General features: G+C 61.6%; 49 protein-coding genes and 1 riboswitch (2 of these 50 cut by a window edge). Of the genes, 23 read left to right on the top strand and 26 right to left on the bottom strand.

The window, feature by feature from the left end:
• The 3 genes from MK745_RS02395 to MK745_RS02405 form a co-directional block, all read left to right on the top strand.
• A protein-coding gene (locus MK745_RS02395) for an extracellular solute-binding protein (protein ID WP_243611681.1) crosses the window boundary here: on the top strand, positions 1-83 show its 3' end. The gene continues 1,021 nt to the left of window position 1, outside the view; the window shows 83 of its 1,104 coding nt (coding positions 1,022-1,104); its start codon lies off the left edge, out of view; its stop codon occupies positions 81-83.
• Positions 84-205: 122 nt separating this feature from the next.
• Entirely contained in the window at positions 206-1,477 is a 1,272-nt protein-coding gene (locus MK745_RS02400) for an ABC transporter permease (protein ID WP_243611682.1), read from the top strand.
• Positions 1,478-1,482: 5 nt separating this feature from the next.
• A complete protein-coding gene (locus tag MK745_RS02405; RefSeq protein WP_243611683.1) occupies positions 1,483-2,658 on the top strand; it encodes an ABC transporter permease in 1,176 nt (391 codons plus the stop codon).
• Positions 2,659-2,710: 52 nt separating this feature from the next.
• Here the strand turns inward: MK745_RS02405 and MK745_RS02410 are convergent, their stop codons facing one another.
• The 4 genes from MK745_RS02410 to dapE all read right to left on the bottom strand — a co-directional run bounded on the left by MK745_RS02410 (position 2,711) and on the right by dapE (position 8,421).
• Positions 2,711-4,090, bottom strand: coding sequence for a lytic murein transglycosylase (locus MK745_RS02410; RefSeq protein WP_243611684.1), 1,380 nt, complete (start codon positions 4,088-4,090; stop codon positions 2,711-2,713).
• A 247-nt stretch (positions 4,091-4,337) separates the two neighbouring features.
• Positions 4,338-6,590, bottom strand: coding sequence for a ribonuclease R (gene rnr, locus MK745_RS02415; protein ID WP_243611685.1), 2,253 nt, complete (start codon positions 6,588-6,590; stop codon positions 4,338-4,340).
• A gap of 98 nt (positions 6,591-6,688) precedes the next feature.
• On the bottom strand, positions 6,689-7,273 hold the full coding sequence (locus tag MK745_RS02420; protein ID WP_243611686.1) for a TIGR04282 family arsenosugar biosynthesis glycosyltransferase: 585 nt from the start codon (positions 7,271-7,273) through the stop codon (positions 6,689-6,691).
• Positions 7,274-7,275: 2 nt separating this feature from the next.
• Entirely contained in the window at positions 7,276-8,421 is a 1,146-nt protein-coding gene (gene dapE / locus MK745_RS02425) for a succinyl-diaminopimelate desuccinylase (protein ID WP_243611687.1), read from the bottom strand.
• A gap of 274 nt (positions 8,422-8,695) precedes the next feature.
• Between dapE and MK745_RS02430 the strand changes: the two genes are divergently transcribed.
• Both MK745_RS02430 and MK745_RS02435 read left to right on the top strand, forming a co-directional pair.
• Positions 8,696-10,303 (top strand): Hint domain-containing protein, encoded by a 1,608-nt coding sequence (locus MK745_RS02430; RefSeq protein WP_243611688.1) that lies wholly within the window; start codon positions 8,696-8,698, stop codon positions 10,301-10,303.
• 10 nt (positions 10,304-10,313) lie between these two features.
• Entirely contained in the window at positions 10,314-11,417 is a 1,104-nt protein-coding gene (locus tag MK745_RS02435; protein ID WP_243611689.1) for a Hint domain-containing protein, read from the top strand.
• Positions 11,418-11,434: 17 nt separating this feature from the next.
• Here MK745_RS02435 and MK745_RS02440 read toward each other — a convergent pair whose 3' ends face one another.
• Together MK745_RS02440 and MK745_RS02445 are read right to left on the bottom strand one after the other, a co-directional pair.
• Entirely contained in the window at positions 11,435-11,803 is a 369-nt protein-coding gene (locus MK745_RS02440; protein WP_243611690.1) for a hypothetical protein, read from the bottom strand.
• Between the two features lie 39 nt (positions 11,804-11,842).
• A complete protein-coding gene (locus MK745_RS02445) occupies positions 11,843-13,432 on the bottom strand; it encodes a calcium-binding protein (RefSeq protein ID WP_243611691.1) in 1,590 nt (529 codons plus the stop codon).
• Between the two features lie 533 nt (positions 13,433-13,965).
• On the opposite strand from MK745_RS02445, the gene MK745_RS02450 reads away from it, so the two are divergent.
• Together MK745_RS02450 and MK745_RS02455 are read left to right on the top strand one after the other, a co-directional pair.
• Positions 13,966-15,540 carry a choice-of-anchor L domain-containing protein gene (locus MK745_RS02450; protein ID WP_243611692.1) on the top strand — a complete coding sequence of 525 codons (1,575 nt, stop codon included), beginning with the start codon at positions 13,966-13,968 and terminating at the stop codon, positions 15,538-15,540.
• Between the two features lie 116 nt (positions 15,541-15,656).
• A complete protein-coding gene (locus MK745_RS02455; protein ID WP_243611693.1) occupies positions 15,657-16,751 on the top strand; it encodes a transporter substrate-binding domain-containing protein in 1,095 nt (364 codons plus the stop codon).
• A gap of 63 nt (positions 16,752-16,814) precedes the next feature.
• On the opposite strand, the gene dapD is transcribed toward MK745_RS02455, so the two are convergent.
• Positions 16,815-17,642, bottom strand: coding sequence for a 2,3,4,5-tetrahydropyridine-2,6-dicarboxylate N-succinyltransferase (gene dapD / locus MK745_RS02460; protein ID WP_243611694.1), 828 nt, complete (start codon positions 17,640-17,642; stop codon positions 16,815-16,817).
• A gap of 171 nt (positions 17,643-17,813) precedes the next feature.
• On the opposite strand from dapD, the gene MK745_RS02465 reads away from it, so the two are divergent.
• Complete coding sequence (locus MK745_RS02465; protein WP_243611695.1) at positions 17,814-18,656, top strand: TIGR00730 family Rossman fold protein; 843 nt, start codon at positions 17,814-17,816, stop codon at positions 18,654-18,656.
• A 44-nt stretch (positions 18,657-18,700) separates the two neighbouring features.
• On the opposite strand, the gene MK745_RS02470 is transcribed toward MK745_RS02465, so the two are convergent.
• From MK745_RS02470 to MK745_RS02485, 4 genes are all read right to left on the bottom strand, one after another.
• Positions 18,701-18,910: a hypothetical protein gene (locus MK745_RS02470; protein WP_243611696.1), complete on the bottom strand. Its 210-nt coding sequence runs from the start codon at positions 18,908-18,910 to the stop codon at positions 18,701-18,703.
• 304 nt (positions 18,911-19,214) lie between these two features.
• On the bottom strand, positions 19,215-20,402 hold the full coding sequence (rlmN, locus tag MK745_RS02475; protein WP_243611697.1) for a 23S rRNA (adenine(2503)-C(2))-methyltransferase RlmN: 1,188 nt from the start codon (positions 20,400-20,402) through the stop codon (positions 19,215-19,217).
• Between the two features lie 85 nt (positions 20,403-20,487).
• Positions 20,488-21,135, bottom strand: a complete 648-nt coding sequence (locus tag MK745_RS02480) for a Hint domain-containing protein (protein ID WP_243611698.1) — start codon at positions 21,133-21,135, stop codon at positions 20,488-20,490.
• A gap of 103 nt (positions 21,136-21,238) precedes the next feature.
• Positions 21,239-21,778, bottom strand: coding sequence for an invasion associated locus B family protein (locus MK745_RS02485; RefSeq protein WP_243611699.1), 540 nt, complete (start codon positions 21,776-21,778; stop codon positions 21,239-21,241).
• 166 nt (positions 21,779-21,944) lie between these two features.
• Between MK745_RS02485 and MK745_RS02490 the strand changes: the two genes are divergently transcribed.
• Positions 21,945-22,949: an asparaginase gene (locus tag MK745_RS02490; RefSeq protein ID WP_243611700.1), complete on the top strand. Its 1,005-nt coding sequence runs from the start codon at positions 21,945-21,947 to the stop codon at positions 22,947-22,949.
• A 150-nt stretch (positions 22,950-23,099) separates the two neighbouring features.
• Here MK745_RS02490 and serB read toward each other — a convergent pair whose 3' ends face one another.
• Entirely contained in the window at positions 23,100-23,975 is an 876-nt protein-coding gene (serB, locus tag MK745_RS02495; protein WP_243611701.1) for a phosphoserine phosphatase SerB, read from the bottom strand.
• A gap of 234 nt (positions 23,976-24,209) precedes the next feature.
• On the opposite strand from serB, the gene MK745_RS02500 reads away from it, so the two are divergent.
• The 4 genes from MK745_RS02500 (at position 24,210) to MK745_RS02515 (ending at position 29,160) form a co-directional block, all read left to right on the top strand.
• Positions 24,210-25,355 carry a phosphoserine transaminase gene (locus MK745_RS02500; protein ID WP_243611702.1) on the top strand — a complete coding sequence of 382 codons (1,146 nt, stop codon included), beginning with the start codon at positions 24,210-24,212 and terminating at the stop codon, positions 25,353-25,355.
• Between the two features lie 96 nt (positions 25,356-25,451).
• Positions 25,452-27,047, top strand: coding sequence for a phosphoglycerate dehydrogenase (gene serA / locus MK745_RS02505; protein WP_243611703.1), 1,596 nt, complete (start codon positions 25,452-25,454; stop codon positions 27,045-27,047).
• Positions 27,048-27,138: 91 nt separating this feature from the next.
• Positions 27,139-27,867: a metallophosphoesterase family protein gene (locus MK745_RS02510; RefSeq protein ID WP_243611704.1), complete on the top strand. Its 729-nt coding sequence runs from the start codon at positions 27,139-27,141 to the stop codon at positions 27,865-27,867.
• A gap of 117 nt (positions 27,868-27,984) precedes the next feature.
• Positions 27,985-29,160 carry an acetyl-CoA C-acyltransferase family protein gene (locus tag MK745_RS02515; RefSeq protein WP_243611705.1) on the top strand — a complete coding sequence of 392 codons (1,176 nt, stop codon included), beginning with the start codon at positions 27,985-27,987 and terminating at the stop codon, positions 29,158-29,160.
• Between the two features lie 100 nt (positions 29,161-29,260).
• On the opposite strand, the gene pbpC is transcribed toward MK745_RS02515, so the two are convergent.
• The gene (gene pbpC / locus MK745_RS02520) at positions 29,261-31,300 is read right to left on the bottom strand and encodes a penicillin-binding protein 1C (RefSeq protein ID WP_243611706.1); all 2,040 of its coding nucleotides are present in this window, start codon (positions 31,298-31,300) and stop codon (positions 29,261-29,263) included.
• Entirely contained in the window at positions 31,297-36,726 is a 5,430-nt protein-coding gene (locus tag MK745_RS02525) for an alpha-2-macroglobulin family protein (protein ID WP_243611707.1), read from the bottom strand. Before MK745_RS02525 ends, pbpC begins: the two co-directional genes overlap by 4 nt.
• A gap of 140 nt (positions 36,727-36,866) precedes the next feature.
• On the opposite strand from MK745_RS02525, the gene MK745_RS02530 reads away from it, so the two are divergent.
• Positions 36,867-39,053 carry a response regulator gene (locus MK745_RS02530; RefSeq protein WP_243611708.1) on the top strand — a complete coding sequence of 729 codons (2,187 nt, stop codon included), beginning with the start codon at positions 36,867-36,869 and terminating at the stop codon, positions 39,051-39,053.
• Here MK745_RS02530 and yaaA read toward each other — a convergent pair.
• The 3 genes from yaaA to MK745_RS02545 form a co-directional block, all read right to left on the bottom strand.
• Positions 39,050-39,823 (bottom strand): peroxide stress protein YaaA, encoded by a 774-nt coding sequence (yaaA, locus tag MK745_RS02535; protein ID WP_243611709.1) that lies wholly within the window; start codon positions 39,821-39,823, stop codon positions 39,050-39,052. The genes MK745_RS02530 and yaaA overlap by 4 nt on opposite strands.
• A 31-nt stretch (positions 39,824-39,854) precedes the next feature.
• The gene (gene recQ, locus MK745_RS02540) at positions 39,855-41,906 is read right to left on the bottom strand and encodes a DNA helicase RecQ (RefSeq protein WP_243611710.1); all 2,052 of its coding nucleotides are present in this window, start codon (positions 41,904-41,906) and stop codon (positions 39,855-39,857) included.
• A 70-nt stretch (positions 41,907-41,976) separates the two neighbouring features.
• Positions 41,977-42,258, bottom strand: a complete 282-nt coding sequence (locus tag MK745_RS02545; protein WP_243611711.1) for a YggT family protein — start codon at positions 42,256-42,258, stop codon at positions 41,977-41,979.
• Between the two features lie 126 nt (positions 42,259-42,384).
• Here MK745_RS02545 and MK745_RS02550 point away from each other — a divergent pair, with 126 nt between their 5' ends.
• The 8 genes from MK745_RS02550 to MK745_RS02585 all read left to right on the top strand — a co-directional run bounded on the left by MK745_RS02550 (position 42,385) and on the right by MK745_RS02585 (position 49,913).
• Entirely contained in the window at positions 42,385-42,921 is a 537-nt protein-coding gene (locus tag MK745_RS02550) for an acyl-CoA thioesterase (protein ID WP_243611712.1), read from the top strand.
• A 56-nt stretch (positions 42,922-42,977) separates the two neighbouring features.
• Positions 42,978-44,369: an MFS transporter gene (locus MK745_RS02555; protein WP_243611713.1), complete on the top strand. Its 1,392-nt coding sequence runs from the start codon at positions 42,978-42,980 to the stop codon at positions 44,367-44,369.
• Positions 44,345-45,259, top strand: a complete 915-nt coding sequence (gene mepA, locus MK745_RS02560; RefSeq protein WP_243611714.1) for a penicillin-insensitive murein endopeptidase — start codon at positions 44,345-44,347, stop codon at positions 45,257-45,259. The genes MK745_RS02555 and mepA overlap by 25 nt, the downstream gene beginning before the upstream one ends.
• Complete coding sequence (locus MK745_RS02565) at positions 45,232-46,131, top strand: esterase-like activity of phytase family protein (RefSeq protein WP_279391713.1); 900 nt, start codon at positions 45,232-45,234, stop codon at positions 46,129-46,131. The genes mepA and MK745_RS02565 overlap by 28 nt, the downstream gene beginning before the upstream one ends.
• 88 nt (positions 46,132-46,219) lie before the next feature.
• Complete coding sequence (locus tag MK745_RS02570; protein WP_243611716.1) at positions 46,220-46,855, top strand: queuosine precursor transporter; 636 nt, start codon at positions 46,220-46,222, stop codon at positions 46,853-46,855.
• Positions 46,856-47,177: 322 nt separating this feature from the next.
• Entirely contained in the window at positions 47,178-47,600 is a 423-nt protein-coding gene (arfB, locus tag MK745_RS02575) for an alternative ribosome rescue aminoacyl-tRNA hydrolase ArfB (RefSeq protein ID WP_243611717.1), read from the top strand.
• Between the two features lie 85 nt (positions 47,601-47,685).
• Positions 47,686-48,954: an aspartate aminotransferase family protein gene (locus MK745_RS02580; protein ID WP_243611718.1), complete on the top strand. Its 1,269-nt coding sequence runs from the start codon at positions 47,686-47,688 to the stop codon at positions 48,952-48,954.
• Positions 48,951-49,913, top strand: a complete 963-nt coding sequence (locus MK745_RS02585) for a phosphotransferase enzyme family protein (RefSeq protein ID WP_243611719.1) — start codon at positions 48,951-48,953, stop codon at positions 49,911-49,913. The genes MK745_RS02580 and MK745_RS02585 overlap by 4 nt, the downstream gene beginning before the upstream one ends.
• Here the strand turns inward: MK745_RS02585 and pncB are convergent.
• The 7 genes from pncB to MK745_RS02620 form a co-directional block, all read right to left on the bottom strand.
• Positions 49,903-51,195: a nicotinate phosphoribosyltransferase gene (gene pncB, locus MK745_RS02590; protein ID WP_243611720.1), complete on the bottom strand. Its 1,293-nt coding sequence runs from the start codon at positions 51,193-51,195 to the stop codon at positions 49,903-49,905. The genes MK745_RS02585 and pncB overlap by 11 nt on opposite strands.
• Before the next feature lie 87 nt (positions 51,196-51,282).
• Positions 51,283-51,879, bottom strand: a complete 597-nt coding sequence (gene pncA, locus MK745_RS02595) for a bifunctional nicotinamidase/pyrazinamidase (RefSeq protein ID WP_243611721.1) — start codon at positions 51,877-51,879, stop codon at positions 51,283-51,285.
• A 140-nt stretch (positions 51,880-52,019) separates the two neighbouring features.
• Entirely contained in the window at positions 52,020-52,814 is a 795-nt protein-coding gene (locus MK745_RS02600; RefSeq protein ID WP_243611722.1) for a cytochrome c1, read from the bottom strand.
• 15 nt (positions 52,815-52,829) lie between these two features.
• Positions 52,830-54,143: a cytochrome b gene (petB, locus tag MK745_RS02605; protein ID WP_243611723.1), complete on the bottom strand. Its 1,314-nt coding sequence runs from the start codon at positions 54,141-54,143 to the stop codon at positions 52,830-52,832.
• A gap of 12 nt (positions 54,144-54,155) precedes the next feature.
• Complete coding sequence (gene petA, locus MK745_RS02610) at positions 54,156-54,716, bottom strand: ubiquinol-cytochrome c reductase iron-sulfur subunit (protein ID WP_243611724.1); 561 nt, start codon at positions 54,714-54,716, stop codon at positions 54,156-54,158.
• A 248-nt stretch (positions 54,717-54,964) separates the two neighbouring features.
• The gene (locus MK745_RS02615; RefSeq protein WP_243611725.1) at positions 54,965-55,570 is read right to left on the bottom strand and encodes a glutathione S-transferase N-terminal domain-containing protein; all 606 of its coding nucleotides are present in this window, start codon (positions 55,568-55,570) and stop codon (positions 54,965-54,967) included.
• Positions 55,567-56,199: an FMN-binding negative transcriptional regulator gene (locus MK745_RS02620; RefSeq protein WP_243611726.1), complete on the bottom strand. Its 633-nt coding sequence runs from the start codon at positions 56,197-56,199 to the stop codon at positions 55,567-55,569. Before MK745_RS02620 ends, MK745_RS02615 begins: the two co-directional genes overlap by 4 nt.
• A 60-nt stretch (positions 56,200-56,259) precedes the next feature.
• A riboswitch (FMN riboswitch) is annotated at positions 56,260-56,409 on the top strand.
• Between the two features lie 72 nt (positions 56,410-56,481).
• Here MK745_RS02620 and MK745_RS02625 point away from each other — a divergent pair.
• Positions 56,482-56,934, top strand: a complete 453-nt coding sequence (locus MK745_RS02625; RefSeq protein WP_347813641.1) for a 6,7-dimethyl-8-ribityllumazine synthase — start codon at positions 56,482-56,484, stop codon at positions 56,932-56,934.
• 86 nt (positions 56,935-57,020) lie between these two features.
• Here MK745_RS02625 and MK745_RS02630 read toward each other — a convergent pair whose 3' ends face one another.
• On the bottom strand, positions 57,021-57,653 hold the full coding sequence (locus MK745_RS02630; RefSeq protein ID WP_243611728.1) for a glutathione S-transferase: 633 nt from the start codon (positions 57,651-57,653) through the stop codon (positions 57,021-57,023).
• Positions 57,650-57,671 carry the 3' end of a tRNA (N(6)-L-threonylcarbamoyladenosine(37)-C(2))-methylthiotransferase MtaB gene (mtaB, locus tag MK745_RS02635; protein WP_243611729.1) on the bottom strand. It continues 1,238 nt past the right edge of the window, so only the last 22 of its 1,260 coding nucleotides appear in the window; its start codon lies beyond the right edge, outside the window; its stop codon occupies positions 57,650-57,652. The genes MK745_RS02630 and mtaB overlap by 4 nt, the downstream gene beginning before the upstream one ends.

Genomic DNA, 57,671 nt, shown 5'->3' on the forward strand with positions numbered 1-57,671 from the left:
ACACGTTCCTCTACAACTACGAGTTCTGGGCTGACTATCGCGACGACATCGACGCGAAATTCCAGGCTTGGCTCGCGAAATAATCGCGTGTCCTAAACGACGCGGAGGGGCGATGCACGCCCCTCCGCATCCGATGCAAACCCGCATCAATATGTCCGCACGGACCAAATGAGCGCCGAAAACAGGCGACACAACGGGGAGCCACATGAGCGACACCACCGATACCGGCCCGGTTCTTGCGGCCGACGGCACACCGCTTAAACGTAGCCTTGCGCGCGCGCTGCGGATGCAAAAGCTCCGCGCGCTAATGCTGATCGCGCCTCTGCTTCTATTCGTACTTTTGACATTCATCCTCCCGATCGTGGACATGCTGTTCCGTTCGGTCGAGAACCAGATCGTCTCGGACACGCTGCCAAAGACGGTTGCGGAATTGCAGGAATGGGACGCCAATTCCGGCGAACTGCCGAGCGAAGCGGTCTTTGCCGCGCTGGCTGCAGACATGAAAATCGCGGTCGAGGAGAAGACGCACACGCGCCTTGGCTCTCGACTGAACTATGAAAAGACGGGCCTTTCGTCGCTGTTCCGCAAATCTGGCCGTAAGGTCAAACGTTGGGATCTTGCCGAAGACGCGCCGTTCAAAGAGAAATTCATCGATATCGACAAGGATTGGGGCGATATCGAGGTCTGGCGCACGCTTCAGACCTATAGCCCGAAGCTGACCAATGGCTACTTCCTGAACTCGGTAGACATGCAAAAGGGCGTCGATGGCCCGGAAGCGCGGCCTGAGAACCAGCAGATCTATATGACGCTGTTTGGGCGAACGCTCTTCATGTCGCTCGTCATCACGACAAGCTGTATCCTGCTTGGCTATCCCGTCGCTTGGATCCTCGCGAACCTGCCGTCTCGAACGGCGAACCTGCTGATGATTCTCGTGCTTCTACCCTTCTGGACATCCCTCCTTGTGCGGACTTCCGCATGGAAAGTGATGCTGCAACAGCAGGGGGTGATCAACGATGTGTTGGTCTGGCTGGGCTTGGTAGGCGATGACGCGCGATTGGTCATGATCAACAACCAGTTCGGCACGATTGTCGCCATGACGCACATCCTTCTGCCCTTTATGATCCTGCCGATGTATTCGGTGATGCAGACGATTGCGCCAACCTATCTGCGCGCGGCGAAATCGCTTGGCGCAACGAACTGGACGGCGTTCTGGCGGGTCTATTTCCCGCAGTCGGTGCCGGGCATCGGCGCAGGCTCGATCCTCGTGTTCATCCTCGCCATCGGCTACTACATCACGCCGGAAATCGTGGGCGGCACCAAGGGCGTCTTCATCTCGAACCGGATTGCGTACCACATCTCGAGCTCGCTCAACTGGGGCCTCGCGGCCGCGCTTGGGACGATCCTGCTCGCCGTGGTCCTCATCCTGTACTGGGCCTATGACAAGATCGTCGGCATCGACAACGTGAAACTGAGATAAGAGACATGGCACTAACACCCGTTACTCCACAAACCCCCGGTTTCACCGCAGCGGCCTCTGCCGCGGTTGGTGCCTTCTTCGGGCTTTTCATCGGCACGGCTCAGGGCTCGGGTCTTCTCGGAATCCTGATTGGCGCCGGGCTTCTTGCAGTCCTCGCTTTCGTGTTCAAAACCATCGTGAAGCAGGAGAAACCTGCTCGCCTTGCAATGCTCCTGGGCTTTGGCGCGGTTGGCTTTGCGCTGGGCGGCGTGCCCGGTCTTGTGGTCGGCGCGCTCTTGGGCTGGTTCTTTGGTTGGTATATTTTCTTCGTCGGAGAAAGCCGTTACCGCCAGACGCTTGCGCCCTACCTGACCCCCGGCCAGGTTCTTTGGCACTACACGTTCCGTGTGATCTGTGGGGCGATCTTCGTCTTCCTGATCACGCCGATCCTCGTGGTTCTACCGCTCTCGTTCAACGCGGAAGACTTCTTCACCTTCACGCCGGAGATGCTTCAGTTCAAAGCCGAAGGCTATTCGCTCAAGCACTACCGTGACTTCCTGACCAGCAGCGACTGGCAGAACAGCCTGAAGAACTCGGTTCTGATCGCGCCGATGGCGACGATTCTATCGGTGAGCTTCGGGACGTTGGCGGCCATTGGTCTTAGCTCTGAGCATGTGCCGTTCCGGCGCGCGATCATGGCGATCCTGATTTCCCCGATGATCGTTCCGCTTATCATTTCGGCGGCTGGTATGTACTTCTTCTATAGCCGGATCGGCCTTCAAGGCACCTATCTCGGCGTGGTACTGGCGCATGCGGCCCTCGGCATTCCCTTTGTCATCATCACCGTGACGGCGACGCTTGTCGGTTTCGACCGCTCGCTCACGCGTGCAGCGGCGAACATGGGGGCGGACCCGGTCACCACCTTCTTCAAGGTGCAGATGCCGCTCATCCTGCCGGGCGTGATTTCGGGCGGTCTCTTCGCCTTCATCACCTCGTTCGATGAGGTTGTCGTGGTGCTCTTCGTTGGTTCCGCCGGTCAGAAAACCCTGCCATGGCAGATGTTTACAGGCCTGCGCGAACAGATCAGCCCGACCATCCTCGCCGTGGCGACGATCCTCGTCGTGATCTCGATCATGCTACTGACGACCGTTGAAATGCTGCGTCGTCGTTCGGAACGTCTCCGGGGAATGTCGCCGCAGTAAGCGGGTCAAAGGTTAAAGAATTGAAAAGGGGGCGTTCGCGCCCCCTTTTTTGTTACCGCAGAACCTTTGGGGTTTTGCCCCCGCCGCCGCCAGAGCGCCGGAGCTGCTGCAACAAGGTCAGCGAGGCATAGCCATCCGGGGTCAGACCCTTTGCCTCTTGAAAGGCGCGCACGGCGTTGATTGTCAGCGGGCCGATCTTGCCGTCGATCTTCTGTGTGTCAAATCCGGCGCGGGTCAGGCGGCGCTGAAGTTCTTTCCGTTCGCTGAACGTCAGCGCACGGTCGCCATGCGGCCATTTCCCGCGAATGGGCGGCCCGCCCTTGATGCGATCGCTCAGGTGTCCGACGCCAATCACGTAGGCATCTGCAGTGTTGTATTTCTCAATCGCCGAAAAGTTCGAAAAAATCATGAACGCAGCGCCATTGCCGCCCGCCGGAAGCAGGATCGACCCTTGCCCGTTGCTATTCGGCACGGCTCGACCGTTCATGTCTGTGACGCCAAGAGCGGCCCATTGTGCAGGCGATTTCAGGATCTTGCGATTGGCGAGCGTGTAGTTGAACCCAGCCGGCAGGCGCACTTCGACGCCCCAAGGCTTGCCCCGTTGCCAGCCGGACTTGGCAAGGTATGCTGCCGTCGATGCAAGCGCGTCAGTCGGATCATCGGACCAAATATCACGACGGCCATCGCCGGTGAAATCGACGGCAAAGCTCTCGTAGGAGGTTGGAATGAATTGGGTATGGCCCATCGCCCCAGCCCAACTACCGGTCATGCGATGCGCGGGAATGTCGCCGTTCTGGATGATCTTGAGCGCCGCAAGTAGCTGAGCTTCAAAGAACTTTCCGCGCCGCCCGTCATAGGCGAGCGTCGCCAGCGCCTCGATGGTGGGAATGTCACCGCGGAAGGTTCCGTAGGCGCTCTCAAGGCCCCAGACGGCGGTCACGACCTCCTTGTCGACGCCATAGCGGCGCTCGATGGCCTCGAGCGTGCGGTTGTGGCGGCGCAGGGCGTCCTTGCCGTTGCGAATCCGAGTGTCGGAAGCAGCAGAAGCAAGGTAATCCCAGATGGTCTTGGTGAACTCGGACTGGTTCCGGTCCTTCTTGATGATGCTGCTATTGTAGCGCACACCGCGAAAGGCCTGATCGAATACAGAAGCCCGCACACCAGAGGCCAATGCCCGCGAGCGGAACGACTTGATCCACCGATCAAACCCGGCATCTCCAGCCGTTTCAGTCACTTGCGGGGTGGTTGTCGCGAGGTCTAGGTCGCGCAACTGCGGCCGCAGAGAGCGCGCGGGTGCGGCTGCGGCGAGGGTCATTTCAGGCGTTTCGGCAACGCGCGTCATCGGGCGCGGGGATTGCGCCGGGGCGTTGGCGAGTGCCGGGGTGCCAAGGGCGGTGGCACCAAGAAGAAGGCCCAGAATCGGGGATCGCATCGTTTTGCCTCGGTTTGTTTTTTCGCCATTCTAGCGCGATTGTTGCGATCCGAGAAGCAATCCCGAAAAGATCGCGCGGGGATTTGCCGACAAAGGTTAACGCGAAAACCCACGTCGGTATTACGTCGGTATCGCGTCTGTATTGCGTCTGCGAGGGTCTCGGCGTGCCCAGAAACCTTACCCGAACGCGCGGGTTAACGAAGTCTTTCAAAGACTTCGCCGCGATTTCTTCGAAAGAAACCGCGCCCTAGCGCCTCTGGCGATTGACCTTGCGTTTGGTCTTGGCGGCCTTCTTCTTGGCCTTGGTCTCTTTTCGCCGAACCGGTTTGCCGCGCCCGCGTTTGGGGCCTTGCGGCACTTTCTTGTCATCGATGGAAAGCAGTTCGAGCGCGATACCGCCCGTCACCGGCGCCGCCTCGGTCAGGCGCACGGTCACGCGCTGGCCAAGGCCGATCGTCAGACCGGTCTCGGAGCCGCGCAGGGTTTCGCTCTCGTGGTCATACTTAAAGTACTCCCGTCCGAGATTGCGCATCGGGATCAACCCGTCCGCACCGGTCTCGTCAAGCTTCACGAAGACACCGAACCGCGCAATGCCGCTAATGCGACCAGTGAACTCGTTGCCGACCCGTTCAGAAAGATAGGACGCGAGATAGCGGTCATTGGTATCGCGCTCGGCCAGCATGGAGCGGCGCTCGGTGTCGGAGATATGCCCGGCGGTCGTCTCGAGGTTCTCGATCCCTTCCGGCGACAGCCCATCCTCGCCCCAACCATGCGCCGAGATCAGCGCACGGTGCACGATCAGGTCGGCGTAGCGGCGGATCGGCGAGGTGAAATGCGCGTAGGATTGCAGCGCGAGGCCGAAATGGCCGAAATTCGACGGGCTATAGTAGGCCTGGGTCATGGAGCGCAGGGTCGAGAGGTTGATGAGCTCGGCATCCTCCGTCCCGGCGGCCGCATTCAAAAGCGCATTGAGGTGCTGGGTCTTGAGCACCTGCCCTTTGGCGAGGCTGAACCCAGCGGCCTGGGCCGTTTCGCGCAAGGAGTCGAGCTTTTCGGGGTTCGGCTCTTCGTGGACCCGGAACAGGAGCGGCGATTTCTTGGCGATGAGTGTCTCGGCGGCAGCGACATTGGCGAGGATCATGAATTCCTCAATGAGCTTATGCGCGTCGAACCGGTCGCGGAACATGACCGAGGCGACCTTGCCCTCGGGCGTCAATTCGACTTTGCGCTCGGGCAGGTCGAGATCGAGCGGCTGGCGCGCGGCACGGGCCTTGGTCAGGGCGGTGTAGGCGGCGTAGAGCGGGTCGATGACCTCTTTCATCAGGGGAGCGCAGCGCTCGCTCGGTGTGCCGTCGCGGGCCTCTTGCACTTCGGTGTAGTTGAGCGAGGCGACAGAGCGCATCATGCCACGCACGAAACGATGGCTCAGTTTGTGACCCTTGGCGTCGATCTGCATCCGCACGGCGATACAAGCGCGCGGGACGCCTTCGTGAAGCGAGCAGAGATCGCCTGAGAGGCGGTCGGGCAGCATCGGCACCACACGGTCAGGGAAATAAGATGAGTTGCCGCGTTTGCGTGCCTCGCGGTCAAGCTCGGAACCGGGGGTGACGTAATGGGCCACATCGGCAATAGCGACCCAGATGACATGGCCGCCCTCGTTCTTGGGGTCGTCGTCTGCATGGGCCCAGCAAGCATCGTCATGGTCGCGCGCATCCGCCGGGTCAATTGTCACAAGGGGCATATCGCGCATGTCCTCGCGCTCCCCGAGGGGGGCGGGCTTGGCGGCGTCGGCCTCGGCGATGACCCCATCGGGGAAGGCATCGGGGATGCCGTGTTGATGGATCGCGATGAGCGAGACAGCCTTTGGCGCGGAGGGATCCCCGAGGCGTTCCACGACCTTCGCGCGGGGCAGGCCAAGGCGGCCCTTGGGGCCGGTTTGTTGTGCCTCGACCAACTCGCCGTCCTTGGCGCCGTTGATGCCCTCGTTCAGCACCTGCCATTCCTTACCATCGCCCTTGTCGATGGGGACGATGCGGCCGCCTTCGGCAGTCAGGCGGAAGACGCCGAGCACACGTTTGGGATTGGTGCCGATGCGACGGATGAGGCGGCCTTCATAGCGCCAGGCTTCGCCCTCGATTTCGGTCAGCCGGGCAAGGATGCGATCGCCTTGGCCAAGGGCGGGATCAGAGGCGCGGGGGATCACGAGGATCAGGGGTTCTTCGCTATCACCCTGCCATTCGAGGGGGCGGGCGTAGAGGTCGCCATCGGAATCCGGGCCGCTGATCTGCAGGACAGAGACGGGCGGCAGGCTGTCGGGGTCGCGGTAGGTTTTCTTGCGTTTCGACAGGTGGCCTTCTTCCTCGAGCTCCTTCAGCAGGCGCTTGAGGTCGATCCGCGCGGCGCCCTTGATCCCGAAGGCTTTGGCGATGTCGCGCTTGGAGGTCAGGGTCGGGTTCTCGGAGATCCAGTCGAGGATCTCGGCTTTGGTCGGTATACGCATGGATTGGGCCTAGCACGGGCCGCGCGGCGCGTCATTGGGAAAAAGGCGGAGGGGCGCTGCCCCTCTTGAGCCTGCGGCTCAATTCACCCCGGGATATTTTAGGCAAGAGGAAGATCGGCGGCGGTGTCGACATCATGGAGCGTCGTCGTCAGGGCGATACGGTGGTGGGGCAGCGTTGCCATCGAGTCGGCGAGGGCGTGCTGTGTGGACCAGCGGACGCCGTGCAGGAAGCCGGGGGGCGGCGCGGCGGTGCGTTTGAGGCCGACGAGCCAATAGCCGCCGTCTGTTGCGGGGCCGAACACGGCGTCGTTTGATCCAAGCGCGGCAAAGGCCTCGGCAATGTGGTGCCGTCGGATGCCGGGAATGTCAGCACCGATGATACAGGCCGGGCCGGGCGGTTGCGTGCGCAGAAGGCGGGCCATGCGGTCCCCGAGGTCACCGGGGCCTTGCGGCAGGCGCGGCAGATCGGCGGGCCAGACACGAGAGGCGAGCCCTGCGCGATCAGGGGCAACCGCCAAAAGCGTGTCCCAGCGCGGGTCGGTGATCCGGCGCAGGAGTGCAGCGCTTTGGTGGCGAAACCACCACGCGGCCCGCGTCATTCCGATATCGCGCCCGAGCCGTGTCTTGACCCGACCGGGCCGCGGCTCTTTGACCATGACGATGAGACGTGCGCGATGGGCCATATTCAGGCGAAATAGTCTCGAAGTATGCGGCTATAGATGGTCTTGAGCTGGTGGATTTGTGCGACCGGGACGTTTTCATCCACTTGGTGCATGGTCTTGCCGACGAGGCCGAACTCAACCACCGGGCAATGGTGTTGCACAAAGCGGGCGTCCGAGGTGCCGCCGGTGGTCGACAGGTCGGGCGTGCGGCCGGTTTCGGCCTCGACCGCGGCGGCGACGAGATCGGAGAGTGGGCCGGGGGGCGTGATAAAGCTCTCGCCGGAGATCTTCACCTCCATCCCGATCTCGATCCCGGACTCGGCGGCGACCGCATCGGCAAGGCTCTGCATCCAGTCGGTGAGCGAGGCACCGGAGTGGAGATCGTTGAAGCGGATGTTGACCGTGGCGCGGCACTCGGCGGGGATCACGTTGGTCGCGGGGTTGCCGGTATCCATGGTGACGATGGCCAGCGTCGAGGCGTCAAAATGCTCGGAGCCGTCGTCGAGCGTATGGGAGGCGAAGCGGTCCATCAGGCGCGCCATCGCCGGGAGTGGGTTCTTGGCGCGGTGGGGATAGGCGGAGTGGCCTTGTTTGCCAGTAAAGGTAAACCACGCTGTAAGAGAACCGCGCCGGCCGATCTTCATCATCTCGCCCATCTCATTGGGGCAGGTGGGTTCGCCGACAAGGCAGACGGACATCTTCTCGTCCTCGGCGTCCATGTAGTCGAGAAGCGCCGTTGTGCCATCCACTGCGTCGCCTTCTTCATCGCCTGTGATGGTTAGGACGATGGCGCCCTCGGGGGGCGTCTCACGCACGAAATCCACGGCGGCGGCGGCGAAAGCGGCAACCCCTGATTTCATGTCGGTCGCACCGCGGCCATACATGATCCCGTCGCGGAGTTCCGCACCGAAGGGATCGACGGTCCAGGCGGCCTCGTCCCCGACTGGGACCACATCGGTATGACCGTTAAAGCCGAAGGTGCGCGCATGGCCCTTGTCGCCCCAGCGGGCGAAGAGGTTCGACACCCCACCGCGATCCACGCGTGTGCAGGCAAAACCGGCCCCGGAGAGCAGCTCTTCGAGCAGCACAAGCGCACCGCCTTCTTCGGGTGTGACAGAGGGGCAGCGGATCAGGGCAGCGGTCAGGTCGGCGGGGTCAATGGCGGGCATCCGGGGCTCCTTTGGAAGGGTTTGGCCCAGAGATACAGCGCCGCCGCGATGGCTTCAATGCAACAGCCGTGCCGGCGCAGTGCCGCGTCTGGCGTGTTTTCTCTTCAAAGGCTTAACAAGGCGGAACAAATCTGGCATGATCAGGCCAATAATAAACCCGAGGCAGGGTATTCGAGCGGGCATTTAGACCCATTATAATTTCGCCCTCGCGACACCGAGTCATAACGGTGAGCGAGACCAAGGCGCTGCCTCGCATAATTTGAGGGCAGGCAGTATGCCTATTGCGCAGGAACTCACCTACGATACAGGTGCGAGCGCCACGGAAATGGCGCAGGAAATCTTTGGCGACGGCGTGACCGTGGTCAATGCGAGCTACAGTGGCTCGAACGGATCATCGGCGATTTACTCCAACGGCGATACCATTTCACCCGAAGCGACCCCCGGCGACACAGGGGTGATCCTGTCGACCGGGAACGTTCGGGATTTTACCAACAGCGGCGGCGGTGGCTGGTGGGGTGGCAGTTCCACCAACACCAACCAATCGAGCAGCACCTCGACCAATACGAGCGGCGAGAACAACAACCCGTTGTTCAACAATATCGTCGGCTCCAATACCTATGATGCGGCCTATCTCGAGGTCCAATTCATCCCGACAGGCGACACGATGACCATGCAGTTCGTGTTCTCGTCGGAGGAATATCCGGAGTATATCAATTCGATCTACAACGACGCCGTGATTGTCATGGTCAACGGCGAGGAGGTCGAGGTTGCTGTCGGGTCGGGCAATGCGAGCATCTCGACGGTCAACACGACCAACAACTCGAACCTCTATCTCGACAACACGGGCGATGCTTATAACACCGAGATGGACGGGTTCACCGTCACCATGACGCTCACCATGGATGTCGATCCGGGTGAGCTCAACGAAATCCTGATCGGTATCGTTGATGTCGGGGACAGCAGTTATGACTCCAACGTGCTGATCGCGGGGGATTCCGTTCAGACGGCGGTCATCGCCAATGCCGATTGGCAGACCATGGGCCTCAACGCGACCAAGACGGTCGATGTGCTCGACAATGACGAAGCTGGCAGCACGCTGACCATCACCCATATCAACGGTCAGCCGGTCGAGCCGGGCGATACGATTGTCCTTTCGACCGGTCAGGTCATCACGCTCAACGCCGATGGCACCTTGGAGGTGACCTCGGACGGGGACGAGGAAGAGGTCAACTTTACCTATACGATCGAGGATGAGAGCGGCACGAGCGATGTCGGCTTTGTCACGATCAATTCGACCGCGGTGCCTTGTTTCGTGAAGGGGACGCTCATCCGCACGCCAGAGGGAGATGTCCCGGTTGAGGATATCGACGTTGGCGATCTTGTCGAAACCTATGAGAACGGCGCGCAGGAAGTGCGCTGGATCGGGTCGCGGACGGTTCCGGCGGAGGGCGCCCTTGCACCGATCCGGATCGAGGCAGAGAGCTTTGGCGATCACGGCACACTTCTCGTATCCCCGCAGCATCGGGTGCTATTACGCGACAGCCGGGCCGAGCTTTTGTTCGATAGTCCAGAGGTTCTGGTGAAGGCGAAAGACCTGATCGACGATCAGCGCGTCACGCGAGAGACCGGCGGAGATGTCACCTATTTCCATATGCTGTTCGATAGCCACCAGCTCGTGTTCTCGCAGGGGCTAGAGACCGAGAGTTTCTTACCGGGGCCGGAGATCAGCAACATCTTCGAAGAGGAGATTGTGGAAGAGATCTTTACCCTGTTCCCTGAACTCGATCGCGAGACGGGTGAGGGATATGGCCCGGCGGCGCGGCGGTTGCTCAAGACCTACGAGGCGGCGGTGTTGACCAAGTCCGGCAAGCGGGTGGCGTGAGGAGCGCGCGATGACCTGGATCGCCCTTCGGGACCGCAATGATGCGCTTTTCGCGCCGCAAGGACTCGCCCGCATAAGGCGGGGTGATGCGCCGGAGGCGTTGCAGGATCTCGACCGTCCAATGGCACGGGGGAGCCTTCTTCTCGAGACGCGCTTGTCGCCCTATGAGGCACCGCAGCTTCTTCTTGGGTTCAAACGCGATTTCGATGCAGAGATGAGCCTGATGCTGCGCGCGGTGCCGGGCGGGGGGATATCCCTCGTGCATACGCGCCAGGGCGACATGTGCCACGCGGCGCTCACCCACGATGCAGAGGCACGGCGCACCGATATCTTGCGCATCACCTATAGCTGGGACGTGGCGCATGGTTGGGCTCGGCTTGCGGTCGAGCGACCGGACGTGGCGCATTGCTTTCAGACCGTCGTCGCGACGCCGGTGGCGCTCACGCTGGCGGATGTGCGTGACATGATCCACAATCCCGCGGCCTCGGTAATGGATGAGGATGTCTCTTTCCTTGCCGTATCCGACCGGATCGAACCGATTGGGCCGATGCCGGGGCTGACGGCCTCTCTTCCTGTGGCGACGCCCTATGGAATACGCCCGCTCGGCGATTTGCAACGCGGCGATCTTGTCGAAACGCTTGGGGGCAAGGTTGTGCCGGTGCTTGATGTGCTCCGCCGCACGGTGCCGGCGCGCGGCCTGTTCGAGCCAGTGCGCCTACGTCATCCCTATTTCGGGCTCGAGCGTGATATCGTGGTCAAGCCGGGGCAGCGGGTTCTCGTCGGCGGGTCGCGGGTCGAATATCTTTTCGGACGCGAGCATGTGCTTGTGCCTGCGGGGCATCTGACAGGCGGTGCCGCCGGGGTGCGCGAGCAGGGCCATGCGCTTGTGACCTATACCCAGCTTCTCTTGCCGCAGGCCGAGGCGATCTATGCGGCGGGCACCTATCTTGCGAGTCTCGATATCGGGCGGCTTCGGCGCAAACGCGATCTTCTCGCCGCGAGCCTTCTTGCGGGGCTGCCGCGCAACCACCTGCCAGAGCATATCGCGCGGCCCTATCCGGTGCTTGGTGCGTTTGAGGCCAATACACTCGCGACCCAGCTGAGCGCGGCCTGATCCTCTCCTGAAACGCCTTAGTGCGCGCTCGACTCGTCGGCGGGCAGGGTTTCTTCCCCGTTGTAGAAGGCGGTCATCTGGGCGACGACGACCGAGTTCTCGTCAAGCGCGCGCTGCATCAGCTCTTGCTCATCCTCGGCGATCTCGTGGCCCTGTGCCTCGCGTTCTTCGCGGGTGCCATAGCCGGTCACGTCAAGCGGGGCGAGATCGGCCTGCTTGAGGATCGCCACGGTCTCGCGCACGGCTTCGGCCTCGTCGATGCCGCTCGCATAGATCATGAGGGCGGCGCCGGTGGCGTCATCGGGAAGCCCGTCGCCATCCTTGCGGCCAACCTGAACAAGCAGGGTATAGACCTGCTGGCGCGATGTCTTTTTCGTCTTTTCCATGGCGCGGCCATATCCCGCGTGCAGGAGTGGCGTCAAGCGTCAGAAGATGAAGTTGTCCGCGTCGAGCATGTCGAGGGACACATTCCGCAACTCGATCGAGACATCGGCGACTTCCCATGTGCCGCTATCCCAATAGATCGTCGCGTCGCCGTCTTCGTCCTCGCCCAGCGTCAGGGAAGAGAGCCCAGCAAGTTTCATTTCGGAGAAGTCGAGCGTGTCGAGCAATGGGTCGAAATCGAGAACGATATCATGCGATATGCCGCCGCCGTAGGCACCGAAAGAGCCACCGTCGTTCTCTTTGTAGATGAGCGTATCCGCCCCGGCCCCGGTCCAGATGAAGTTGTGCCCGGCATCGCCATAGATGAGGTCGTCGGCATCCGTTCCGACGAGCACTTCGTTCACCGCCCCCGTATAGAGCCCGTTATCATGATCGCGGTCGTCTCCGATATTGCTTACGGCGCCATCAACGAACCAAAAGCGGATCGAACTCCAGTAGCCCGCCCCGAGTTCGAGGTACTCGACAAACCAGCGGTTGGCGTCCTCATGGAACATGTTCTCTACGGTGATCGTGCTGTCGGCGTTGGTGCCGATTTCGATCAGGAGGTCATTGCCGATGCGAGCGAAGTCGAGCATCGCAAAGGCGCCGTCCAAGCCGACCGGAGACGACGGTCCGTAGATGCCGTTGATTTCGATGATGTCGGCATTGAGGTAGGTCGCCTTGTTGCCTGCATCGCGGATACGGTCATGGCCGCTCGCGGCGCCGTCCGTGCCGACGTAGAAGGTATAGAGGTCACCGCCTTTGCCGCCGATGAGCAGGTCGTCGTCTGCGCCGCCGTCGAGATTGTCCTTGCCGTTCTGGCCACGCAGCGTGTCGTTGCCGTCATGGCCGCGCACGAAATCCGCGCCCGCCCCGGCCCAGACCTTGTCACGCCCGTTTTCGCCATAGATGAAATCGCCGTCCGCACCGCCGCGGATCTTGTCGTTGCCATTGCCGCCAAACATGCGGTCTGTGCCGCTGCCACCGAGCAGGACATCGGCGCGATTGCCCCCAAAGAGCACATCGTCGCCATCGCCCCCGTCGAGGCGATCGCGCCCGCCATTGCCATAGAGGTAGTCGTCGCCCGCATCGCCGTTGAGGCGGCTGCGCTTGTCTCCGCCGGTCAGGATGTCGGCCTCTGTGGTGCCATCGCGGCCAGTGATGAGGTTGTAGAGCGTGCCGCCCGCCGTCATCGTCGTGATGGTGCCGTCGCCCCATTGGTCAGAGATCACGATGTCATAGGATGGCGCGCCGGGATGGCGGAAGTAATAAGGGCGGTGTGGCAGGTGAATGATGAGGTCGCCCCCGACGCGTTCGAAGGTTGCCCAGCCCTGATAGCCAAGATTGGCGGATTGGTAGAGCGCGCCCACGCCGACGATCGTATCAATCGCACCGTCTGTGCCGCTATCGTTGATCAGGAAGTTGTAGATCCCTGCATCGGCCGAGCGCGACAGGTCATAGACATCCGCCCCGTCGCCGCCGTCCAGTTCCTCGAGACCTTGAGGTTCGGTTGTGCCAAGGGGTTTGAGAAGGTCGTCGCCCGCCGTACCGGTCAGCGTGTCGCTGTCCGTCGTACCGATAAAATCCGCCATGTTTTGGACTCTCCGCTGTCCAGAATGAAACGCGCGCTCGGAAAACGTGGCACATATGCTGGACAACCGTCCATAAACCCAAGTCGTATTGCGCAGTTTTGCCCCGTTCTTTCGGTTTTTTGGGGTCGCGCCTTGGTTGGCGGGGCTTTGTCTCTCGCACCGTGCGAGCGGGAAAGAGGGCGCCTGCGCGCGTGGCACCCTATCCATTCGGATGGGATACGCTTCAAATGCCCCGTGTTTTCCACACTTGCGACAATAAAAAGGCATCGAGAATCGGTTAGATACAGCATCGAGACGTGCCGCGATGATGTGTGTGGGGGGAAGCGACCCTCGTGTTTCCCCGAAGCCACCACCGTCCGTGCAGTTTAAGGCTCTTTGCGACGACCCTGTGCGACAGTGTTTCGTGATGTGCCGCAGACATACGAACGTTTCGTGCGTTTCGCCTTGGCCCTCATCCGGGGCGAGGTCGGGCGCATGAGTGGCGAAGGGCCTTCTCCCGGGCTTTTTGAGTGTTTTTTCTTTGGGGTGATGAAATGGTAACGGCTGCTGAACTTCCGATTGATACGAGTGCCTCCGATATGGAGATGGCCGAGGCGATCTTTGGCTCGGGTGTTTCGATCACGTCGGCGACATACACCGGTGCAAGCCAAGCGTCCGGTATCTATTCGAATGGCGATAGCGTCTCTGACGCGCTGACGCCGTCGGACACAGGCGTGATCCTGTCGACGGGCAAGGCGACCGACATCACCCGCGACAGTGGCGATCCCAACCGCCAGTCTGATGAATCGACCAACTGGTATCGCTCGGGGGATAGTGACCTCGAAGAGATCGCCAACGCAAAGACCTTTGACGCCGCCGTGTTCGAAGCGACCTTTGTGCCCGATGGCAGCGTGTTGACCATGCAGGTCACCTTCTCCTCTGAAGAGTATCTCGAATACGTCAACTCCGGCTTCAACGACGCGGTGGGCGTCTGGGTCAATGGCGTCAAAGCAGAGCTGACGGTGGGTGATGGCGACATCACCATCAACAACATCAACAATACGTCGAACGAGAACCTCTATGTCGACAACCCGCAGAACGCAGAGGTTGCCAACACCGAGATGGACGGGTTCACGCTCACGATGACGCTCAAGGCACCGGTCAATCCCGGCGAAGAGAACGAGATCAAGATCGCCATCGCGGATGGCGGCGACGGAATTTACGATTCCAACCTCTTGATCGCGGGCGATTCTGTGCAATGCGCGCTTGTGGCCGGCGATGATGCCTATGAAATCGGCGTCAACGGATCCTACACGTTCGACCTCACCGAAAACGATGTGAGCTATACCGGCGCCACGCTCAACATCACCCATATCAACGGTCAGGAAGTCACGCCGGGCGAGACCATCACCCTGCCGAGCGGAGAGATGATCACCTTCAACGTCGATGGCACCGTGACGATCGAATCCGACGGGGACATTGGCGAGAACGTCTTTTCCTACACGATCGAGGATTCTGACGGGAACTCGGACGTGGGTTTTGTCACGGTCACCACGGCGCCCTGTTTCGTGGCGGGCACCCGGATCATCACCAACAAGGGCGAGGTGCTGATCGAGGCGCTTGAACCCGGTGACATGGTCCTGACGCGGGACAATGGGTTTCAGCCGCTGCGCTGGATCGGGCAGACGACGCGCCGCGCCGAGGGCAAGGATGCGCCGATCCGCTTTGAGGCCGGGGCACTTGGCGCGCATGAGACGGTCGAGGTTTCACCAAACCATCGCGTGCTTGTCACATCGACGCGGGCGATCCTTCTGTTTGGCGAACCCGAGGTGCTCGTGAAGGCCAAGGATCTCGTCAATGACAGCACGATCCGCCCCCGCGAAGATGGCGCACCGGTGACCTATGTGCACCTGCTCTTTGATCGGCACGAGATCGTGCGCGGCAACGGCCTTGATAGCGAGAGCTATCACCCAGGCCATGAAACGATCGAGAGCTTTGATGCAGAGACCCGCGAAGAGATTCTGCGCCTATTGCCCAACTGCGATGCGATGATGGGATATGGCTATGGCCCGGCGGCCCGGATTTCTCTTCGCGCCTTTGAGGCCCGCGCCCTGTTCCGGCAAGGCTAAAGCCCTGCCCAATACGTGCGGCTTTTCCGCGATTTGCAACGCCCTTCCGCCGTTGACCGTCCCTTTGGGGCGGGGCATGGTGGTGTCGGGGTTTTGCACGAAAAGGGCATTGGGCTTTGCACGAATTCTTGAATCGCGTCCGCGCATGGGCGTTTGTGTTTCTGGCCCTTCTGGGCGGGACGTGGATCCTGTCGACACCTCTTGCAGCGCAGGATACGCTCGTCTTTGCGACGGTGGACCGCCCGCCATTTGCATCCCTCGAGGGGGCGACGCCGCAAGGGTTTAGCATCGACCTCATGCAGGGAATCGCCCTCCGGCTTGATCGCAAGCTACGCTTCGTGCCGAAGGACAAGTTCGCCGATATGCTTGACGCAGTTCGGCAGGGCGATGTCGACGGCGCGATTGCCAATATCTCGATCACCGCCGACCGCGAACGCGAGATGGATTTCAGCCAGCCGATCTTTGAAAGCGGGCTGCAAATCCTGCTGCCAAAAGAGGACAGCATGTTCATGCGTCTTCGCGGTGTTTTGAGCGGTGACATCCTGATGATGGGTCTGGCGGCGCTGGGCCTCTTGTTCGGAGGCGGGATGCTCATGTGGGTGTTCGAGCGTGGCCGACAGCCCTACTTCGACCGCCCGCTTGGGGATGCGATGTTCCCGTCTTTCTGGTGGGCGCTGAACCTTGTCGTCAACGGCGGCTTTGAAGAGCGCATGCCGATGTCGCGTGTCGGTCGGGTCTTTGCGGTGATGCTCGTGATTGCGAGCCTGTTTATCGTTTCGATCTTCGTCGCGACGATCACCGCCGCCGTCACCGTCGAAGCGCTTCAGGAGAACGTCGATTCCATCAATGATCTCGATGCGCGCAGCGTGGCGACCGTCGCGGGATCGACGAGCGCGGATTACCTTGCCAAGCGCGATATCGCCTTTGCGGGCTACGCGAGCCCGGATGAAATGCTTGCGGCCTTTGAAAGCGGTGCGGCGGATGCGGCGGTGTTCGATGGGCCGATCCTTGCCTTCCATCTGAACGAGAAACTTGCCGGACAAGCGCGCCTCATCGACCGTGTGTATCGCCCCGAGAACTACGGTATCGCCCTGCCATCGGGCAGCCCGTTGCGCGAAGACATTGACCGCGCCCTGCTCGCCATGCGCGAGGACGGCACCTATGGCGCCCTTGTTGACAAGTGGTTCGGCGAAAGCTTTCGATCGGAATGATCCCAAAGAAAAAGGCGCCATCCCCGGAGGGCGGCGCCTTTCATGTGTCTCGTATCGCGCAGATTAGTCGCGCAGAAGCTCGTTAATAGAGGTCTTGGAGCGGGTCTTGGCGTCGACGCGCTTGACGATCACGGCACAGTAGAGGTTCACACCGTTCTTCGACGGCATCGAGCCCGCAACGACAACCGATCCTGCCGGAACTTCGCCATACATGACTTCGCCGGTCTCGCGGTCGACGATCTTGGTCGACTGGCCGATGAAGACACCCATGCCAAGGACCGAGCCCTCGCGCACGATACAGCCTTCGACCACCTCGGAGCGTGCCCCGATAAAGCAGTTGTCTTCGATGATCGTCGGACCGGCCTGCATCGGCTCGAGCACGCCGCCAATACCAACGCCGCCAGAAAGGTGCACGTTCTTGCCGATCTGGGCACAGGAGCCCACGGTCGCCCATGTGTCGACCATCGTGCCTTCATCGACATAGGCGCCGAGGTTCACGAAAGACGGCATTAGCACAACGCCCGGTGCGATATACGCCGATTTGCGCACGATGCAGTTCGGCACGGCGCGAAAGCCCGCGTCTTTCCATTCGCCGTCACCCCAGCCCTTGAATTTGGAATCAACCTTGTCCCACCAGTGGCCGCCCTGCGGGCCGCCGTCTTGCTGTTCCATGTCTTTGAGACGGAAACCAAGGAGCACGGCCTTCTTGGCCCATTGGTTCACGTGCCAATCGCCGCTCTCGAGCTTCTCCGCCACCCGCAGTTTGCCCGAATCGAGCGCCTTCAACGTTGCCTCGATCGCTTCGCGCGTCTCGCCGCCGGTCGACGGCGTGATGGTATCGCGCACGTCCCATGCGGATTCGATGGCTTGTTCCAGTTGGGCATTCGACATGTTCTTTTCGCTCCACTGTTAAGGATTCGAGACTTCATAACGGCAAGCGCCCCTGCCGTCACCCTGCCAAAACGACCTATCAGCGCTGCAAGAGACGTAACAGCCCTGTCACTGGCGTTGTTGCGCCGGACGCGGTAGGGCTTGGGGGAATGTGAACGTAAGGGTTTCCCAATGTCCAAGGACCGCAAGCATCCCCTCTCCGATGCCCATCACGACCGCAGCCGCGCGAGCCACGTCCCCGAGACGCCGCAATCGCGCTCACCTTCCTATCGGCTGGCCTATGACGATTTCGATTTCCTCTGCCGGGACGAATTGCGTCCGGTGCGGCTGCAGCTCGAGCTGCTGAAGCCTGAATTGCTCATGCAGGAATACGGCATCGAATCGACCATCGTCCTCTTCGGTGGCGCCCGTATCCCCGAGCCGTCCAAGAAAGATGAGGCCCGGACCAAGACGCTGGCCGGGTTGTCGCGCTACTACGACGAAGCCCGCGAGTTCGCCCGCCTGATGACCCTCAATGGCGGCGAGAACAGCGCGCGGGAACATGTGATCGTGACGGGCGGTGGGCCCGGTGTGATGGAGGCGGGAAACCGCGGGGCGGCAGATGCTGGCGGTGTCTCGATCGGCCTCAACATCGTTCTGCCGCATGAACAGGCGCCCAACCCCTACGTGACGCCCGACCTCTGCTTTAACTTCCACTATTTCGCCATTCGCAAGATGCACTTCCTCATGCGCGCCGAGGCGCTGGCGATCTTCCCGGGCGGGTTCGGGACGATGGACGAACTCTTCGAGAGCCTCACCCTGATCCAGACCGGGCGCATGAAACAAGTGCCGATCCTGCTTTTCGGGCGGGAATTCTGGAAGTCGATCATCAACTTCGAAGCGCTCGCCGATGCCGGCACCATCAGCGAGGAAGACCTTAGCCTGTTCCGCTATGTCGATACGGCACAGGAAGCGGTCGACATCATCCTCAACTGGGGTGAGGCAACGCGGCGCGGGGATATCCCGGGGCGCTAAAGCGTCACGCCGAAATCTGTGTCTCAGATTCTTGGCGGACCGCTTTAATGGATGTGCGCAGGCAGAACGCCAAGCTCAACGCCTTGCGGAAGTTTGGTGACAACCTGCGCACCCTTCACGTCCTTGATCGCATAGCCATAGCCTGCAAGGCGGAATTTCCATTCCCGCGGTGAAAGCGCCTTGGCGCGTTCGCGGGTAATCAGGTCAAGAATGGGCGTCTCGATCATTGCGCCACCGATATCTGCTCGTGCCATCGTTCAATCCTCCTCGGGATCTTTATTGTTCACGATGAGGAAACTGATTGTTCATCGGGGCGGAAATTCACCGGAAATGGGGAAAGTTTGAGGCAGGCAACGCCCCCTTAACTTTTTTGCTGCGCAATGAGCAGGCGGTACAGGCTGAGGAGCCGATGACCGCCCAAGGAGAAGCCGCCCTGAGCTCCATTTGGGGCCCAGGGCGCATTCGACTTCTTCTTGGTGGAAATACCTCGGAGCGCGAGGCAGAGCCTCGCATCCGCGCGCCCTTCAGGGCGCGCAATCCCTGCGCGCCGCAGGCGCTCTATTTAAGACCGGCTTCTGCCTCGATCTGCTTGCGGGATTTGCGCGCGCGCTCGGTCGCGGATTTGAGCTGGCCACAGGCTGCCATGATGTCATCGCCGCGCGTCTTGCGGATCGGCGAGGCATAGCCCGCTTGGTACACGATATTGGCGAACGCGCGGATACGGTTGTTCGAGGATCGCTTGTAGGGTGACCCGGGCCATTCGTTGAACGGGATCAGATTGATCTTGGCGGGGATATTGTGCCGTTTGATATGCTCGATGAGGCGATGTGCATCCTCGTCGCGATCGTTTACCCCGTCGAGCATCACGTATTCAAAGGTGATCCGCTCGGAGTTCGACGCCTTGGGATAGGCCGCGAGCGACTCGAGCAGAGTCTCGATGTTCCATCGCTTGTTGATCGGTACAAGCACATCGCGCACATCGTCGGTCGTCGCGTGGAAGGAGACCGCCAGAAGACAGCCGATTTCTTCGGCCGTTCGTGCAATCTCGGGCACCACGCCCGAAGTCGAAAGCGTGATCCGGCGCCGCGACAGGGAAATCCCTTCGGGGTCCATGGCGATCTTCATTCCGTCGCGCACGTTCTCAAAGTTATAAAGCGGCTCGCCCATGCCCATGAGCACGATATTGGACAGAAGCCGCGTCTCATCTTTCGGTGCGCCGCGCTCGGGCCATTCGCCAAGATCGTCTCGGGCCATCATGATCTGGCCGACGATCTCGCCCGCTGTCAGGTTCCGGACGAGTTTCTGCGTGCCAGTGTGGCAGAAGGAACAGGTCAGGGTGCAGCCGACCTGTGAGGAAATGCAGAGCGTGCCGCGATCCTCTTCGGGAATATAGACCACCTCGACCTCGTGTCCGCCCGCAATCCGCACAAGGTATTTGCGGGTGCCATCGGTCGAGACCTGTTTGCTCACCACCTCGGGGATCTCGATCGAGAACTTCTCTTCGAGCATGGCGCGATAGGGTTTGGCGAGGTTGGTCATCTCGGCGAAGTCGCGCACGCCCCATTGGTAAATCCATTGCCAGATTTGCCCGGTACGCATCTTGGCCTGCTTCTCGGGCGTGCCTGCCTCGATAAGCGCGTCGCGCATTTGGTCGCGGGTGAGCCCGACAAGGTTTACCTTATCGCTCTCCGGCAGTTTGCGCGGAATGGTCATTACGTCCTGCGTGACGGGGGCGCGGGTGGTCATAGGGTCTCTCGGGTCTCAGGAAATCAGGCGCGGTGCATACACCATTAACAGGCAAATGCAAAGATTCCTAATCTTGCCGCCAGTGTCAGGCGCGCTTTTGCCGGGAAAGCACCGTGCCTGTCTCGCTTTCACTTAGGGCGCGCCGGGACGGTGCGCCGCGCCCCGCAAGGCGTTCGAGATCGGGAAAGAGCGAAAACATCGCGTCTCGGCCGGTGCAGGTCAGACTGGCAATCGCGTGCTCTGGGCGGCGGCTTTCGATCTGAAGCCCATCGGCGATGATGATCTCGGGTTGATCGAAAAGGAGCACGGTATAGCTCGGCTCCGGCAGGTAGGTCACTTGCGTGATGCCGCTCCACCCGGCAAGCGCGCGCGCCGGAACAAGCACCTCGTGGCTCGCAAAGAGATCACGGAACTCAGTGCCACGGAGCCAAATGCGCTGATCCGGGGCGAGATAGAGATCGCGCACCGGCAGGTTCCGCCCAAGCGCGTGGCGCGGGATGAGGATCGGGGTATCTTCAGGCGATAGGCGGGTCTCTGCGGTGACTTCCCCACGCCAGCGCAGCGGCACAAGGCCACGATCCCGCGACACAACCTTGTCGCCGGGGCGCAGGGCTTCAACGGCGATTTCGCCGCGTTGGGTTGCGATAAGGGTGCCATTCAATACGGCCTGAAGCCCCGTCAAAGAGACGGAGTCCGAGTCCTGTCTGGCGGCGAGGGTCGCCGGGTCCTGCACTGCTCTGCCTCCCGTTGGCGGTTCGCCCGGCCTTTGTCGGCCGATGTCCCCCGCGGTGGCATATGGGGTGCGCGCCCGTGTTTCCGGGCGTCGCGGTGGTCTTTTACTTGCAGCGTTTCTCGGCGTCTTCGACCGATGCGGTGAAGCCGAGAAGCGAGAAGGTATCGACGGTCTTGGTGCCGCGCGACGAGCGGGCGGTCAGAACGGCCTTGGCGCCGCGTTTCATCGCGGTCACGATCTTGGCGTCCTCGGCGGTCGAGGCGGGCCAGGCCCATTCGCCTTCGGTAAAGAGTTCGAAATCGGTGCCATCGACATCAAGGTTCACGGTCGAGCCCTTGGCGAAGGGATAGCCCCCGGTAAACCCGACCTGCCCGGAGACATTCACGCTCGGGCGAAAGACGACCATCATCAGGATGTCCGAACGGCGCACCGCGACGACACGACCTTCCTTGGTGTTGACGGTTTCCTTGGCGGTTGAGACGGCCCAGCATTCTTTGGGCTCGTTCTCAACGAAAACGCTCCAGTCGGTGACGGCGTTGACCTGATTGTCGCTGCTTTGTTGCGCCGATGCGATGCCTGCGGTCAGCGCGAATGCGGCAGTGATGCCAGCCTTCATACACGCGTTCACGATACGTGATCCCATAATTCACAGCCTCCAAGCTGTTCTTGCCTCTGTCGTCCCACGGTCCGAATTTGTTTTCGGTATGTGCTGCGGGATATTTTCTTCTCGATCAAGTCACATTAGCCTGATTTGGGCGGCAGGGAAAAGACCTGTCGGCACAAATTTGCCTGAAACAGAGGGGTTTGGCATGGCGGGAGCGGTTCCCTTGGTCGAAATCTGGCGCGGTCCGTTCCTCGAGAGCGTTCATGCCGGTCATGCGGTGGTCTGTAATGCGGGCGGGGAGATCGTCGAGGCCTGGGGCGATCCTGAGGCAGTGGTCCTGCCTCGGTCGTCCTCGAAGATGCTTCAGGCCCTACCGCTGATCGAGAGCGGCGCGGCGGATGCAGTGGGTCTCACACGAGAGCAACTCGCGCTCGCCTGTGCCTCGCATAACGGCGCGGCGATCCATTCCGAACGTGTCACCGCATGGCTTGCCAACCTCGGGTTCAGCGACGCGGATTTCTGTTGTGGCCCGCAAGAGCCGCGCGACATCGAAGCGCGCGATGAGTTGATCCGCGAGGGCAAACCGGTCTGCCGCTACCACAACAACTGCTCGGGCAAGCACTCCGGGTTTCTGACGCTCACAAAGCATCTCAAGGCGGGGCCCGAGTATGTCGCGCTCGACCATCCGGTGCAGAAAGCGGTCAAGGCGGCCTTCGAGGAGGTCACAGAGGAAGACAGTCCCGGCTATGGCGTCGATGGATGTTCCGCGCCGAACTTCGCCGCGACGATGCATGGCATGGCGCGGGCGATGGCCTTCTTTGCTGCCGCCAATCCAGATGGCGACAGGCGGCAAGCGGCGGCGGTGCGCCTGCGCGAAGCAATGGCGGCCTATCCCGAGCTTGTCGCGGGCGAGGGCCGGGCCTGCACCGAGCTGATGCGCGCGATGGATCACAAGGTGGCGGTCAAGACCGGGGCCGAGGGGTATTTCGTCGCCATTGTCCCCGAGAAGAAGCTTGGCATCGCGGTCAAGATCGCCGATGGCGCATCGCGCGGGGCGGAATGTCTCACGGCGGCGCTTTTGGTGCGGCACGGGGCGCTCGACCCGGCGCATCCGGTGGCGCAGAAATACACCCACGGGGCGATCAAGAACTGGGATGGATTGGTGACCGGGCGGATGCGCCCTGTGGAGGGGGTTCTCCCGCCTCTTTGAGACGCGGCAAAGCCGCATCGCAAAGCGTTGGGCATAGCTGGGGGCGCGGCCCCCAGCCCCCCATTTCAATTGGGGGCCAGCCCCCAAACCCAACTTTCGATTGGGGGCCAGCCCCCAAACCCCCGGGATATTTCCGGCAAGAGGAAGAGATCAGGCGGCGAAATCGGGTTTCGCGTAGCCTTGGATATAGAGGAGTGCGGTAAGGTCACCGTGGTTGATGCGGATATCGCATTCGGCAGCGACGGAGGGTTTCGCATGAAGCGCAACACCCGCGCCCGCGAGGTCGAGCATGCCGAGATCGTTCGCTCCATCGCCGACCGCCATCACATCGGCGTGGGCAAGGCCGAGGCGCGTGGTGATGTCCTTGAGGGCCTGCACCTTGGCTTCGCGTCCTAAGATCGGGCGTCCGACATCGCCGGAGAGTTTGCCATCCGCGGTCAAAAGCGTATTGGCGCGGTTCTCGTCAAAGCCAAGGGTGTCTGCGACCCGCGCGGTAAAGGCGGTGAAGCCGCCAGAGACCAGCGCGGCGTAGGCACCATTGGCTTTCATCGTCGCCAAAAGCGCCTTGCCGCCGGGCATGAAGGTAATGCGGGTGTCGAGCACCTTGCCAATGACTGCTTCGTCCAGACCTTTGAGCAGGCCGACCCGTTCGATCAGCGCGCCTTCGAAGTCCAGTTCCCCATTCATGGCGCGGGCGGTGATGTCCTTGACGAAATCGCCCACGCCGGCCTCATCGGCCAGCTCGTCGATGCATTCCTGTTGGATCATCGTGGAATCCATATCCGCGAGGAGCATCTTCTTGCGGCGTCCCTCGGCGGGCAGAACGATGAGGTCGACACCCATGCCCTGAAGTTCAGCCCAAACCTCCCATTGGTTCGCGGGCAAGGTCTCGAGCGGGAATTCGGCGGCTTCGTCCGGGGCGAGCCATGTCGCCTCGCCGCCGCCCCAGGCATTGCGCAGCGAGTCGACCAAGGCCGGGTCGAGCGACGGGGTGGAGGGGGCGGTCAGAAGCGTGGCGATGAACATGGGGGTCTCCCGTGAATGAGTCGCCTTGGGCCTTAGCAAAGGGTTGCGAGCAAGGCCAGCCGTTCACGTGTCGCGGCGGCGAAGTTTCCGATAGGCGTCAGGGCGCGTCGCTTTTTGAGCGCGAACAGTCGCCTTGTGTGCATTTTCCTGTTGTGCGGGCGCAGCATTGGCCCTAAGTCGGTCCGTGGGACACCCCTCCCCAACGAGGGGCGCTTATCTGGAAGGGTAGCACTTATGGCTATGCATCAACCGGCAACGCGGCCGGCAAATCCGCGTTTTTCCTCTGGCCCCTGCGCCAAACCCCCCACATTCACGCTCGATAAACTCGCCGATGCCGCTCTTGGTCGCTCGCACCGTGCCGCTGTTGGCAAGGACAAGCTCAAGGCCGCGATTGAAGGCACACGCGAGATTCTCGGCATTCCTGCGGATTACAAGATCGGCATCGTGCCGGCGTCGGATACTGGCGCTGTCGAGATGGCGATGTGGAGCCTCCTCGGCGCGCGCGGCGTCGAGATGCTGGCTTGGGAATCCTTTGGCTCGGGCTGGGTCACCGATGTGAACAAACAGCTCAAGCTCGACGCCGTGGTGAAAACCGCCGATTACGGCGAGATCGTTGATCTTGCCTCGGTCGATTTCGCCAATGACGTTGTCTTTACCTGGAACGGCACGACCTCGGGCGTGCGGGTGCCGAACGGCGATTGGATCCCGGCGGATCGCGAAGGCCTGACCATCTGCGACGCGACCTCGGCGGCGTTTGCCATGGATCTGCCCTGGGACAAGCTCGATGTGACGACCTTCTCCTGGCAGAAAGTGCTTGGCGGCGAAGCGGCGCACGGGATGCTTATCCTGAGCCCCCGGGCGGTTGAACGCCTTGAGAGCTACACGCCTGCATGGCCGCTTCCGAAGATCTTCCGCCTGACTAAGGGCGGCAAGCTCATCGACGGGATCTTTACCGGCGCGACGATCAACACGCCTTCGATGCTCGCGGTTGAGGACTACCTCTTCGCGCTTGATTGGGCGCGTTCCGAGGGCGGCCTTGAAGGGCTGATCGCGCGGGCCAATGCCAATACCAAGGCCGTGGCCGATTTCGTCGAGATGCATGATTGGGTCGATTTCCTTGCCCATGATCCGGCAACGATGTCGAACACCTCGGTCTGCCTCAAGTTCACCGACGCGCGCATCAAGGACGGTGCCGCCTTTGCCAAGGCCGTGGCCAAGCGCCTCGAGGCGGAAGATATCGCGCTTGATATCGGCGCGTATCGCGATGCGCCTCCGGGTCTACGGATCTGGTGTGGCGGCACGGTCGAGACCTCCGACGTGGCGGCGATGCTGCCCTGGCTCGAATGGGCCTTTGAGGCCGAAATCGAAGCGCAAGCGTAAGCGAGTGCCGGGCGCAAGCCCGGCCTCCGTCATCTATTCCAACATCGTAGTCCGGGCATTTGCCCGGCACCCCGACCCAATCAAAGGACCAAACACATGGCTCCCAAAGTTCTCGTATCCGACAAACTCAGCGAAACCGCCGTGCAGATCTTCCGCGATCGCGGCATCGACGTCGATTTCATGCCCGACCTTGGCAAGGACAAGGACAAGCTCGCCGAGGTGATCGGCCAGTATGACGGTCTTGCGATCCGCTCCGCGACCAAGGTCACGCCGACGATCCTCGAAGCTGCCACGAACCTCAAGGTCGTCGGTCGCGCCGGGATCGGCACCGACAACGTTGATAAGGAAGCGGCGTCGAAAAAGGGTGTGATCGTCATGAACACCCCCTTCGGCAACATGATTACCACCGCCGAGCACGCCATCGCGATGATGTTCGCCGTGGCCCGCCAGATTCCCGAAGCCTCTGCCTCGACCCATGCGGGCAAGTGGGAGAAGTCGAAATTCATGGGTGTTGAGCTTACCAACAAGACCCTTGGCGTCATCGGTGCGGGCAATATCGGCGGTATCGTCTGCGACCGTGCACGCGGTCTCAAGATGAAGGTCATCGCGTATGACCCCTTCCTCGGTCAGGAGAAGGCCGACAAGATGGGCGTCGAGAAGGTCGAGCTTGATGAGCTTCTGAGCCGTGCGGATTTCATCACGCTGCACGTGCCGCTGACCGATACGACCCGCAATATCCTCTCGAAAGAGAACCTCGAGAAAACCAAGAAAGGCGTGCGGATCATCAACTGTGCGCGCGGCGGTCTCGTGGACGAAGCGGCGCTGGCAGAGATGCTTAAGTCGGGTCATGTCGCGGGCGCAGCCTTTGACGTGTTCTCGGAGGAACCGGCCAAGGAGAACCCGCTCTTCAACCTGCCCAACGTGGTCTGCACTCCGCACCTCGGCGCGGCGACCACCGAGGCACAGGAGAACGTGGCGCTTCAGGTCGCGGATCAGATGGCGAACTACCTCCTGACCGGCGCCGTGGAAAACGCGCTCAACATGCCGAGTGTGACCGCGGAAGAAGCCAAGATCATGGGCCCGTGGATCAAGCTTGCCGATCACCTTGGCGCCTTCTCGGGCCAGATGACCGACGAGCCGATCAAGGCGATCAACATTCTCTATGACGGTGTGGTCTCCGAGATGAACCTCGAGGCGCTGAACTGCTCGGTCGTGGCGGGGATCATGAAAAAGGCCAACCCGGACGTGAACATGGTGTCGGCCCCGGTTGTCGCCAAAGAGCGTGGCATCAAGATTTCGACCACGAACCAGGACAAGTCGGGCGCGTTTGATGGCTATATCAAGGTCACCGTTGTGACCGACAAGCGCGAGCGTTCCATCGCGGGCACCGTGTTCTCGGATGGCAAGCCGCGCTTTATCCAGATCAAGGGCATCAACATCGACGCCGAGATCGGCGCCAACATGGTCTATACCACCAACGAAGACGTGCCGGGCATTATCGGCACCCTTGGTCAGACCCTTGGCGAGAACGGCGTCAACATCGCGAACTTTACCCTTGGTCGTGCCGATGTCGGCGGCGAAGCCATCGCGCTTCTCTACGTCGATGCGCCTGTGCCGGCGACGACTCTCGACAAGCTCTGCCAGACCGGCATGTTCGGTCAGGTGAAAGCGCTTCAGTTCGACGTCGAGTAATCACGCGACAACTTCGTGAAATTCTGCGCCGCCCCTGTCCGGGGCGGCGTTTTGCGTTTAGGCAGGAGAGAACAGGACAAGGACCGTTTGCATGACCGCGCCCCTCTACGCCATTGGCGATATTCACGGACAGAAAACCATGCTCGAAGATGCGCTTGCGCGGATCGAGGCGGACGGCGGGCGCGATGCCGAGATCGTCTTTCTTGGCGACCTCGTGGATCGCGGGCCAGAGAGCGCCGGGGTGATTGACCTATTGCAGACGGGCGTGGCCGAGGGGCGCAACTGGACTGTGCTGCGCGGCAACCACGACCGGATGTATTCCTGTTTCATGGAGGAATTGCCCCGGCCCGATCCCTTTGTCCTGCTTGGGATGGATTGGTTCAGCGAGCGGATCGGTGGGCGCAGCACGCTGGCCTCTTACGGGATCGAGACGGACGACTCGTCGCGCTATTTTCAGGTCCACGCCGAGGCGCGGGAGGTGATCCCGCAGGCGCATGTGGATTTCATGGCCGCACTTCCGGCCTATCGTCTCGTCGGGAATCTTCTTTTCGTCCACGCGGGCATTCGCCCCGAGGTCGCCCTTGAGGATCAGAGCGAAGATGATCTCTGCTGGATCCGGCAGGAATTCCTCGACTATCGCGCGCCGCATCCGTGGCTTGTTGTGCATGGACACACGCCGCAGAAGGCTCCTGTGCATGAAGGCAACCGGGTGAACCTCGATTCCGGCGCAGGATATGGACGGCCGATCACGGCGGCGGTTTTCGAAGGCGATCAGGTGCATGTTCTGGAAGAGACCGGACGGCGCGCCCTTCGGCCCTGATCGCGCGGGATTCCGTTACGTCCAACGCGGCTTTGCGAGACTTTCCCGTGTTTCTGCGGGTTTGCCGGAGGCGACGCCGGGCGTAGTGTGTCGCCAACCGAGGAATAGGAGGTTTCCATGACGGATATTGTGATTCTCGACGGTGCACGCACCGCAATCGGCACCTTTGGCGGTTCGCTCGCCGGGACCGCCCCGATCGATCTTGGCGCGACGGCGGCCAAGGCGGCGATGGAGCGGTCTGGCGTCGAAGGCGGCCAGATCGGCCACGTTGTCTTTGGCCATGTCATCAACACCGAGCCGCGCGACATGTATCTCAGCCGCGTGGCTGCGATGAACGCGGGCATTCCCGACACCACGCCGGCGATGAATGTGAACCGCCTTTGCGGCTCCGGTGCACAGGCCATCGTGTCGGCGGCGCAGTCGCTCATGCTTGGCGATGCGGATTTTGCGCTTGCAGGCGGTGCAGAGAGCATGAGCCGCGCGCCCTATATCGTCCCGTCCCAGCGTTGGGGCCAGAAGATGGGCGACGTGCAGACCCTCGACATGATGCTCGGCGCGCTCAACTGCCCGTTCGGCACCGGCCATATGGGTGTCACCGCAGAAAACGTGGCGGATGAACATGACGTGAGCCGCGATGACATGGACGCTTTCGCGCTCGAGAGCCAGCAGCGTGCGGCGGCGGCCATCGAAGCCGGTCATTTCAAGAGCCAGATCGTTCCGGTCGAGGTCAAGGTCAAGCGCGACATGGTCGCCTTTGACACGGACGAGCATCCGACGCCCTCGACGACGGAGAGCCTTGGCAAGCTGCGCCCTGTGTTCAAGAAAGACGGTCGCGTCACGGCGGGCAACGCCTCGGGGATCAACGATGGTGGCGCGGCGCTCGTGCTGGCGCGGGCCGATGCGGCAGAGAAGGCGGGCCTCAAGCCCAAGGCGCGCATTCTTGGCTATGCCCATGCCGGTGTCCGCCCCGAGGTCATGGGGATTGGTCCGGTGCCGGCGGTCGAGAACCTGCTCGCCAAGACCGGGATGTCGATCACCGATTTCGACGTGATCGAATCCAACGAAGCCTTCGCCGCTCAGGCGATTGCGGTCAACAAAGGGCTTGGTCTCGATACTTCCAAGGTCAACCCGAACGGTGGCGCGATTGCGCTTGGCCATCCGGTTGGCGCGACGGGCTGCATCATCACCGTGAAGGCGCTTTACGAGCTCGAGCGGATCGGCGGCAAACGCGCGCTCATCACCATGTGCATCGGCGGCGGTCAGGGCATCGCCATCGCCATCGAGCGTCTCTGATCAACATGTTTCGGCGCGGGGGAAGATCCTCGCGCCGGATCTTTCGCACCACCGCGATACAGACGCGATACCGACGGAATACCGACGTTGGATTTTGTCCCTATTCCACCCAAATATCTGCCCGATCCGCGCGCCCCTTGGCGTCGATGATTGTCACCGTTGAGGCCCCCTTTTCGTCGAACGGCAGGGTGATCTCGCGCCGCCGAATGTCGCTGGCCAATGGGCGACCATTGGCAAGGATCGTATAGGGCAAAGCGCCTGCCCGGACCTTCACCGTAAGCCCCCCTTCAAGCCCCACAAGCCTTGCGCCATTGGGCGGAAAGGTCATGCGCGGGGCGTCTGGGCTACGCTCAAAAACGGCATTGCGCCCTTGGAACCGGCGTAGCGGCTCGGGCAGGTCGGCAGAGCCGAGAAGCAGGGTTTCCGGCGGTGGCGGCCCCAATGGGTCGAGCGCGGGCTTCAGGCGCTGGAAGGCCTCGAACAGCACCGGCGCCGCGACTTCTCCGCCAAACGCCCCCGGCACCGGCGTCCCATCCGGCCGCCCAATCCAAACAGCCCCCACATGCCGCCCGTCATAGCCCACGGCCCAAGCGTCGCGGTGGCCATAGCTTGTCCCGGTCTTGTAGGCGAGGCCGCTTTGCGGCGCGCCGGGTGGCGGGGCGAGGGCAGAGAGGATATGCCCGATTTGCCAAGCGGCAGAGCGGCTTACGACCTGTGAAACAGGCTCTGATACAAGGGTTTTCGACCAATGTAGCGGCACGGCTTTACCGCCGTTCCCAAGCATCGCATAGAGGCGCAAGAGGTCTTCCATCGTGACGCCGACACCGCCCAACGCCATGGCGAGGCCGGGTTTTCCCGTCGGCAGGCGCGGCGTGGCGCCGGTCTTGCGCAGCGCCGACATCAGCCGAGCAGGGCCGATTTGATCGGTGATGAGGATCACGGGGATATTTAGCGACAGGCGCAGCGCCTCGGCCACCCGCAACTCGCCGCGAAAGGCTCCATCGAAGTTCTGCGGCGCGTAAGAGCCAAAGCGCACGGGCACATCGTTGATGAGCGTTTCGGGATGAATGAGGCCCTGATCGAAGCCCATCGCGTAGACCAACGGTTTGAGCGTCGAGCCAGGCGAGCGGAGCGCACGGGTCATATCGACAAACCCTTCGCGGCGCGTATCATCATAGGCGGCAGAACCGACAGAGGCGAGGATTTCTCCGCTTTGGTGGTCAGCGATCATCAGCGCGATAGAGAGCCGATCTCCCGCCTTTTTCATAGTGTCGGCAGCGAGGGATTCCAGCGATGCCTGAAGCGTCGCATCAAGGGTCAGGTCATGGCGTAGGGCGTCCGGAGAGTCGGCAAGCGCCCGGTCAGCCAAATGTGGCGCGAGCGCGGGGAAAGCTCTGCGCCTGTTGGGAATGGCATCACGGATGGCGGCCTTGGCGGTCTCGGGATCGAGGGTGCCACCCGTCAGGCGGGTGAGAACCCGATTTCGGGCCGCGCGCGCGGCCAAGGGTGCACGATCTGGACGCCGCGTTTCGGGGCTTTGCGGCAGGGCGATAAGAAAGGCGGCCTCGGCGGGTGTCAGGCGGGTCGGCTCCTTGCCGAACCAAGCCAGCGTTGCCGCGCGGATGCCTTCGAGATTGCCGCCGAAGGGCGCGTGGGTCAGGTAGAGCGTCAGGATATCGTCTTTGCTGAGGCGACGCTCTATCGCCATTGCGAGGCGCATTTGACGCAATTTTCCGCGCCAACGCCCGGTTGACCCATCTTCGAGCAGCCGTGCGACCTGCATCGTCAGGGTCGAGCCGCCAGAGATAACGTCTCCGCTTAAGAGGGCCTGCCATGCGGCGCGCGCGAGGGCGATGGGATCAACACCTACGTGCCGGTAGAAGCGTTTGTCCTCGTAGGCAATCAACATGTCGAGATACCGCCGATCCACGCGATCCGGCGTCGCGCCAAGGCGCCATAGCCCGTCCTCTACGGTATAGGCGCGCAGCAGAGCACCATCGCGGTCGCGGACCTCGGCAGAGGTTGCGCTTAGGAGAGGGGGCATCTCGGTCGCGTCGATCCAGTCGTCAATCGCATCCCGCCCGGCCGCGCCAAAAAGTAGCGCGGCGACAAGTGCAAAGGGGGCGAAGCGGCGGATCATTCGGCCACCGTCACCTCGCCGCTGGCGGTATTGGCGCGGTACTGCGGGCGATACATATCCTCGACCGAAGCGGCTGGATGATGGAACGTCCCCGGCGACACAGCGCGCAGCATGTAGGCGAGGCGGAAGCTCTTGTCCGAGCGCCAATCCACTGCGGCAAGGAAGCGATCCGAGCGGAACTCGGCGTTCTGTGTCGCGGCGGGTTTGAGCCAGTCGAGTTCGCGGATATCGCCGCTTGCCAGAAGGTTGGGATTGTCGATCTCGAACCCGGCGGGAAGCGGGTCGTTGACCATGAGACGCGCGCCGCCTTTCTCGAACGGTGTCACGGTGAGGACGGCGACGAGGCGATCCCCGGATCGGGCGCCGTCGAGCGTTGCCGGTTGGCCATCGGTGGTGAAATAACTGCGCTCGATCGAATAGCCATAGCCCCCCGCCGTGAGCGGGTAGTTCGGCACACCAAGTGACGTCACGGTCAGGTAGGTATCGCGCTCGCCTTGATTGCTGATGAGGAGAGGATCAAAGGCCAGCTCGTTCTCGAAGCTTCGGATGAGCGGGCTGTCCTGTGTCGCGCCGTTGACTGTCAGGGCGCCGCTTGCGCTATCTTCGATGAGAGCGTTTGCCGCCATCAGGGACCAAACGGATTCCTGGGTCGATAGAGACCGATCCGCGTTGCCGATGCGAGCCGAAAGGCGGTCGCGGTCGATACGGGCGCTTCCTGCTTCCACGGCGAGGGTCAGGAGGCCCGCTGTATCGCGCAGGTTTGTGCCATAATCGACGCGCCAGAGCGGCTTTGACGCATCCTGCATCCGCCCGTCCATCAGGCGCGATGCGATATCGAACATGCGGTCCGCGCGGGTTTGGTCGCCGTAGAAGGCAAGCGCTGCGCCAATCTGAGCGGCGGCGAGCGGCGTGGCGAAGGCCTCGGCCTTGACGTCTGCGTAATAGCGCAGATCGCCCATATTGGCCGCGCCTTCACGCGCCAAGACCATCAGCGCATAGGCAATGTCTTCGCCGCCCTTGTCGAAGTCGGGCGCATAGTTCACCCGGTTGCGCAGGTTGTCGAGCGCGGTGCGAAAGGCGCGATCCGGCACGTCATAGCCTTTACCGCGTGCACGGCTCAGGAAATCGGACACATAGGCATCGAGCCAGAAATCGCCCGATCCCGCGCGCCAGAGACCGAAGGCGCCGTTGCTTGCTTGCCGGGTGAGAATGACCGAGATGGCGTCGTCGATGCGGGATTGCATCTTCTCTTCTGCGCCCATGCCGAGGGCGTTGCTCACAGATTCAAAATAGAGCAGCGGAAGGGCCTTGGAGGTGATCTGCTCGGTGCAGCCATACGGATAGCGATCCAGCGTGCGCAGGAGGCCCGGCGCATCGAAGCGGGCGATTGGGCCAGCGGAGATCACCGCGGACCCTGTGCCGGGGCGCAGATTGGCAAAGAGGTTCGCGTCGAGCATGAAGCTGTCGCCCGCCGCGAGAGAGAGGCGCTGTGTCGTGCTGATTTCGGGATCATTGGCGCGCACAGGTAGCGTCAGGGACTTCACCAGTTGCTTGCCATCAGGCGTTGTCAGGGCGATGCGTAGAATATGGTCTCCGACTTCCGAGGCCCGAACCGGGATCGAAAGCTGTTCCGTCGCGCCTTTGTCGAGGCTAAGGCCAGAAGGCACGGAGCCTGCGAGCGTCACACCCTCGCCAGAGACATCAAGGCCCATTCGACCGGTTGCGCCTTCGACATGGGTCAGTTCGAGAAGCAAGCGGCTTTCATCACCGGGGGCAAGGAAGCGCGGCAGGCTCGCGGTCACGACGACCGGATCGCGGACGATGGTCTCGGTATCGGCTTGTCCAACGGCGGACGGCGTCCAAGCGATGGCCATGAGGCGGACAGAGCCGTTGAATTCAGGCATGTCGAAGGAAATTGTCGCCGTACCTTCCGAGCCGATTTCGACCGGCCCTTCAAAATAGGCGACGAGTTCTTCGGTCGGGGGCGGGGATTGGAACGAAGCCCCTGCCGCCGCATCACCGCCAGAGCGCAGCGCGCCCATCTCGCCAGAAAGACCGTCGATCAGGCGGCCATAGATATCGCGGATCTCCATGCCAAGGCGGCGCTGGCCGAAATAGTGATCGGACGGATCGGGCGATTTGAAACTGGTCATGTTGAGGATACCGACATCCACCGCCGCGAGCGTCACGTAGGCCGTTTCGCCCTCAGCGATACCATCGACACTGACCACGACGTCAAGCGGGCCGCGCGGGGCGGCGATCTCGGGGGCGTCAATCGACACAGCGAGCTTCTTGTCGCCGGGATCAATCGAGGCATGGGCAAGACCAAGGGCGCGGGATGGTGTTTGTTCGGCCTCTGCATCCGCCGGACGCAGCACCGAGGCCGTCACGTAGGCGCCGGTGCCCCAATCGTCGGTGACGGGCACGGGGATGAGGTTCTCGCCCTCATCGACCTCCACCGCCTGCATGGCGATGAGGCGGTTGGACATGATCGAGACGAGCGCCGTCCCGGCAAAGCGCGGCACAACCCGGAGCATCGCGGTCTCACCGGGCTTATAGGCCGGTTTGTCGAGCGATAGTTCAAGCATATCGGGCGTCTTGCTCGTATCGGCGGGGACATACCAACCGGCGTAGAAATCGGTCGAGCTTGCGACATATGGGCCGGAGGTGGTTTCGACGACGAGCTCATATTCGCCCCAGTCTACCCCGGCAGTAACCTCGACGGGGGCATCCCCGAGTGTGATATCACCGCCAGCGATCCGGGTCCGGCGCGTAAGCGGCTCCCAGTCCCAATTTCCATAGCGATGATACCATTGGTAGGTCGTGCGCACGCGGTTGAGTGTCCATTTTACCTGCATCGGTGCGGTGTGGCCGTCGGGGTGCACGGCGGCGAGTTCGAAGCCTGCATCGCTACCTTCGCGCACGACACCCTCGTCAAAGAGCGGTTTGATCCCGATCAGGGGCGTATCAAGGGCGATTGGCGCTGTCTCACGACGTTCCACCGGCCGGCCCGAGCCTTCGAACACACGTGTTGTGATCTGAAGTTCGAGGGGGCGTCCGCTTTGCTCTGTGTCCGGGATCGGCAGGTCCAGGAGGGTTTGACCGTTGGCGTCGGTCTCCTTGGCCGAGAAATACTCGGTCCGTGCGTTGAAGCGTTCGTCGTGACGGCCAAAGTGGTAACCCTTGTAGCCCTCAAGCGTGTCGCGGGCGCGCAGGGTGGCCTGTCCCTCGACGCGCAAACCAGCTCCCGGTGCGCCGAAGAGATAGCGCGCGTCGAGTGTCGCCGTGGCGGGCCTGGTGCGGGAAAGGGGCGTTTCGGACAGGGTAAGATCAAAGTCGATCCGCTCGGGCAGGAAGTCCTCGACCAGCAGTTTTTCAACCGCCAGCGGCGCCGCTTCGGGGTCGCTCAGGATCGCGAGCTTCCAAGTGCCACGCGGCACGGTAGCACCCAATGGGAAGGAAAAGACATGCCCGCCTGCAGCCTCGGCAGAGGAAAGGCGACGCGCATATTCAACCCCATCGGGGCGGGTCAATGTCGCGGTGAGGGGCAGGTCCGTGAGCGCTTTGGCAACCGCATCGCGGGCCAGTGCGGTCGCGTGGATTGTTTCTCCTGCGCGGTAGGCGCCGCGATCCGTGGCAAGGAACACATCGACAGGCGGGGCGGGCGGATTGCCCTCGACGCCCCGGTCCGAAAGATCAAAGGCCGGATCAGTAAGCGACAGGAAGGAGAAATCCTCGCCGCTCTCCATCAAGAGCATTGCGGGAGCTTGGCTTCCTTTGCCGCGGATCAGACCTGCCTCAAATAGGGCATAGCCGTTGGCATCCGCTTGTGTCGTACCTAGAACGCGATTGCTTCGCGACAGAAGGGTCAGCTTGGTCTCTGACAGTGCAGAGGCGTTCGACAGGGCGCGCAGCATGACGTGAAGCCCGTCCGTCCCCGAAAGCGTGGTTGCACCGATATCGGAGAGGATGAACCATTGCGTCGTCGCGGTTTCGTCATAGCGGTCCGCACCGGGAAGATCCGCCGTCAGGGCATAGAGGCCGGTCGGCAGATCCTTGATGATATCGCCCATGGGAAGGCGGGTCGTCATGTCGATGTTGAGCGTGTTCTCAACCATGCCTTCGCCGGTCCAGACGTCCTCGGCGATATCGCTGCTGAAGCTGTCCATCTGCCAATGGCGCAGGGGTTGGCCGAAATAGTCGTCTTGCAAGGTCCGCAGAATATTGCGGTCGCTCACGCGTTGAAGACGTAGCGTGATGGTGTCGAGGTTGACGGTTTCGATGGGAAGACCTGCTTCTTCTGTGCGCGGTAGAACGTAGGCGCGACCGGGGAAGCGCACCGCCGGAGAGCGATCGCGAACATAGAGCGTCAGTTCGGTATCGCGGGCCAGAGTTTCGCCGCTTTCCGCCGGAAGCCCTTTGCGGAAGGTCAGGCGATAGCGCTCGCCGTGCGACACGCCAGTGACACAGATGCGGCGTTCTTCGGCCTCGACGGCAAGGCGCTGATCGGGCAGGCGCAGGTAGGTGGCATAGTCGACGCCTGCCTTGACGAGCGGTTCATTGAACTCGGCACAGATGCGCGGTTCGGCAAGGTCGCTTTCGACGCTATGTTCGCTAATCCGGAAGCCGTATTTGGCGATGGCCTTGTCGAGCGCGGAAATCACATCATCTCGGGGCTGGATCGCTTCGGCGAGGCGGAGAACGTTCAGGCTCTGGCGGCCTTTGCCAGTTTCCTCGAACATCTCGGCCATGACCATGAGAGAGGAAACGCGCGCCGGATCGTTCGGGGCTCGAAGATAGGCGTTGATGCTTCCATAGAGGGCGCGGCGCAGGTAACGGTTCTTGTCTTTCTGGCCGGGCGCGACTTCGCGATTTAGCCGCGCATATTCGAGCCAAAGATCGCTCTTGTCGGTCTTGGCAACCGCCGCTCCGGTCCAGCGCATGGCATTGAGCGTATCGCCATCGGCGCGTCGCTTCTGGGCGGCGTCGAGCAGGGCTTCGACAGTCCACGGGCCACCGGCATGGATGCGACCGATCTGTTCGGCCTGTGACCGGGCCTCGCGCCAATCATATGCGGACAGAAAGGCAAGATCGGGCGCGCGGTTCTGACCAAGGGCGAGTGTCCGTTGATCTGTTTCGAAGATCTCAGCAGAGATGGCGCCTTCGTAGGGTTGGCGGTCAGAGATATTCTTCTTGGGAAAGCAAGATCCGGCGCGGGAATTGAAGGTAAACGCCTTGCACTCGGAGTTGGCGATGCAGGCTTTGCTACAGGCTTCGAAGGTTGTGTCGAATATATTGGTCAAATCCCCGCCGTAGAAATCCACATCCCGGCTCACAATGGCCCGCCGTTCGGGGATCATATCCTCTTGGGCAAAGGCGAACTGAGCCGTGAGAAGCCCAAGGACGGTCGCGAGAAAAAGGCGCATATCACTCTCCATGAAACAATGCGCGCATGGTGGCATGTGTGCCGCCACCGTGGCAACGATTCCTCCGGTCGGGTTTAAGCCAGTCTTTACCCGTTCACGCCAAATATGAGTCGGCGAAGCGGGGAAGATCGGTGGCGTAGATGACGTTGACGCATAAACTGGCGGAAGAAAGGCGGGCGCGGCTTGCGGCTGAGCGGTTGCTCGACCTCAAGCAGGCAGAGCTATTCGCCGCCAACCGGAAGCTCGGGCTTCATGCCGAGGCACTTTCGAACGAGATCGTCGAGACACGCGCCGAGGTCGAGACCGTGCGAGACGAAAATCAGCGCGTCAAGACCGATCTTCTTGCGGCGAATGAAAAGATAGAGATCGCGGAGCGGCGGCTCTGGCTCTCGATTGAGACGATACAGGACGGGTTTGCCTTTTTTGATGCGCGCGATCGGATGATCGGGGCGAACCACGCCTACCTCAAAGTGTTCGATGGCGTCGACGAGATCAAACCCGGTGTGTCTTACACTCGGATTCTCGAGGTCATCACCGAAGAAGGGGTCTTTAACATCGGGGATGAACGCCCCGCGGATTGGCGTGCCAAGATGCTGGCGCGGTGGCATCAGCCTGCACCGCCGCCGATGACACTCCGCCTCTGGAATGGGGAGTATATCAAGCTTATCGACCAACGCGGACACGGCGGCGACATCGTGAGCCTTGCGCTCAACATCACGGAAACAGTCGCCTATGAGGCGAAACTCAAGGCGGAACAGGCCCGTGCCGAGGCGGCGAGCCGCGCGAAATCGGCGTTTCTGGCCAATATGAGCCACGAAATTCGGACACCGATGAATGGGATCGTGGGGATGGCGGACCTGTTGAAAGACAGCGCGCTCAGCGACGAACAGGATTTGTTCGTGCAAACCATCAAGAATTCTGCCGAGGCGCTTCTCGTCATCATCAACGATGTGCTCGACTATTCCAAGATCGAGGCCGAGAAGCTTGTTCTGCATGCCGAGAGCTTTGATCTCGAGCGCTGTATCCATGAGGTGATGACGCTCTTGCAGCCAACGGCGCGAGAGAAGGGGTTATCTCTGGTCGTGGACTACGATCTGTTTCTGCCGACCATGTTCGTCGGGGATCCGGGGCGTTTGCGGCAGGTGATGACCAACCTTTTGGGCAACGCGGTCAAGTTCACAGGGGCGGGCCATGTCCTTGTGCGGGTCGTCGGGACAACGGACACAACCACGGGACATTGCGAGTTGCACATCACCGTGGAAGATACCGGGATCGGCATTCCCGAAGACAAGATCGAGCACATCTTTGGCGAATTCAATCAGGTGGATGATGAGCGCAACCGCCAGTTCGAGGGGACCGGGCTTGGTCTGTCGATCACCAAGCGCTTGATCACTCTCATGGGCGGCGAAATCTGGGTCGACTCGGTCGCCGGGGAGGGGGCGAGTTTCGGTATGCGCGTGACCTTACCCGTGGACGAAGACATGTCCCTCGCCCCGCCGGAGCTGCCACCGGATATCCGCAAGGTGCTTATTGTGGATGATAAGGCGATCAATCGCACCCTGCTTCAGAAACAGATGGAGCAGATGGGGGCGCGGGTCAGCCTGTGCAGCAATGCCGCAGAGGCAGGCGATCTCGTGTCCGGGGCGGATCTTGTCCTTGCCGAGGAGGCAATGCCACGGGTCGGTGGCGCGGCATTGGTCGATGCCTTGCGAACGCAGGGGTGGGGCGGGCCGATTATCCTTCTAAGTGATAATCCGGCTCGGTTCGGTAGCGGCGGCGGCGAAGCAAAGGTCGCGCTTCTCAAGACGCCAAGCGTGCGGCGGGCCTTGTTCCAGAAGATACATGATCTTTGCCAAGGCGGCCCTTTCACAGACGCAGCGACGGAGGGTGCCGAGGTCGTCTTGGCGCCCGAAGGGCGGCGCATGCGTATTCTGGCGGCGGAGGATAATAAGACGAACCGGCTTGTCCTGAGCAAGCTGCTCAAGTCGCTCGAAATCGATCTCAGCTTTGCGGAGAACGGGATTGAGGCGGTAGAGGCGTTTCAGACAGATCGTCCGGATCTCATCTTTATGGATATCTCCATGCCGAAGATGGACGGCAAGGAGGCAACGCAGCGCATTCGCGAGATCGAAGGCAACAGCCGAGTGCCGATTATTGCGCTCACGGCGCATGCGGTAGAGGGCGACGAGGAAGGTATCCTCGCCGCCGGGCTCGATCACTATTTGACCAAACCGCTGCGTAAGGATCAGATATTCAACGCAATCGCGCTCAATTGTCCGCCGGGGGCGTGCGATCCCTTCCCGGATGTGGCGCGGCCGACGGGTTAGGCTTCGGGCGTGTTGCGCAGAAAGACCCAGCGGTCGCCTTCAGACATGTCGGGCTGATAGGCATAGCCGCCAAGGTCAAAGTCCTTGAGGCCTTCGGGGTCGGTCAGGCGGCGCTGGATGATGAAACGCGCCATAGAGCCGCGGGCTTTCTTGGCGTAGAAGCTCACGATTTTTGGGAGGCCGCCCTTGTCCTCCATAAAGACCGGCGTGATGACACGCAGGTTCAGCGCGTCGAGGTCAACCGCGCCGAAGTACTCTTGGCTGGCGCAGTTGACGAGGACATGGCTGCCGGTGTCTTTCGCCTGTGCATTAAGTGCGCTGGAGATCTGGCTCCCCCAGAATTCATAGAGGTTCTTGCCGCGCGGGTTTTTGAGGCGGCTGCCCATCTCGAGGCGATAGGGCTGGATCGCGTCAAGCGGACGCAACACGCCGTAAAGCCCTGAGAGAATGCGCAGGTGGTCCTGCGCCCACGCCATTTCCTCCGCATCAAGCGACGCGGCCTCGAGGCCGGTATAGGTATCGCCTGCAAAGGCACGCACAGCGGGGCGGGTCGCGAAGGCGTCCGGTTCGGCTTCGAAGGCCTTAAACCGATCATAGTTCAACGTTGCGAGATTGGCGCTAAGCGACATGAGCTTTTGCAATTGCTCGACGGAGAGGTCGCGCGCAGCCTCTGTCAAGGCGAGGGCCTCGTCCTGAAAATCCGGCGCGGTGGTGCGGGCCTCAACCGGGTTCCAATCGAGCTTTTTGGCGGGCGACACGACGACGAGCATTGACAGAGACTCCTTAGATTTCGAGCGAGACTTAGCTCGCCTCCCGCACGGCGTCCAGAAACGCCGCGCCAAATCGCTGCGCCCGTTTGTCGCCGAGAAGGCGCGTCATGCTGCCTTCGTCTTGGGGACGAGTATTGGCGACCTTCGCAAGAAGCGCGGCGGAACAGGACATGGGCTTGTCGATGCCGTCGGGACCGCGTGCTAGATCGGATTGGACCTCAAGGAGGCGATCGTAAAGCGTCCCGGCATCGCGCCCGGCAAGCTTGCGGCGCGAGGGGTGCAGTGCCTCGGCCTCACCAACGATCACTTCGAGGAATGCACCGCCATAGGAGGCGAGTTTTTTTGCACCGACGCCGCCGATCCCGGCCATCTCGTCGAGGCTCTGGGGCCGCTTTTCGGCCATTTCAATCAAGGTGCGGTCGTTGAAGATGATATAGGCAGGGACTTTCGCCGCCTCTGCGAGAGCCCGGCGTTTGGCTTTTAGCGCAGACAGCAGCGGCGCATCCTCATCACTGACCAGGGCCTTGGCGGCGGGGCGCGACGGCGCTTTGCGGATCGTATCGCGGCGCAATTCGATCGTGGCCTCGCCCTTGAGGATCGGAAGCGCAGCATCGGTCATGCGGAGGCCACCGTGACGCTCGGGATCAGGGCGCATGAGGTCATGGCCCATCATTTGTCGAAAGATCGCCTGCCACTGGCGTTTGTCATACTCTGTGCCGACACCAAAGGTTGGCAGGCCGTCATGGCCCCGGTCGCGCACCTTGTCGGTTTCGTTGCCGAGGAGCACGTCGATCAGATGGCCCGAGCCAAACCATTCCCCGGTCCGCAGGGCGGCCGAAAGCGCTTTGCGCACGGCGGTGGTGCCGTCAAAGACATCAGCGGGCGTATCGCAGAGATCGCAATTGCCACAGGAGACATCGGTTTCGCCGAAATAGCCGAGAAGCGTTTCACGGCGGCAATGGAGGGCCTCGGCAAGACCAAGGAGGGCGTTGAGGCGGGCATGATCGGCGGCGCGGCGTTCTGGCGGGGCAAGGCCCTCGTCGATTTGCGATCGGCGCAGGCGGATATCGTCTGGACCGTAGAGAGTCAGGGTCTCCGCAGGCGCGCCATCACGCCCGGCGCGGCCGATCTCCTGATAGTAGGCCTCGATGGATTTCGGCAGGTCCGCATGCGCGACCCAGCGGATATCGGGTTTGTCCACGCCCATGCCGAAGGCCACGGTTGCGACGACGATCAAGCCGTCCTCGCGTTGAAACCGGGCTTCGGTTTCGCGGCGGGCATCCGGGTCCATGCCGCCATGGTAGTGGAGCGACAGATGACCCGCCTCGCGCAGTGCAGCGGCGAGGCTTTCGGTCTTGGCGCGGGTGCCGCAATAGACGATGCCCGACTGCCCTTTGCGGGCGTCGGCAAAGTCGAGGATCTGGCGACGGGGGCTGTTCTTGGCCTCGAAGGCGAGGTGGATATTGGGCCGGTCAAAGCCGCGTAGGAAGGTTTCCGGCGGCGTGCCGTCAAAGAGTCGGGCGACGATTTCGTCGCGGGTCTCGGCGTCGGCGGTGGCAGTGAACGCGGCAATCGGCACATTAAGGGCGCGGCGTAATTCGCCGATCCGAAGATAGTCTGGGCGGAAGTCATGACCCCATTGGCTTACACAGTGGGCCTCGTCCACGGCGATTAGAGAGACACCGATACGGCGCAACATGCCCATCGCGGCACCGGAGGCGAGCCGTTCCGGGGCGATGTAGAGTAGTTTGAGGCGCCCCGCCTCGAGCGCGTCCCAAACAGCGGCGGTCTCTTCCTCAGTGTTGCCAGAGGTGAGCGCGCCGGCCTCAACGCCCGCTTCGCGCAGAGCGCGAACCTGATCGCGCATGAGGGCGATCAGGGGCGAGATCACGACGGTCACACCATCGCGCACCAATGCCGGAAGTTGAAAGCAAAGAGATTTACCGCCACCCGTGGGCATGATCGCGAGAACATTCTCGCCCCGCACCACGGCATCGACGATGTCCTCCTGGCCGGGACGGAATGACTCGAATCCGAATACGTCACGCAGCAAAGTGGCGGCGGCCATGGAAGTCCTGCTCATGTTGATCGACTGCTCTTGGGCGGCAGTTTTTCATATTGCCGCGGGCCTCACAACCCGCGGGTCGCGATCCCTAGAGCAAGATTGCCGGAAGGATGTAATCTCGCAGCGAGATAATGATGATAAAGGCCACGAGCGGCGCAAGGTCGAGCGGACGCGTGTCGGGCAGGATGTTGCGGATCGGGGTGTAGATCGGCTCGAGCAGGCGGTTGAGGCCATACCAGATCTGGGCCACGAATTGCTGACCTAGGTTCAGAACCTGAAAGCTGATGAGCCAGCTCATGATGATATGGATGAGCATGATGAAGAAAGCCACATCCAGAATGAGCCGCAGCGGTCCGTAGATAGCCATCATGGCAAGTATCTCCTGTTTTCCTGCCCAAGAGGTAAGCGCGCGGGCGACAAAGGGCAAGCCTCCTGCAGGGTCATGATTGACGTAGCAGGCAGGGGCGTAGAGAAGGCGATGCGAAAGGAGCCGCCCATGTACCCTGTCATCCGCATGATCAAAGAGTTGGTCGTGGCCCGTAAGGCGAGCCCGCTGCCGCTTACGGGGACGCATGTCTCACAGCATATCTGCTGGCCGCAGGATATCGACATCTGGATGGAGTTGAACAACGGGCGCACCCTGACGCTCTTGGATCTCGGGCGTATTCCGCTTGCGCATCGCATCGGCCTTATTGGGGTGCTGCGCAAGAAACGCTGGGCGTTGACGATGGCGGGGGTTTCCGTGCGCTATCGCCGCCGCATCCGGACTTTTGAACGGTTCGAGATCAGGAGCCGGGCGGTCTGTTGGGACGACAAATTCGTCTATATCGAGCAATCCATGTGGAAGCGCGACGGTGAATGCGCCAATCATGCGCTTTACCGTGCGGCTGTGACGGATGCGAATGGGATCGTTTCTCCAGACCGCATTCTGGAGGCGCTTGGCTTTGACGAGGCAAGCCCCGAAACCCCGGAATGGATCGCAAATTGGATCGAAGCAGAGGCGACGCGACCTTGGCCGCCAATGCAAGATTAGCTTGCTTGAATGTCATACTCCCTGTCTAAGATTGAAAAAAACGAGGGGAGGACGCGATGGCCGAGGTTTCCAAGCGTAGACGAATCTGGGGCTGGTGGTTTTTCGATTGGGCGAGCCAACCGTATAACACGCTCGTTCTGACTTTTATTTTCGGCCCGTATTTCGCGAAGGTTGTCAGCGAGATCCTTGTCGAAAGCGGCATGGGTGTCCCCGAGGCCAAGGCACAGGCGCAAGCCTACTGGGGCTATGGTCTGACCGTCTCTGGCGTCCTGATCGCGGTTCTCGCACCGATCCTCGGGGCGGTTGCCGACAGCACCGGCAAACGGATGCCCTGGGTCTGGACCTTCTCGGCCATGTATGTGGTTGGCGCCTATGCGCTCTGGTACACGGCGCCGGCGGACTTCGACGTGACCCGCACGCTGATCTTCTTCGGGATTGGTCTGATCGGCATGGAGTTTGCGACGATCTTCACCAATGCCATGCTGCCCTCACTTGGCGGCAAGGAAGAGATTGGCCGGATTTCCGGCACCGGCTGGGCCTTTGGCTATGTCGGCGGGGTGATCGCCCTCGCGATCATGTTGCTTTTCTTCCAAGCCGGCGAGAGCGGCACGACCATGGCCGGGCTGGCTCCGGTGTTCGGTCTCGATACATCGACCTATGCGGACACGCGGGCCGTTGGGCCACTGACCTCGATCTGGTACGCGGTATTCATGATCCCGTTCTTTCTTTGGGTGAAGGAACAGCCCGATCCGAACCATGAACCCTACAAGGTTGGTAAGGCGCTGAGCGACCTCGGGCGCACATTGCGCGGGCTGCCCATGCATCGCAGCCTTCTGGCCTATCTCACTTCCTCGATGTTTTATCGCGATGCGCTCAACGGCATGTATACGTTCGGCGGCATTTACGCCTTTGGTGTTCTTGAGTGGGGCATCATGCAGGTCGGCATTTTCGGTATTGTCGCAGCCATGACGGGGGCGCTCTTTGCTTGGATCGGGGGCAAGGCGGATACGGCCTTTGGCCCGAAGCCTGTAATCGTGGTCTGCATTACGGCGCTTCTATTCACGGCGGTGTTCATCATCGGTCTGTCGCGCGATGCGGTGTTTGGGATGCCGGTTGCCGAAGGGTCGGCCCTGCCGGATATACTGTTCTTCGTGGCAGGGGGCATGATTGGGGCCGCAGGTGGCGCGCTTCAATCGGCGAGCCGGACGATGGTCGTGCGCCAGTCGAACCCGGAACGGATGACCGAAGCCTTTGGTCTTTATGCGCTTTCGGGAAAGGCGACGACCTTCCTCGCCCCGGCCTTGATCGCCATCGTGTCGGACATAAGCGGAAGTCAGCGTCTTGGCATCACGCCGATTGCGGCGCTCTTTCTTCTCGGAATGATCCTGCTAGTCTGGGTGAAACCGGAAGGAGATCACACCAAATGGTCCGACGCCTCCTCATCCTGATCGCGCTTGGCGGATTGGCAGCCTGCCAGACGCAAACAGCCGAACGGGCAACCGTCTCGACGCAGGCCGAGATCCCCGTCGCCATGCGCGGGGTCGAGGCGCGGCAGTTGTTTGGGGCGCATGCGCATGGCTCGCGTCAAGATCCGGTGCCGCATGGATCCTATTCCAAGGGGTGTCTTGCGGGGGGTGTCGAGCTTGCCGAGACCGGGCCGACATGGCAGGCCATGCGCCTGTCGCGCAACCGGAACTGGGCCTATCCCGAAACCGTCTCCTTCATCCGAGACCTTTCTGCCAAGGCTGCGGCGCAACCGGGGTGGGCAGGGCTATATGTCGGCGACATGAGCCAGCCGCGTGGCGGGCCGATGCTTACCGGGCACCGTAGTCACCAAAGCGGGCTCGATGTCGATATCTGGATGTTGCCGCCCAAGCGGCTTGATCTGAGCGCGGTGGAGCGGGAGAACCTATCGTCGATCTCGACACGGCGTGCCAAGGGGGCCTACGTCAACGACAACTGGACCCACGGGCATCACGAGATTCTCAAGGCCGCCGCACAGGATCCGCGCGTGGCGCGTATTTTCGTCTTTCCCGGCGCCAAAGTCAGGATGTGCAATGACGAGACCGGCGACAGGAGCTGGCTTCGCAAGATCCGCCCATGGTGGGGCCATCACTATCATTTCCATGTGCGTCTAAACTGTCCCAAAGGGGCGCGCGGCTGCATCGATCAAGACGCGCCGCCGCCCGGAGACGGGTGCAAGGATGCGGAGAAATGGGTGCAGGATATCCTGAATCCGCCGCCGCCAGATCCCGACGCCCCGAAACCCAAACCACGCCGTCAGCTTCAGATGGCAGATCTCCCCCGGCAATGCGTTTCCGTTCTTCAATCGCAATAGGCGCGTTTTGTCTGCTCGCTGCGGCTTGTGGATGGGCCGAGGGAGGGGATAGCGCCCGTCTGGCCTCTGTTCTTGCATGGGACAGGGACGAGGACTGGTTCGGTGGGTTCTCCGGCATGGAGGTTGCCCCGGACGGCAATACCTTCCTCTTGGTGACGGACAGGGGACGCTTTGTTGAAGGGCGTTTCATGCGTGATGACGATGGCGGCCTAGTCGGGGTCGAAGAGGTGCGGATGGAGCGCGTGAAGACCCGAACCGGAGAGGTGCCGCGCCCGTTCGAACGCAATAGCGAAGGGCTCGCTCAAAGCGCACAGGGCGGGCCGATCTATGTTTGCTTTGAAGGACAGCATAAGGTTGAGGCTTTCGAGTATCCTGGTGCTTCGGCTCAAAGCCTGCCTGACTTGCCGGGAACCGAGCAGCTTTCGCGCAATGAGGGGCTTGAGGCGCTGGCCGTGGATCAGGTCGGTCGGCTGGTCGTGGTATCAGAGGGGGCACCGGAGGCCGAGGAAGGGTTTCCCATATGGCGGCTTGCCGAAGGCGAATGGCACATCCTCGACAACATCTCGCGCGAGGGCGGGTTTCGACCTGTTGGCGCGGACTTTGGGCCGGATGGGCGTTTCTATCTTCTGGAGCGGAGTTTTAACGTTGTCGGGTTTAGCAACCGCGTGCGCCGCTTCGATGTCGAGAATGACAAACTCGTCAACGGGCAAGAGCTTTTTCGGGCTGCGACGGGGGTTCATGACAATCTCGAAGCCCTGTCGGTCTGGCGCGATACGACGGGAGCGATCCGTCTCACGATGGTGTCGGATGACAATTTCTTTTCGTTTCAGCGCACCGAAGTCGTCGAATATGTGGTCCAACAAGCCCCTTGATTTCAAGGCGCGGCCTCTATAGACCCCGCCCGTCCCGCATGGGTGCGGGACCAAGTCGCCGCCACCTTGTAAAAACGGATTCAGAGTTATGAAAACGATCCATCTTCCCGGCATTCTTGCCATGGCCGCCATTGTCGTGGCCTCCAACATCCTTGTGCAGTTCCTGTTCGGCCAATGGTTGACCTGGGGTGCCTTTACCTATCCGCTCGCCTTTCTCGTGACCGACGTTATGAATCGCGTCTATGGCGTTGCCGCCGCGCGCCGCGTTGTGGTCGCCGGCTTTGTCGTCGGCGTGATCTGCTCCGCGATCGGCACGCAGATCATGCTCGAGGGCGACGGCTATACCTATCCGGCCGTGACCCTGCGCATCGCGCTTGGCTCGGGCCTTGCGTTCCTGACGGCGCAGCTTCTTGATGTGGCGGTGTTCAACCGGCTGCGTGAAGGGGCGTGGTGGCGGGCGCCTTTGGCGTCGACGTTGATTGGCTCTTCGGTAGATACCGCGATTTTCTTTACGATCGCTTTCTCCGGGGCGCTGACATTCCTCGAGCCGGGCAACGATGTCTCTTGGGCGGGCGAGATGCTTCCGCTTCTGGGCGCTGGGCCTGTCCTGCCGCTTTGGGTTAGCCTTGGACTTGCCGACTGGATGGTCAAACTGTCGCTCGCTTTGCTTGCTCTTGTGCCATTCCGCATCATCGTGGGGGTATTGGTACCGCGCACCACATGATTTTGTTTGACATATCCACAGCCTGTGGCAGGCTGAGGGTACGCGAAACAATCTGAAAGGAGGTGCCCATTGTCTAGAGAAGCTATGGAGAGCAGTGTTGGAACAGTTCGGAGGGAGTATCTCTGAGGCAGCCCTTGGCTGATACAGAACCCGAATTGGTGCTCACCTAACCGACGCACCTCCTACCATCTCGAAGGGCCGCTCTATCGCGAAAGAGCGGCCCTTTTCGTTGGAAAATCGCATATATGTATCACGTCGGTATTACGTCGGTATCGCGGTGGTGCGAGAATGAACCGGGTCAGACAGAGTATGAGGGGCAGCAATGCTCGTGATTGACGAGAACGTCAGCTTGCAGGACTGGGAATTGACGGAGCAGTTCGTCCGTGCCAGCGGGCCAGGCGGACAGAACGTCAACAAGGTCGCGACGGCGGTCGAGTTGCGCTTTGAGGCAGAAAGGTCTCCCTCTCTTGAAGGGCCGGTCAAGGCGCGGCTCAAGCGGTTGGCGGGGCGGCGCTGGACCAAGGATGGTGCGGTTATCATTCAGTGCGACGAGACCCGCAGTCAGGGACGCAACCGCGAGATCGCGCGCGAGCGCCTCGCCGAGTTGATCCGCAAGGCGCTTGTCAAACCGAAGCGCAGGATCAAAACCAAACCGACCTACGGATCGAAGCAACGCCGTCTCAAGGCCAAGAAAGAACGCGGCGAGGTCAAAGCGCTTCGCGGTCAGGTGCGGCGCGAGGACTAGCTCCGACGAGATTTCGCCGCGTTTGCCATTGCGGTTCTCGCTCAGGTGGTTTGAATGCCCTCGTGTGACGAGGGGAAGCAAGACTATGACAGAAACCATGCTGGAACGCCGCGCGCGCCTTTTGGGGCCGCAGATGACGACCTTTTACCGCGAGCCGGTGCATGTTGTGCGCGGGGAAGGCGCTTATCTTTGGGACAAGGACGGGCGGCGGTATCTCGATTGCTACAACAATGTGCCGCATGTCGGGCATTGCCACCCCCGCGTTGTCGAAGCGATTGCAACGCAGGCGGCGACGCTCAACACCCATACGCGCTATGTGCATGACGCAATCCTTGACTATGGCGAGGCGCTTACGGCCAAGTTCGGGCATGGGCTCGAGAGTCTGGTTATGGTGTGTTCGGGATCCGAGGCCAATGATGTGGCGCTTCGCATGGCCGAAGCGATGACCGGCAAGACCGGGATTATTGGCACGGACAACACCTATCACGGCAATACAGCGGCGGTTTCACAGCTCAATTCGAAGAAAATACCGGTTGGGGGCTATCGGGATCATGTGCGGCAGGTTCCGGCGCCGGACAATATGGCCCCGATTGGCGGATCGCAGGAAGGGCAGGCCGAGGCCTTCGCGCGTGGTGTCGAGGCGGCGATTGCCGAATTGGAAGAGAGCGGCCATGGCGTCGCGGCGATGATCCTTTGCCCCTATTTCGCCAATGAGGGGTTTCCGACGCTTGAGCGCGGTTTCCTTGATCGCGCGATTGAGGCTGTGCGAAAGGCGGGCGGGATCATCATCGCGGATGAGGTGCAGCCCGGTTTCGGGCGCATCGGGAGCCATTGGTGGGGGCATGATCGGCTTGGCTTTGCGCCCGATATCGTGACGCTTGGCAAGCCGATGGCGAACGGGCATCCCGTCGCCGCCGTTGTCACGCGGCCCGAGATCCTCGGCGCGTTTCAGGAGGCGTTCAAATACTTCAATACCTTCGGCGGCAACCCTGTCAGCGCGGCGGCGGCGATGGCGGTCTTGCAGGTCATTGAAGAGGAGGCGCTTGTCGAGAACGCGCGCGATGTCGGGGCCTATACGCTGTCTCTCTTGCAGGAGGTACAGGCGCGCCATGATGTGATCGCGGATGTGCGCGGTGCGGGGCTTTTCCTTGGGGCAGAGCTCTGGCGCGATGGAGCACCGGCAACTGCGCTTTGCGCCGAAGTGGTCGAGGACATGCGGGGGCGTGGTGTGTTGCTTCATTCCGTCGGGCGGCGTGACAACACGCTCAAGGTTCGGCCGCCTTGCGTCTTTGGGCGCGCGGAGGCCGAGACACTCGCCGAGGTTATGGACGCGGCATTGGAGGCGGTGACATGAAGGATGCAGAGGCCCGCGCCTATGCCGAGGCGGCCCTGATGCATTGGGGGATTGAGGCGACGCCGCGCCTTATCAAGAACCGTGAGAACGCCGTATTCGAGACTGTTTCGCCTGAATTCGGGCGGGTGGCGTTGCGGCTCCATCGTCCCGGATACCAGAGCGATGCTGCGATCCGATCAGAGCTATGGTGGGCCGAGGCCTTGGTCGCGGCTGGTGTGCAGGTGCCTTTGCCGGTGCGAACCAAGGCCGAGGATGTGATCGCCGATGTGCCCGAGGCGGGGCGGAGGGCGTCGATTGTGACATGGATGGACGGCGCGCCATTAGGCGAGGGGGATGTGCCTCTTGACGGCAGCCCGGCGCGGCAGGCGGCGCTACATCATGCGCTTGGTGCAGAGCTGGCGCGGCTTCATGCGGCGAGCGACGAGGCGACCCTGCCGGAGGCCTTTGAAAGGGGTGTGCTCGATCGCTCGGCCCTCTTGGGGGATGATCCCGCGTGGGGGCGGTTTTGGGAAAATCCGGCGCTATCGCGGGAGGAGCGCACGGCACTTCTTGAGGCGCGAGAGCGGCTTTGCGAGGTGATCGGAAGTCACGAAGCGGAGGGCGATTTCGGCCTGATCCACGCGGATGCGCTGCGCGAGAACGTGATGGTGCAGGGCGATGCGGTGCGCCTGATCGACTTTGACGACGGAGTGTTCGGGTTCCGCATGTACGAGCTTGGCGTGGCGATGTCGCAGAACTGGGATCAGCCGAACCGCGCGGATTTGGGTGCTGCGCTTCTCGAGGGGTATGGCACGGTGAGGCCGCTGCCGGGCGATGCGGCGCTCCTTGAGGCGTTCACGGTCATGCGGGGGCTTGCGAGCTGTGGCTGGGTGATCGGGCGTTATGCGCCAGACGCACCCGAGACCGCCGACTATGCGGCGCGGGCGGTGAAGATGGCGCGGGAATGGCTTAGACGATAACCTCGAGCTTTTCCTGCGCGCCGACGCCAAAGACGCGTTTGTAGCGCTCGATCTCATCCGCCGGGCCCATCGCCTTGTTGGGGTTATCGGAGAGCTTGACCGTCGGACTTCCATTGGCCGAGACCGCTTTGCAGACGAGCGAGAAGGGCGCGAGGCCATCGTCAGGGGTCAGGCCGCGGAAGTCGTTGGTCAAGAGCGTGCCCCAGCCGAAAGACACCTTGGCGCGGCCTTCGAATTGCGTCGCAAGCTCGACGATCTTGGCCTCGTCGAGACCGTCGGAGAAGATGATGAGCTTCTTGGTCGGATCCTCTCCGCGTTCTTTCCACCAGCGAATGGCCACCTCGGCGGCGGTGGCGGGATCGCCGGAGTCGATGCGAATCCCGGTCCATCCGGCGAGCCAGTCGGGCGCACGTTTGAGGAAGCCCTCAGTGCCGTAGGTGTCGGGCAAGATGATGCGCAGATTCCCGTCATGTTCTTCGTGCCAGTCGGCCAAGACCTGATAGGGGGCTTGCGCGAGTTCTTCGTCGCTCTTGGCGAGGGCGGAATAGACCATCGGAAGTTCATGCGCGTTGGTGCCGATGGCTTCGAGGTCGCGTTTCATGGCGATGTGACAATTGGAGGTGCCGATGAACTTGTCGCCAAGCCCTTCGCCCATCGCCTGCACGCACCAATCCTGCCAGAGATAGGAATGGCGGCGGCGGGTGCCGAAGTCAGCGATCTTGAGGCCCGGCACATCGCGCATGTGCTGAATCTTTTCCCAGAGCTTGGTCATGGCGCGGGCATAAAGAACCTGAAGCTCGAATTTGCGCATGTCGTTGAGAACGGCGCGACCGCGCAGTTCCATCAGGACAGCGAGCGCAGGGATTTCCCAGAGCATGACCTCGTGCCATTTCCCTTCGAAGGTCAGCTCATACTGACCGTCGCGCTTTTCGAGGTGGTAGTCGGGAAGCGACATATTCTCGAACCACTGCATGAAGTCGGGGCGGAACATCTGGCGTTTGCCGTAGAATGTATTGCCGCGCAGGAAGGTGCTTTCGCCGCGGGTCAGGGAAAGGTAACGGATGTGGTCAAGCTGTTCGCGCAACTCGCCCTCGTCGACCAGTTCGGCAAGACGCACGGAATCGGTACGGTTGATGAGTGAGAAGGTGACATGGGCGTCCGGCTGATTGCGGAACACCGATTGGCACATCAGGAGCTTGTAGAAGTCATTGTCAATCAGCGACCGGACGATCGGATCGATTTTCCATTGCTGGTTCCAGACTCGTGTCGCGATATCGACCATGTTTCAGGCTTTCCTTGCCAGTGTTTCCAAGGTGATAGCGAAAAGAACGCAGGGGGTCCAATCCGATTTGTGCGCCGCTCTTACGCCTTAGGCGAGATGCACACCGGCCTGTTTCAGTTCTGCAAGCGCCGCCGCGAGCGAACCGTCGAGATCAATCGCGCGGCAGAGGTCTTGGCGCAGGGTCGCTTTGAATCCAAGCTGCGCGGCATCCAACGCGGAATAGGCGACGCAGAAATCGGTGGCGAGACCGACAAAGGTCAGTTCGGTGATGCCAAGGCTTCGTAGCGCGCCATCAAGCCCCGTGGGGGTTTTTCGGTCGTTTTCGAAGAAGGCGGAGTAGCTATCAATTGCCGGGTTCATGCCTTTGCGCTGAATGATCGCGGCGCGGTCTGTGTCGAGGTCGGTGTGAAAGGCGGCACCATGCGAGCCTTGGACACAATGATCTGGCCAGAGCACTTGGGGGCCATAGGGCATCTCGGTCATCTCGAACGGCGCTTTGCCATCATGCGAGGAGGCGAAAGACGAATGGCCTGCCGGGTGCCAGTCCTGTGTCAGGATCACGTGGTCGAAATCGGGCATGAGGGTGTTGATGCCTGCAACAATCTCGTCCCCGCCGGTTACAGCAAGCGCGCCACCGGGGCAGAAATCGTTTTGCATGTCGATGACGATCAGGGCGTGGGTCATGGAAGCCTCCTATGCTTGGGCCAAGGCATAGCAAGGTGTAGAGGGGCGGCGCAAATCAATAGGGATATGTGCTGCGCGCAAAGAAAAAGGCCCCGCCGATGTGGCGAGGCCTTCTGGAGAGAGGTGTGTCTGTCCGCGGCTTAGCCGTGGAACTCCTTACCCTTGACCGGAGCCCAGAGCTTTTTGTTCGTGAGGAACAGAAGCGAGGCCAGGAGGGTCAGCATCAGGACACCGATGAAGCCAGCTTGCTTGCGGGCCATCATCTTGGGTTCTGCTGCCCACATCAGGAAGGCCGCCACGTCTTCGGCTTCGTGATGCAGTTCATTGGAGTGACCGTCGGCAAATTCCACGTCCTCACCGTAGAGCGGCGGGGCCATGGCGATCCAGCCGCCGGGGAAGGCGGTGTTCTCGTAGTAGGTCGTACCGGCTTCTTCTTTTTCCTCACCGGTGTAGCCGGTCAGGATCGAGACGATGTATTCCGGACCGCCCATACCTTTGAAGAGCTGGTTCATACCGGTGCCGTAAGGACCGTGGAAACCCGCGCGGGCCTTCGCCATGAGCGACAGGTCCGGTGCGTTGGGATCGCCACCTTCCGGGAAGTGGTCGGTCGGCTTGGCCGGACGGAAATCGTCCAGTTCGGCGTCGAACACTTCAAAGGTCTGTTCCGCGTAGGCGCGGACCTGGTCTGCGGGCAGGTGCGGGCCGCCTTCGTCCGCAAGGGTGCGGATCGGGACGTAACGCATGCCGTGGCAGGCCGAGCAGACCTCGGTGTAGATCTGGAGACCACGCTGAAGCTGGTTCTGGTCGAACTTGCCGAACGGGCCTTCGAAGGAGAAGTCCACATCGTGGATGTGGCTTTCTCCGCCGGCCGCGAGGGCGCCACCTGCCGAAAGGGACAGGGCAGCGATTGCGGCGATGCTAAGTTTCTTAAGCATTATCCTGTTTCCTTCTTATTCAGCAGGTTTGCCGTAGTGGGCGTCAAAGTCTTCCTCGATCGTGGTCGGCGGGGTCGTCGGTTTCTCGATGACGCCGAGGATCGGCAGGATCACGAGGAAGTAGCCGAACCAGTAGGCCGAGCCGATGAGGGAGATGGTCGAATAGGGCGGTTCCGCCGGCATCGCGCCACACCACATCAGGACGATGAAGTCGACGATCAGGAGGTAGAACCACCATTTGAACTGCGGGCGGTAACGGCCCGAGCGCACGCGGCTCGTGTCAAGCCACGGCACGATGACCATCACGGCGATTGCGCCGAACATCGCGATCACGCCGAAGAACTTGGCGTCGATGATGCCGCCGGTAATCCAGCTTGCCGCCATCACGACCCAAACATCCGCCGTGAAGGCACGCAGGATCGCGTAGAACGGCAGGAAGTACCATTCCGGAACGATGTGCGCGGGCGTCACGAGCGGGTTGGCTTCGATGTAGTTGTCCGGGTGGCCGAAGTAGTTCGGCATGAAGCCGACCACGGCGAAGAAGACAACGAGCACGATGGCGAGGCCAACGAAGTCCTTGATCACGAAGTAGGGCCAGAAGGGCAGGGTGTCCTTGGCGGCTTCTTCCTTGGAGCCACGACGCACCTCAACACCGGTCGGGTTGTTGTTGCCCGTGGTGTGGAAGGCCCAGATGTGAACGATCACAAGTGCGGCGATCACGAAAGGCAGAAGGTAGTGCAGCGAGAAGAAGCGGTTCAGGGTGTAGTTGTCCACTGCCGGGCCGCCGAGAAGCCAGGTCTGCAGCGCTTCGCCGATGAACGGGATGGCGCCGAACAGGCCGGTGATCACGGTTGCGCCCCAGAAGGACATCTGACCCCAAGGCAGAACGTAGCCCATGAAGCCGGTGCCCATCATCATCAGGAAGATCAGCATACCGACGATCCACGTGATTTCGCGGGGCGCCTTGTAGGAGCCGTAGAACAGGCCGCGGAAAATGTGGATGTAGACGGCGAAGAAGAACAGCGAGGCGCCGTTCATGTGGATATAGCGGAGCATATGGCCGCCATTCACGTCACGCATGATGTGTTCGATCGAGGCGAACGCATAATCGACATGCGGCGTGTAGTGCATCACGAGGACGATACCGGTCACGATTTGCAGCACGAGGCAGAAAGCGAGAACGATACCCCAGATCCACCACCAGTTCAGGTTCTTGGGGGTGGGGATCATGATGGTGTCATAGATCAGGCCGACAACGGGCAGGCGGCTGTGGAGCCATTTCTCTGCGCCGGTCTTCGGCTCGTAATGGTCGTGGGGAATACCAGACATTGCGTGCGCTCCTTAACCGAGTTTGATCGTCGAATCGTCGACGAATTCGGCCACGGGCACCCAGAGGTTTTCCGGTGCAGGGCCTTTGCGGATACGACCAGCGGTGTCGTAGTGCGACCCGTGGCAGGGGCAGAACCAGCCGCCGAAATCGCCAGCGCCGTCGCCGATCGGCACACAGCCGAGGTGCGTACAAACACCGATCATCACGAGCCATTCACCTGCCTCATCGAGGGTCCGGTTTTGGTCGGAGGCGTCGAGCGCCATGTCGTTGCGGTTCTGAGCATTCTTGTCGATGAGAGCGTTCAGGTCGACGGCGCGCCCTGCTTCGATCTCATCCTGGGTCCGGCGGCGGATAAAGACGGGCTTGCCGAGCCATTTCACGGTCAGCTGAGTTCCCGGCTCGATGCCAGAAACATCGACCATGATCGAGGCAAGGGCCTGAACGTCTGCCGAGGGATTCATTTGGTTGACCAGAGGCCAGACGGCGGCTCCGGCGGTCACTGCACCTGCGCCAGCGGTGGCGTAGTAGAGGAAGTCTCTGCGGGTGCCTTCGTGATCTTCTGCGTGGGACACGAGGTTCTCTCCATTCTTTCTTGGCCAAGTAACGAGCCAAAACCGTCGAGGCCGCTTCTTGAGCAGCCACTACAGGGCGCTATTTAGCGAAGCCACGCCACACCGTCCAGCGATGTTTCGCCCAAGTTTCACCTTAGCGTCCCTCTGTCGCGCTTGAAACGCATTCATGAAAACCCATGTCTGGCAGTTGTTTGCGCTATCGAGGGCGATTTTGGCGGTGCTTGGGCGAATCGCCGAATAGATCTGCGTTAGTCGCGTGGGGCCGTCGATTGCATGCTCTCGAGGTTCGACACCGTCTCGAACCAGTCGGCCAGCACCGGGCGCCCGTCGCGCCAGTTGCGCGCTGCGTGGCGGAAATCAAGATAGCCAAGCGCACAGCCGAGCGCGAATTGCCCCATGTTGCGCGGTGCGTTCAGGTCGTCGCGCCAATCTTTTTCGATCGAGTCGAGCGCCTGAGTGACCTTGGCCCACTGCGCATCTAGCCATGTGCTGTCCTGTTGTTCAGGCGCGCGCAGGCGCCCCTCGTAGGTGATCAGGACAGCCGCATCCATGATCCCGTCGGCCATCGCTTCGAGGGTGAGCACGTCCCAGAGGCGGTCCTCGGGATAGAGCCCACCCTTGGCCCGCGCATCGAGGTAGCGGCAAATCACGCGGCTATCGAAAATCGGGCGGCCATCCTCACGGATCAAGGCGGGGATCTTGCCAAGCGGGTTGGCATCGCGCGCATCCGGCGCAGTGGCGACGGGCGAGGTTTTGACCGCGACCATTTCGACATCGTCGGTCTGACCGGTTTCGTGCAACAGGACGCAGACCTTGCGGACAAAGGGAGAGGCCGAGGCAGAGACGAGTTTCATTTTGGAGCCTTTTCAATGGGGGCCTGCATCAGGCCGGAGAGAAGCGCGAGATCCGAGCCGATGCTTGACCCGGCCACATGAGACGCCGCGCCAAGGCGGGCTGCGTCAGGTTTGTTCTGTGAGAACTTCCAAGTGCCCTGCACGTCGTCGATCTCAAACCGGAAAGGCCGGATCATCCGCAGCAGTCGAGAGAGCGCCTCGGCATCCATCTTGCTGCTTTGCCAGACCGGTTTTGGCAGCAGACGGGTTTCGAAAGCTTCGCTCAATCGGTCAAGTTGATCGCGCAGGGCGGTGTCGGGCAGGGGCACGAGGCGACCGGAAAGATGCACGGCAACGTAGTTCCATGTCGGCACCTGGTCGGGCATGTCATACCAATCCGGCGAAATATACCCGTCCGGCCCGGTCACGGCGAGCGTCGCGGGGCGGGTCTCTTTCGCGGCGCGGGCAGTGGCGCTCGAGCGGGCGAGGTGCAATTCGGCGGCGGTCCCGTCCTCGGAGATGATAAATGGCACATGCGACAGGTGCGGCGCGCCGTCGGAGGACAAGGCCAGCATACCGAAGCCACGTTCGCGGGCAAAGGCGAGGTTCTCGTCGCGGGTTGCGATGTGAAAGGTCGGGTTGGGATGCATGGTCGGTCCTGCTGACGTTTGGGCGGATGTTGCATTGTGGCCCGAGTCTTGGCAAGTTGCCGTTGTTCTCAGGGCGGGGTGCAATTCCCCACCGGCGGTATGCGGGCGATGATCCGTAAGCCCGCGAGCGCCCCTGCCAGCGGCGGGGGGTCAGCAGATCCGGTGAGAGGCCGGAGCCGACGGTGATAGTCCGGATGGAAGAGAACGTGCGCTCAGGCGGACCCTTTGGGGCCGGTCTGTCGTTCGTGATCGCCTTGGGTGACGTGTCTGTTACGAAAGGAGATCACTCAGATGACACACACCCGATATGCATTCATCAAAGCGGCGTGGCACGCCGATATCGTGGACCGCGCCTATGAAGGGTTCTGCGAGCTTATCCCGGAGGCGCAGGTCGATGTCTTCGACGTTCCCGGCGCGTTCGAGATGCCGCTATTGGCGCGCGATCTTGCGATGACGGGGCGCTACGGCGCCGTGGCCTGTGCGGCTCTTGTCGTCGATGGCGGGATCTATCGGCATGATTTCGTGGCGCAGGCCGTGGTTGACGGGTTGATGCGGGCGGGGATGGACAGCGGGGTGCCGGTCTTGTCGGTCTCGCTCACGCCGCATCAGTATCAGGAAACCGACCATCACAACGCGATTTACCGTGCGCATTTCGTCGAGAAGGGACGCGAGGCCGCGCGGGCGGCACTTGGCGTTCTGAACGTGCGGTCGGCAGCATTGGCCCCGGCGGCCTAGTCAAACGGTGCGCCGCAAGGCGGCGCGCTTGTTTGAGCTCCCGTGCCCCAAGGGGCCCGGGAGCGATTCGCCTCCGGCGGGAGTATTTACCCAGAGAAGAAGATGGGGGCGTCGCCCTCGCGCCATTGCGGGTATTTCGTCATGATTGCGGCAAAGCGGGGCGAGGCGAGGAAGGTTTCGAGCCAGCGATGCAGATCTGGCCAATCCTGCGCGTCGAACCATGTTTTGTCGGTCATGGCGAATTGCCGGATGAATGGCAGGATCGCGAGATCGGCGAGGCGCGGTGTCGGGCCGAAGAGCCAGTCTTGCCCGGTCAGTTGGGTGTTCAGCGTCTCGAGGTGCGCAGACGCTTTGGTGCGCTCCGCTTCACGGTCGGCATCGTCATAGCGCGTGTGGTACTTGTAGCGGTCAAGAGCGGTTTTAAACGGGCCGTCGGTCGCGGCGATGAGGGCATGGCCGTCCTGCGGCATGTCGAGCAGGCCTTCGGGGTCGTTCTGCGCCAGTGCCCAGCACATGATGTCGAGGCTTTCGTCGATCACCGAGTCGCCCGCTTTCAGGCAAGGCACCGTCGCACTTGGTGAGGCCGCGAGGAAGGCGGGGGGCTTGTCGCGCAGGACCACTTCGCGCAGTTCGACCCTGAGGTCCGCGCTCGCGAGTCCAAGCCGGGCGCGCATCGCGTAGGGGCAACGACGGAAGCTATAGAGGATCGGCAAGGTCATGCGACGAGTTGGCTATCG

It is taken from the genome of Shimia aestuarii, assembly GCF_022814865.1.
GTDB classification, from domain to species: domain Bacteria; phylum Pseudomonadota; class Alphaproteobacteria; order Rhodobacterales; family Rhodobacteraceae; genus Shimia; species Shimia aestuarii_A.

Coding starts and splice junctions, on each gene's coding strand:
- MK745_RS02410 (WP_243611684.1), bottom strand. CDS start 4,090: ATGCGATCCCCGATTCTGGGCCTTCTTCTTGGTGCCACCGCCCTTGGC.
- MK745_RS02630 (WP_243611728.1), bottom strand. CDS start 57,653: ATGACCTTGCCGATCCTCTATAGCTTCCGTCGTTGCCCCTACGCGATG.
- arfB (WP_243611717.1), top strand. CDS start 47,178: ATGCTCGTGATTGACGAGAACGTCAGCTTGCAGGACTGGGAATTGACG.
- serB (WP_243611701.1), bottom strand. CDS start 23,975: ATGTTCATCGCCACGCTTCTGACCGCCCCCTCCACCCCGTCGCTCGAC.
- petB (WP_243611723.1), bottom strand. CDS start 54,143: ATGTCTGGTATTCCCCACGACCATTACGAGCCGAAGACCGGCGCAGAG.
- MK745_RS02515 (WP_243611705.1), top strand. CDS start 27,985: ATGACGGATATTGTGATTCTCGACGGTGCACGCACCGCAATCGGCACC.
- MK745_RS02450 (WP_243611692.1), top strand. CDS start 13,966: ATGGTAACGGCTGCTGAACTTCCGATTGATACGAGTGCCTCCGATATG.
- MK745_RS02470 (WP_243611696.1), bottom strand. CDS start 18,910: ATGGCACGAGCAGATATCGGTGGCGCAATGATCGAGACGCCCATTCTT.
- serA (WP_243611703.1), top strand. CDS start 25,452: ATGGCTCCCAAAGTTCTCGTATCCGACAAACTCAGCGAAACCGCCGTG.
- MK745_RS02600 (WP_243611722.1), bottom strand. CDS start 52,814: ATGCTTAAGAAACTTAGCATCGCCGCAATCGCTGCCCTGTCCCTTTCG.
- MK745_RS02500 (WP_243611702.1), top strand. CDS start 24,210: ATGGCTATGCATCAACCGGCAACGCGGCCGGCAAATCCGCGTTTTTCC.
- MK745_RS02620 (WP_243611726.1), bottom strand. CDS start 56,199: ATGCATCCCAACCCGACCTTTCACATCGCAACCCGCGACGAGAACCTC.
- MK745_RS02555 (WP_243611713.1), top strand. CDS start 42,978: ATGGCCGAGGTTTCCAAGCGTAGACGAATCTGGGGCTGGTGGTTTTTC.
- pncA (WP_243611721.1), bottom strand. CDS start 51,879: ATGACCCACGCCCTGATCGTCATCGACATGCAAAACGATTTCTGCCCC.
- pncB (WP_243611720.1), bottom strand. CDS start 51,195: ATGGTCGATATCGCGACACGAGTCTGGAACCAGCAATGGAAAATCGAT.
- MK745_RS02565 (WP_279391713.1), top strand. CDS start 45,232: ATGCGTTTCCGTTCTTCAATCGCAATAGGCGCGTTTTGTCTGCTCGCT.
- MK745_RS02465 (WP_243611695.1), top strand. CDS start 17,814: ATGTCCAAGGACCGCAAGCATCCCCTCTCCGATGCCCATCACGACCGC.
- MK745_RS02400 (WP_243611682.1), top strand. CDS start 206: ATGAGCGACACCACCGATACCGGCCCGGTTCTTGCGGCCGACGGCACA.
- MK745_RS02585 (WP_243611719.1), top strand. CDS start 48,951: ATGAAGGATGCAGAGGCCCGCGCCTATGCCGAGGCGGCCCTGATGCAT.
- dapD (WP_243611694.1), bottom strand. CDS start 17,642: ATGTCGAATGCCCAACTGGAACAAGCCATCGAATCCGCATGGGACGTG.
- MK745_RS02615 (WP_243611725.1), bottom strand. CDS start 55,570: ATGAAACTCGTCTCTGCCTCGGCCTCTCCCTTTGTCCGCAAGGTCTGC.
- MK745_RS02530 (WP_243611708.1), top strand. CDS start 36,867: ATGACGTTGACGCATAAACTGGCGGAAGAAAGGCGGGCGCGGCTTGCG.
- recQ (WP_243611710.1), bottom strand. CDS start 41,906: ATGAGCAGGACTTCCATGGCCGCCGCCACTTTGCTGCGTGACGTATTC.
- MK745_RS02420 (WP_243611686.1), bottom strand. CDS start 7,273: ATGGCCCATCGCGCACGTCTCATCGTCATGGTCAAAGAGCCGCGGCCC.
- MK745_RS02525 (WP_243611707.1), bottom strand. CDS start 36,726: ATGCGCCTTTTTCTCGCGACCGTCCTTGGGCTTCTCACGGCTCAGTTC.
- MK745_RS02405 (WP_243611683.1), top strand. CDS start 1,483: ATGGCACTAACACCCGTTACTCCACAAACCCCCGGTTTCACCGCAGCG.
- MK745_RS02490 (WP_243611700.1), top strand. CDS start 21,945: ATGGCGGGAGCGGTTCCCTTGGTCGAAATCTGGCGCGGTCCGTTCCTC.
- MK745_RS02510 (WP_243611704.1), top strand. CDS start 27,139: ATGACCGCGCCCCTCTACGCCATTGGCGATATTCACGGACAGAAAACC.
- MK745_RS02580 (WP_243611718.1), top strand. CDS start 47,686: ATGACAGAAACCATGCTGGAACGCCGCGCGCGCCTTTTGGGGCCGCAG.
- MK745_RS02440 (WP_243611690.1), bottom strand. CDS start 11,803: ATGGAAAAGACGAAAAAGACATCGCGCCAGCAGGTCTATACCCTGCTT.
- dapE (WP_243611687.1), bottom strand. CDS start 8,421: ATGCCCGCCATTGACCCCGCCGACCTGACCGCTGCCCTGATCCGCTGC.
- MK745_RS02485 (WP_243611699.1), bottom strand. CDS start 21,778: ATGGGATCACGTATCGTGAACGCGTGTATGAAGGCTGGCATCACTGCC.
- yaaA (WP_243611709.1), bottom strand. CDS start 39,823: ATGCTCGTCGTCGTGTCGCCCGCCAAAAAGCTCGATTGGAACCCGGTT.
- MK745_RS02435 (WP_243611689.1), top strand. CDS start 10,314: ATGACCTGGATCGCCCTTCGGGACCGCAATGATGCGCTTTTCGCGCCG.
- rlmN (WP_243611697.1), bottom strand. CDS start 20,402: ATGACCACCCGCGCCCCCGTCACGCAGGACGTAATGACCATTCCGCGC.
- MK745_RS02570 (WP_243611716.1), top strand. CDS start 46,220: ATGAAAACGATCCATCTTCCCGGCATTCTTGCCATGGCCGCCATTGTC.
- pbpC (WP_243611706.1), bottom strand. CDS start 31,300: ATGATCCGCCGCTTCGCCCCCTTTGCACTTGTCGCCGCGCTACTTTTT.
- MK745_RS02445 (WP_243611691.1), bottom strand. CDS start 13,432: ATGGCGGATTTTATCGGTACGACGGACAGCGACACGCTGACCGGTACG.
- MK745_RS02545 (WP_243611711.1), bottom strand. CDS start 42,258: ATGATGGCTATCTACGGACCGCTGCGGCTCATTCTGGATGTGGCTTTC.
- mepA (WP_243611714.1), top strand. CDS start 44,345: ATGGTCCGACGCCTCCTCATCCTGATCGCGCTTGGCGGATTGGCAGCC.
- MK745_RS02430 (WP_243611688.1), top strand. CDS start 8,696: ATGCCTATTGCGCAGGAACTCACCTACGATACAGGTGCGAGCGCCACG.
- MK745_RS02550 (WP_243611712.1), top strand. CDS start 42,385: ATGTACCCTGTCATCCGCATGATCAAAGAGTTGGTCGTGGCCCGTAAG.
- rnr (WP_243611685.1), bottom strand. CDS start 6,590: ATGCGTATACCGACCAAAGCCGAGATCCTCGACTGGATCTCCGAGAAC.